Origin of the sequence: Amycolatopsis rubida, assembly GCF_900115345.1 — a bacterium.
GTDB classification, from domain to species: domain Bacteria; phylum Actinomycetota; class Actinomycetes; order Mycobacteriales; family Pseudonocardiaceae; genus Amycolatopsis; species Amycolatopsis rubida.
In genome coordinates this window covers 56,910-114,580 of the sequence record NZ_FOWC01000012.1, presented here as the reverse complement: position 1 = coordinate 114,580, position 57,671 = coordinate 56,910, and the positions used below count along the sequence as shown (strand labels likewise).

49 protein-coding genes and 1 pseudogene (2 of these 50 cut by a window edge) are annotated in these 57,671 nt (G+C 70.7%); 27 read left to right on the top strand and 23 right to left on the bottom strand.

The features are described 5' to 3' along the window. From BM362_RS34420 to lgt, 3 genes are all read left to right on the top strand, one after another. A protein-coding gene (locus tag BM362_RS34420; RefSeq protein ID WP_093576014.1) for an amidohydrolase family protein crosses the window boundary here: on the top strand, positions 1–628 show its 3' portion. It extends 509 nt beyond the left edge of the window; the window shows 628 of its 1,137 coding nt (coding positions 510–1,137); its start codon lies beyond the left edge, outside the window; its stop codon occupies positions 626–628. Then, the gene (locus BM362_RS34415; RefSeq protein ID WP_093576013.1) at positions 625–1,815 is read left to right on the top strand and encodes a M20 metallopeptidase family protein; all 1,191 of its coding nucleotides are present in this window, start codon (positions 625–627) and stop codon (positions 1,813–1,815) included. Before BM362_RS34420 ends, BM362_RS34415 begins: the two co-directional genes overlap by 4 nt. A gap of 68 nt (positions 1,816–1,883) precedes the next feature. Further along, positions 1,884–2,891 carry a prolipoprotein diacylglyceryl transferase gene (lgt, locus tag BM362_RS34410; RefSeq protein WP_067577819.1) on the top strand — a complete coding sequence of 336 codons (1,008 nt, stop codon included), beginning with the start codon at positions 1,884–1,886 and terminating at the stop codon, positions 2,889–2,891. Positions 2,892–2,965: 74 nt separating this feature from the next. Here the strand turns inward: lgt and BM362_RS34405 are convergent, their stop codons facing one another. From BM362_RS34405 to BM362_RS34395, 3 genes are read right to left on the bottom strand one after another with little or no spacing between them, the layout of a single operon-like run. Continuing rightward, positions 2,966–3,754 (bottom strand): hypothetical protein, encoded by a 789-nt coding sequence (locus tag BM362_RS34405; RefSeq protein ID WP_093576012.1) that lies wholly within the window; start codon positions 3,752–3,754, stop codon positions 2,966–2,968. 15 nt (positions 3,755–3,769) lie between these two features. Beyond that, positions 3,770–5,371 (bottom strand): methyl-accepting chemotaxis protein, encoded by a 1,602-nt coding sequence (locus BM362_RS47080; RefSeq protein WP_093576011.1) that lies wholly within the window; start codon positions 5,369–5,371, stop codon positions 3,770–3,772. 41 nt (positions 5,372–5,412) lie between these two features. Then, positions 5,413–5,754 (bottom strand): hypothetical protein, encoded by a 342-nt coding sequence (locus tag BM362_RS34395; RefSeq protein ID WP_067577813.1) that lies wholly within the window; start codon positions 5,752–5,754, stop codon positions 5,413–5,415. A gap of 398 nt (positions 5,755–6,152) precedes the next feature. Between BM362_RS34395 and gltB the strand changes: the two genes are divergently transcribed. From gltB to BM362_RS34380, 3 genes are all read left to right on the top strand, one after another. Beyond that, positions 6,153–10,694, top strand: coding sequence for a glutamate synthase large subunit (gltB, locus tag BM362_RS34390; protein ID WP_093576010.1), 4,542 nt, complete (start codon positions 6,153–6,155; stop codon positions 10,692–10,694). Then, on the top strand, positions 10,687–12,195 hold the full coding sequence (locus BM362_RS34385) for a glutamate synthase subunit beta (protein ID WP_093576009.1): 1,509 nt from the start codon (positions 10,687–10,689) through the stop codon (positions 12,193–12,195). The genes gltB and BM362_RS34385 overlap by 8 nt, the downstream gene beginning before the upstream one ends. Before the next feature lie 63 nt (positions 12,196–12,258). Beyond that, entirely contained in the window at positions 12,259–12,630 is a 372-nt protein-coding gene (locus tag BM362_RS34380; RefSeq protein WP_093576008.1) for a MerR family transcriptional regulator, read from the top strand. Here the strand turns inward: BM362_RS34380 and BM362_RS34375 are convergent. After that, the gene (locus BM362_RS34375; RefSeq protein WP_093576007.1) at positions 12,627–13,523 is read right to left on the bottom strand and encodes an NADP-dependent oxidoreductase; all 897 of its coding nucleotides are present in this window, start codon (positions 13,521–13,523) and stop codon (positions 12,627–12,629) included. The two genes, BM362_RS34380 and BM362_RS34375, sit on opposite strands and share 4 nt — an antisense overlap. Before the next feature lie 134 nt (positions 13,524–13,657). On the opposite strand from BM362_RS34375, the gene BM362_RS34370 reads away from it, so the two are divergent. Both BM362_RS34370 and BM362_RS34365 read left to right on the top strand, forming a co-directional pair. Further along, on the top strand, positions 13,658–16,828 hold the full coding sequence (locus tag BM362_RS34370) for an ATP-binding protein (RefSeq protein WP_093576006.1): 3,171 nt from the start codon (positions 13,658–13,660) through the stop codon (positions 16,826–16,828). A gap of 52 nt (positions 16,829–16,880) precedes the next feature. Further along, positions 16,881–18,272, top strand: coding sequence for a class II 3-deoxy-7-phosphoheptulonate synthase (locus BM362_RS34365; protein WP_093576005.1), 1,392 nt, complete (start codon positions 16,881–16,883; stop codon positions 18,270–18,272). A gap of 45 nt (positions 18,273–18,317) precedes the next feature. On the opposite strand, the gene BM362_RS34360 is transcribed toward BM362_RS34365, so the two are convergent. The 5 genes from BM362_RS34360 to pknB all read right to left on the bottom strand — a co-directional run bounded on the left by BM362_RS34360 (position 18,318) and on the right by pknB (position 24,119). Then, positions 18,318–19,598, bottom strand: a complete 1,281-nt coding sequence (locus BM362_RS34360) for a wax ester/triacylglycerol synthase domain-containing protein (protein ID WP_093576004.1) — start codon at positions 19,596–19,598, stop codon at positions 18,318–18,320. Positions 19,599–19,715: 117 nt separating this feature from the next. Beyond that, positions 19,716–20,399 carry a hypothetical protein gene (locus tag BM362_RS34355; RefSeq protein ID WP_067577799.1) on the bottom strand — a complete coding sequence of 228 codons (684 nt, stop codon included), beginning with the start codon at positions 20,397–20,399 and terminating at the stop codon, positions 19,716–19,718. Then, positions 20,399–21,874, bottom strand: coding sequence for an SPFH domain-containing protein (locus tag BM362_RS34350; protein ID WP_067577797.1), 1,476 nt, complete (start codon positions 21,872–21,874; stop codon positions 20,399–20,401). The genes BM362_RS34355 and BM362_RS34350 overlap by 1 nt, the downstream gene beginning before the upstream one ends. Positions 21,875–21,921: 47 nt before the next feature. Continuing rightward, positions 21,922–22,131, bottom strand: coding sequence for a hypothetical protein (locus BM362_RS34345; protein ID WP_067577795.1), 210 nt, complete (start codon positions 22,129–22,131; stop codon positions 21,922–21,924). Continuing rightward, complete coding sequence (gene pknB / locus BM362_RS34340; RefSeq protein WP_093576003.1) at positions 22,128–24,119, bottom strand: Stk1 family PASTA domain-containing Ser/Thr kinase; 1,992 nt, start codon at positions 24,117–24,119, stop codon at positions 22,128–22,130. Before pknB ends, BM362_RS34345 begins: the two co-directional genes overlap by 4 nt. 92 nt (positions 24,120–24,211) lie before the next feature. On the opposite strand from pknB, the gene BM362_RS34335 reads away from it, so the two are divergent. Continuing rightward, positions 24,212–24,580, top strand: a complete 369-nt coding sequence (locus BM362_RS34335) for an Rv2175c family DNA-binding protein (protein ID WP_067577793.1) — start codon at positions 24,212–24,214, stop codon at positions 24,578–24,580. Between the two features lie 66 nt (positions 24,581–24,646). Here the strand turns inward: BM362_RS34335 and BM362_RS34330 are convergent, their stop codons facing one another. Further along, positions 24,647–25,816, bottom strand: a complete 1,170-nt coding sequence (locus tag BM362_RS34330) for an MFS transporter (protein WP_244287376.1) — start codon at positions 25,814–25,816, stop codon at positions 24,647–24,649. Between the two features lie 22 nt (positions 25,817–25,838). On the opposite strand from BM362_RS34330, the gene BM362_RS34325 reads away from it, so the two are divergent. After that, positions 25,839–26,387 (top strand): CGNR zinc finger domain-containing protein, encoded by a 549-nt coding sequence (locus BM362_RS34325; protein WP_093576001.1) that lies wholly within the window; start codon positions 25,839–25,841, stop codon positions 26,385–26,387. Positions 26,388–26,406: 19 nt separating this feature from the next. After that, positions 26,407–26,790: pseudogene (locus tag BM362_RS34320) on the top strand (pyridoxamine 5'-phosphate oxidase family protein); the annotation flags it as partial. Here BM362_RS34320 and BM362_RS34315 read toward each other — a convergent pair. From BM362_RS34315 to merB, 4 genes are all read right to left on the bottom strand, one after another. Continuing rightward, entirely contained in the window at positions 26,762–27,688 is a 927-nt protein-coding gene (locus BM362_RS34315) for a phytoene/squalene synthase family protein (RefSeq protein WP_093576000.1), read from the bottom strand. The pseudogene BM362_RS34320 and the gene BM362_RS34315 sit on opposite strands and share 29 nt — an antisense overlap. Beyond that, positions 27,685–29,160, bottom strand: a complete 1,476-nt coding sequence (gene crtI, locus BM362_RS34310) for a phytoene desaturase family protein (RefSeq protein ID WP_093575999.1) — start codon at positions 29,158–29,160, stop codon at positions 27,685–27,687. Before crtI ends, BM362_RS34315 begins: the two co-directional genes overlap by 4 nt. Continuing rightward, positions 29,160–30,251 (bottom strand): polyprenyl synthetase family protein, encoded by a 1,092-nt coding sequence (locus tag BM362_RS34305; protein WP_067577784.1) that lies wholly within the window; start codon positions 30,249–30,251, stop codon positions 29,160–29,162. The genes crtI and BM362_RS34305 overlap by 1 nt, the downstream gene beginning before the upstream one ends. Positions 30,252–30,322: 71 nt before the next feature. Beyond that, positions 30,323–30,967 carry an organomercurial lyase gene (merB, locus tag BM362_RS34300; protein WP_067577783.1) on the bottom strand — a complete coding sequence of 215 codons (645 nt, stop codon included), beginning with the start codon at positions 30,965–30,967 and terminating at the stop codon, positions 30,323–30,325. A gap of 101 nt (positions 30,968–31,068) precedes the next feature. Here merB and BM362_RS34295 point away from each other — a divergent pair, with 101 nt between their 5' ends. The 5 genes from BM362_RS34295 (at position 31,069) to BM362_RS50105 (ending at position 35,736) form a co-directional block, all read left to right on the top strand. Next, entirely contained in the window at positions 31,069–31,953 is an 885-nt protein-coding gene (locus tag BM362_RS34295) for a methylenetetrahydrofolate reductase (protein ID WP_067577781.1), read from the top strand. 42 nt (positions 31,954–31,995) lie between these two features. Then, a complete protein-coding gene (locus BM362_RS34290) occupies positions 31,996–33,675 on the top strand; it encodes a DUF885 domain-containing protein (protein ID WP_067577779.1) in 1,680 nt (559 codons plus the stop codon). 330 nt (positions 33,676–34,005) lie between these two features. Further along, on the top strand, positions 34,006–34,200 hold the full coding sequence (locus BM362_RS48480) for a GNAT family N-acetyltransferase (protein WP_198545201.1): 195 nt from the start codon (positions 34,006–34,008) through the stop codon (positions 34,198–34,200). Positions 34,201–34,422: 222 nt separating this feature from the next. After that, positions 34,423–35,319 (top strand): DMT family transporter, encoded by an 897-nt coding sequence (locus BM362_RS34280; RefSeq protein ID WP_093575997.1) that lies wholly within the window; start codon positions 34,423–34,425, stop codon positions 35,317–35,319. 285 nt (positions 35,320–35,604) lie between these two features. Next, positions 35,605–35,736 (top strand): hypothetical protein, encoded by a 132-nt coding sequence (locus tag BM362_RS50105; protein WP_255366060.1) that lies wholly within the window; start codon positions 35,605–35,607, stop codon positions 35,734–35,736. 52 nt (positions 35,737–35,788) lie between these two features. Here BM362_RS50105 and BM362_RS34275 read toward each other — a convergent pair whose 3' ends face one another. The 3 genes from BM362_RS34275 to BM362_RS49510 form a co-directional block, all read right to left on the bottom strand. Then, complete coding sequence (locus BM362_RS34275; protein WP_067577775.1) at positions 35,789–36,364, bottom strand: GNAT family N-acetyltransferase; 576 nt, start codon at positions 36,362–36,364, stop codon at positions 35,789–35,791. Beyond that, on the bottom strand, positions 36,361–36,885 hold the full coding sequence (locus tag BM362_RS34270) for a YbaK/EbsC family protein (protein WP_093575996.1): 525 nt from the start codon (positions 36,883–36,885) through the stop codon (positions 36,361–36,363). The genes BM362_RS34275 and BM362_RS34270 overlap by 4 nt, the downstream gene beginning before the upstream one ends. 614 nt (positions 36,886–37,499) lie before the next feature. Next, positions 37,500–37,760 (bottom strand): hypothetical protein, encoded by a 261-nt coding sequence (locus BM362_RS49510; RefSeq protein ID WP_093575995.1) that lies wholly within the window; start codon positions 37,758–37,760, stop codon positions 37,500–37,502. Positions 37,761–37,803: 43 nt separating this feature from the next. On the opposite strand from BM362_RS49510, the gene BM362_RS49505 reads away from it, so the two are divergent. The 3 genes from BM362_RS49505 (at position 37,804) to BM362_RS34250 (ending at position 40,013) form a co-directional block, all read left to right on the top strand. Further along, on the top strand, positions 37,804–38,355 hold the full coding sequence (locus BM362_RS49505) for an SAV_6107 family HEPN domain-containing protein (protein ID WP_067577771.1): 552 nt from the start codon (positions 37,804–37,806) through the stop codon (positions 38,353–38,355). Then, positions 38,345–39,109 carry a maleylpyruvate isomerase family mycothiol-dependent enzyme gene (locus tag BM362_RS34255; RefSeq protein ID WP_067577770.1) on the top strand — a complete coding sequence of 255 codons (765 nt, stop codon included), beginning with the start codon at positions 38,345–38,347 and terminating at the stop codon, positions 39,107–39,109. Before BM362_RS49505 ends, BM362_RS34255 begins: the two co-directional genes overlap by 11 nt. A 145-nt stretch (positions 39,110–39,254) precedes the next feature. Then, on the top strand, positions 39,255–40,013 hold the full coding sequence (locus tag BM362_RS34250; protein WP_244287375.1) for a VOC family protein: 759 nt from the start codon (positions 39,255–39,257) through the stop codon (positions 40,011–40,013). Between the two features lie 170 nt (positions 40,014–40,183). Here the strand turns inward: BM362_RS34250 and BM362_RS34245 are convergent, their stop codons facing one another. Further along, the gene (locus BM362_RS34245; protein WP_093575993.1) at positions 40,184–40,612 is read right to left on the bottom strand and encodes a hypothetical protein; all 429 of its coding nucleotides are present in this window, start codon (positions 40,610–40,612) and stop codon (positions 40,184–40,186) included. A 495-nt stretch (positions 40,613–41,107) separates the two neighbouring features. Between BM362_RS34245 and BM362_RS34240 the strand changes: the two genes are divergently transcribed. Further along, on the top strand, positions 41,108–41,878 hold the full coding sequence (locus tag BM362_RS34240) for a GNAT family N-acetyltransferase (RefSeq protein WP_232791526.1): 771 nt from the start codon (positions 41,108–41,110) through the stop codon (positions 41,876–41,878). Here the strand turns inward: BM362_RS34240 and def are convergent. The 3 genes from def to BM362_RS34225 form a co-directional block, all read right to left on the bottom strand. Continuing rightward, complete coding sequence (def, locus tag BM362_RS34235; protein ID WP_067577763.1) at positions 41,811–42,311, bottom strand: peptide deformylase; 501 nt, start codon at positions 42,309–42,311, stop codon at positions 41,811–41,813. The two genes, BM362_RS34240 and def, sit on opposite strands and share 68 nt — an antisense overlap. Before the next feature lie 157 nt (positions 42,312–42,468). Continuing rightward, positions 42,469–47,130 (bottom strand): ATP-dependent helicase, encoded by a 4,662-nt coding sequence (locus tag BM362_RS34230; protein WP_093575991.1) that lies wholly within the window; start codon positions 47,128–47,130, stop codon positions 42,469–42,471. Positions 47,131–47,209: 79 nt separating this feature from the next. Then, a complete protein-coding gene (locus tag BM362_RS34225; protein WP_067577759.1) occupies positions 47,210–48,397 on the bottom strand; it encodes a hypothetical protein in 1,188 nt (395 codons plus the stop codon). Positions 48,398–48,538: 141 nt separating this feature from the next. Between BM362_RS34225 and BM362_RS34220 the strand changes: the two genes are divergently transcribed. The 4 genes from BM362_RS34220 (at position 48,539) to BM362_RS34205 (ending at position 52,906) form a co-directional block, all read left to right on the top strand. Next, complete coding sequence (locus BM362_RS34220) at positions 48,539–50,368, top strand: Hsp70 family protein (RefSeq protein WP_093575990.1); 1,830 nt, start codon at positions 48,539–48,541, stop codon at positions 50,366–50,368. A gap of 35 nt (positions 50,369–50,403) precedes the next feature. Beyond that, positions 50,404–50,598 carry a DUF3046 domain-containing protein gene (locus BM362_RS34215; RefSeq protein ID WP_067577755.1) on the top strand — a complete coding sequence of 65 codons (195 nt, stop codon included), beginning with the start codon at positions 50,404–50,406 and terminating at the stop codon, positions 50,596–50,598. Positions 50,599–50,848: 250 nt separating this feature from the next. Then, a complete protein-coding gene (gene recA, locus BM362_RS34210) occupies positions 50,849–51,892 on the top strand; it encodes a recombinase RecA (protein ID WP_067577753.1) in 1,044 nt (347 codons plus the stop codon). Positions 51,893–52,387: 495 nt separating this feature from the next. Continuing rightward, entirely contained in the window at positions 52,388–52,906 is a 519-nt protein-coding gene (locus BM362_RS34205) for a regulatory protein RecX (protein ID WP_093576085.1), read from the top strand. 63 nt (positions 52,907–52,969) lie between these two features. Here the strand turns inward: BM362_RS34205 and eda are convergent, their stop codons facing one another. Beyond that, positions 52,970–53,593 carry a bifunctional 4-hydroxy-2-oxoglutarate aldolase/2-dehydro-3-deoxy-phosphogluconate aldolase gene (gene eda, locus BM362_RS34200; RefSeq protein WP_093575989.1) on the bottom strand — a complete coding sequence of 208 codons (624 nt, stop codon included), beginning with the start codon at positions 53,591–53,593 and terminating at the stop codon, positions 52,970–52,972. Continuing rightward, positions 53,590–55,530 carry a phosphogluconate dehydratase gene (edd, locus tag BM362_RS34195; protein WP_067577749.1) on the bottom strand — a complete coding sequence of 647 codons (1,941 nt, stop codon included), beginning with the start codon at positions 55,528–55,530 and terminating at the stop codon, positions 53,590–53,592. The genes eda and edd overlap by 4 nt, the downstream gene beginning before the upstream one ends. 228 nt (positions 55,531–55,758) lie before the next feature. Between edd and BM362_RS34190 the strand changes: the two genes are divergently transcribed. The 3 genes from BM362_RS34190 to BM362_RS34180 form a co-directional block, all read left to right on the top strand. Continuing rightward, on the top strand, positions 55,759–56,655 hold the full coding sequence (locus BM362_RS34190) for a helix-turn-helix domain-containing protein (RefSeq protein ID WP_067577747.1): 897 nt from the start codon (positions 55,759–55,761) through the stop codon (positions 56,653–56,655). Between the two features lie 340 nt (positions 56,656–56,995). Further along, positions 56,996–57,283 carry a hypothetical protein gene (locus tag BM362_RS34185; RefSeq protein WP_067593471.1) on the top strand — a complete coding sequence of 96 codons (288 nt, stop codon included), beginning with the start codon at positions 56,996–56,998 and terminating at the stop codon, positions 57,281–57,283. Further along, a protein-coding gene (locus tag BM362_RS34180; protein WP_067593474.1) for a hypothetical protein crosses the window boundary here: on the top strand, positions 57,280–57,671 show its start. 439 nt of this gene lie beyond the right edge of the window; the window shows 392 of its 831 coding nt (coding positions 1–392); the start codon lies at positions 57,280–57,282; its stop codon lies off the right edge, out of view. The genes BM362_RS34185 and BM362_RS34180 overlap by 4 nt, the downstream gene beginning before the upstream one ends.

Sequence of the window (57,671 nt, the reverse complement as noted above, 5' to 3'; positions counted from 1 at the left end):
CGCGTACCGGGCCGGGTTGGAGCTGACCGGGGAACGCCCGGCTCCGGCCGAGGTCGAAGCCGCCGCCGGACGCTGGCTGTCCCGGATCGAGGCGGGCGAACCGGTCCGGCTGGCCGAGGAGGTGCTGCACCGCCACCTGATCTGGGCCGGCATCGACCGGCGGCTGCCGGTGCAATTCCACGTCGGCTACGGAGACTCCGACGTCGACCTCCACCGCTGCGATCCCTTGCGGCTCACCGGTTTGCTGCGCGCGACCCGCGACGCGGGCGTCCCGATTCTGCTGCTGCACAACTATCCGTTCCACCGCAACGCCGCCTACCTAGCGCAGGTCTTCGAGCACGTCTTCGTCGACGTCGGTCTCATCACGCACAACGCGGGCTTCCGCGCCCCCGCGATCCTGGCCGAGACGCTGGAACTGGTCCCGTTCGGAAAACTGCTGTTCTCCACCGACGCGTTCGGCCTGGCCGAGTTGTATCACCTGGGCACCGCGCTGTTCCGGCAAGGACTGTCCGATTTCCTGCGCACCGCTCTCGCCGCCGACGCACTGTCCGAAGTGGACGCGATCCGGCTGGCCCGGCTGGCCGGTCACGAGAACGCGACCCGGATCTACCGGCTGGAGCGGAAATGAACGACCTGGTCGAGGCCTGGCGGGCCGCGTTGGCCGAGGAGTTGCCCGCCGCGGTCGAACTGCGTCACCGGATTCACGCCGATCCGCGCGCCTCCGGCGACGAGGACGACACCGCCCGGATCGTGGCCGCCGCGCTAGGCGAGGGCGAACGGGTCGCGAAAACCGGGCGGCTGATCGAGATCGCCGCACCGCACCCGGGCCCAGCCGTGGCCCTGCGCGCCGAACTGGACGCACTCCCGGTAGCAGAACGCACCGGCGTCGAATGGGCCGCGAAGAACGGCCTGATGCATGCCTGCGGCCACGACGTCCACCTCGCCGCCTTGACCGCGGTCTGCCGAGCGGCGCGGCGGGTCGAACTCCCGCGTCCGCTGTACGCGATCTTGCAGCCGCGCGAGGAAACGTCCCCGTCCGGGGCGCTTGACCTGGTCGAATCGGGCATTCTGGAGGAGCGCGGCATCGACACGGTGATCGGTGCGCACGTCCAGCCGCGGCTGCCGTACGGCGTCGTTTCGGCCGCGCCCGGGCCGGTGAACGCGTCGACCGACGAGTTCGAGGTCGTGCTGCACGGCCAAGGCGGGCACGCCGGATACCCGCATCTCCTGCGCGACCCAGTGCTGGCGCTCAGCCAGCTCGTGGTGAGCCTGCAGCAGATCGCGAGCCGCCGGATCGACCCGATGCACGGCGCGGTCTGCACGATCGGCAGGCTCAGCGCGGGCACGGCGGCGAACGTCGTGCCGAACACGGCGTCCGCGTTCGGCTCGCTGCGGCTGATGCGCGCGAGCGACCGCGAACGTGCGCTGGAGGCTCTCGACGAGGTCGTGTACGCAACTGCGCGCGCCTACGGCTGCACCGCCGACCTCCGGATCAGCCCGTGCGAACCCGTCCTGGTCAACGACCCGGCGCTGGCGGCTGCCGCGAGGGTCTGGCTCGAACGCGGCGGCGCCGACGCGGACGTGGATTTCCGGTCCTTCGGCGCGGACGATTTCGCGCATTACTGCGGCGACGGCGTCCGCGGCCTGATGCTGTTCGTCGGCCTCGGCGAGACCGCGGGCGCGCCCAGTCTGCACGGCGAAACGTTCCTGCCCGAGGACGCCGCGGTCGGCCAGGTCGCCGGCGCGCTGCTCGCCGGATACCTGGCCGCGGCCTCGGACCTGGAGTATCCGGAGGCGGCCGTGACCGGGCTGTGACCGGGTCTTGACTAAGGGTTCCGCGGCACCGGGACCACGACCGGGGTCCGACGCGCTACGGTGGCCGCGTGTACTCCGCAGCATTCCTGGCCACGATCCCGAGCCCCGACCAAGGCGTCTGGCACCTGGGCCCGATCCCGATCCGGGCGTACGCGCTCTGCATCATCGCCGGCATCATCGTGGCGATCTGGTGGGGCGAGCGGCGCTGGGAGGCCCGGGGCGGCACCAAGGGCACGGTGCTCGACATCGCGGTGTTCGCGGTGCCGTTCGGCCTGGTCGGCGGCCGGCTCTACCACGTCATCACCGACCCGGAGCTGTACTTCACCGAGGGCAAGAACCCCTGGAACGCTTTCGCCATCTGGGACGGCGGGCTCGGCATCTGGGGCGCGGTCGCGCTCGGCGCCGTCGGCGCGCTGATCGCCTGCCGCCGCCGGGGGATCCCGCTGCCCGCGATGGCCGACGCGATCGCGCCCGGCATCATCGTCGCGCAGGCGATCGGGCGGCTCGGCAACTACTTCAACCAGGAGCTGTACGGCGCGCACACCGACCTGCCGTGGGGCCTGGAGGTCTACCAGCGCTTCGACCCGGCCACCGGGGCCCCGGACGCTCTCGGCGGCGTCGCGACCGGGCACATCCCGCTGCCGGAAAGCCCGGTGCACCCGACGTTCCTGTACGAGCTGATCTGGAACCTGCTCATCGCGCTGCTCGTGGTGTGGGCGGACCGCAAGTTCAAGCTCGGCCACGGCCGCGCGTTCGCGCTCTACGTCGCGGGCTACACCGTCGGCCGCTGCTGGATCGAGCTGATGCGCACCGACACCGCCAACCACATCCTCGGCCTGCGGGTCAACGTGTGGACCTCGATTTTGCTGTTCATCGGCGCGATGGCCTACTTCGTCGTCGCGGCCAAACGCGGTCCGCGCGAGGCCCCGGAGGCGTTGCGCAGCAAGGGAGACGAGCGGGCCGCCGCGGTCGAGTCCACTTCGGACGCCCCGGACGAGAAGGCCGAGAAGGCCGCGGAAGACACTGTGGACGCCGGATCTTCCTCCGCCGAGAACGGCAAGTCCGAGAAGTCCTGAGCATCGCGACGGAAACGAGGCCCTCGCCCGGGTTGGGCGGGGGCCTCGTTTTGTGTGCGGCAGGCTCTGCGGGCTCAGCTGAGGAACGAGCCGCCGAAGTAGTCGTCGTCATCGCCGGAGCCCTGCCGCCGGGAGCGGCGCCCCGACGACGGCGGCGGCTGGGGATCGGACCGCTTCGGCAGGCCGCCTCGATCAGCGAGGGGATCGGCGAAATCGTCCTCCGGCTCCGGTTCCGGGGCGCGATGCCGAGGGGGAGCGGGCGGTTCTTCCTTCGGCGGAGCCGGAGGCGGCGGCGTCCGGTCGGCGAGCGGATTGTCGTTCGAGTACTCCGCGGGCTCCGGTGCGGGCGGGGCCGGGGGCTGCGGCCGGACGCTGCCCGCCAGCGGGTCCGCGGCGGAGAACCCGGCGGGCTTGTCCGGCATGTCCGGATACTTCGAGCGTCCGGTGTCCGACAACGGGTTCCCGGCGCCGCCGGTGCGCGCCTCGAGGATCTCCTCGGGGCGCTGGCCTTCCTCCAGTTCCTCAAGGATGTCCTTGGCCTCGCTGAGCTTTTCGTCGGCGAGCGCGCGGACCTCGGGGTCGGCGAAGGCCCGGCCCGCGGCGACGTCCTCCCAGGAGTATTCGCCCGCGTCGACCTTCCGCTTGATCAGCCGCAGCTGCGCGGGAGCGTCCGGACGCGAGGCGGCCCGCTTGATCGCCTCGATCCGTTCCGGGGTGTCGGTTTTGGGCAGCGGCCGGAGCTTGATCTTCTCCAGGTCCTTCAGCAGCTGCTGGGACTTGCGGACCGTCCGGTCGAGCGCGGCCTCGGCCTCCCGCAGCTCGGGCGTCTTCCACGAATCGTCCGCGGTGACGGGGTGGGACATCTCGGCAGTTCCTCCTTAGTCGATGCGGCCGTGGATCCGGCCGCTCGCCGAGCGCCGGGGCGGATGGGACGGCGGATGGTTCGCGGGCGGGTGGTTCGGCTGGGACGGCGGGTGACTCGGTTGCTGCGGCGGCTGGTGGTGCTGCTGATTCTGCGGGGGCTGGTGCTGCCGACCGTCCGGTTCGGACCGCTGGTTCTGCCCGCGCTCGCCGGAACCCTGCGAACGGTCGCCTTCGTCCCCGGAAGCGCGGTCGCCTTCGTCGCCGCCCTCGCGCGAGCGCCGGTTTTCCGCGTGCGCCTCGCGCGACTCGTGGACGCCGTCCTTGCCTGCTTGCACGGCGTCCTTGGCGTCCTGGCCGATGTCCTTGGCGTTGTCCTTGATGTCGCCGACGTCGCCGCCGATGTTCTTCGCGATGTCGGCGAGATCGCCGATGCTGCCGACGTCCTTGATCTTCTGCAGCTGCGACCCGATGTCCTTGATCGAGGTCCAGATGTCCTGGACCTTCGTGATGATGTCCTGGATCATCTCGATGATCGAGATCAGCGCGTTGATCAGCGGGATCAGCTCGGACAGCGCGGTGATCGCGTCGGCGACCCAGCCCGCGATCGGGACGCACGCCTCGGCGGCCATCACGAGCAGCCGGTCGATCAGGCTTTTCAGCAGGTCGAGCGCCTTGGCCGCGAGCTTCTTCGACGTGTCCGACAGCAGGTCGAAGCCCTTGGCGATCAACGACGCGATCCCGGCCTCGGCGGCGAGCCCGGCCCGCCACCCGGCCTGCACGTAGGCCTTGTGCTCCAAGGAAGCCATGCCGTGCCAGGAATCGCTGACGGTCTTCTCGTTGGCGACCATCACCTCGGAGAACGCCTTCATCGCCTCGGAGATGTTGCGCCACGCCTCGGCGTCGGCCGACATCTTCGAGAAGTCGCCGGTGAGCGGTTCGATGAACTGCTGGGTGAGCGTGGTGCCGGTGAACTTCTGGTACACCCACTCGACGGCCATCACCTCGACGCCCGCGTCCTTCACCAGCGCCTGGACGTCCTCGCCAGAGGTGTCTTCCGGCGGCTGCAGCAATTCGACGATCGAGTCGCCCCGGTCGAAGTCGCCGGTGCCGCCGGGAACTCCGCCGGGCTCGCCGCCCGAACCCCCGGTGCCGCCCTCTCCGCCGTTACCGCCGCCGGAGCCGCCTTCGCCGCCCCCGTCGCCGCCTTCGCCGCCCCCGTCTTCGCCGCGGTCGCGGCCCCGGCCGTCGCCGCCTTCTTCGCCGCCGTCCTGGCCGTCGCGGCCATCCCGACCATCCCGACCATCTCGACCATCCCGGCCGTCGCGGCTGTTGCCGTTGTCGTCGCCGGAGTTCCCCCCGGTGCCGCTCGGATGCGTCCGGTCGTCCCCGCCGGACGGACGGCGTCCGTCCGGGCCGGTGCCGGGATGCTGGTTTCCGCCCGGATGGCCGGGCTGCTGGCCGCCCGGAGGCGGCTGGTTGCCGGGATGCGGCTGGTTTCCCGGATGCGGCTGGGTGCCGGGGTGCGGTGGGGCGCCCCCGGAACGGGACGGCGGATGCGTCGTCCCCGTACCCCCGGAGTGGTGGCTGCCGCCATGCCCTCCGCCGTGCCGTGCCATGTCTGTTCCCCCTAGTCAGAACTGTGTGGTGCGGATGCGCATCAGGCCGCGCCGCGACCGGAGTCGACGCCGTCGAACTGGTCGATGAACTGCTGGAGCAGCTGCGCGGAATTGGCGTCGTGGTGCGCGTAGGCCTGCGCCGCCTGCTTGACCCCGTCAGACAGCGAGGTCAGCCGCGAGTGGCCGAAGTCGAGCGTTCCGCCGTAGAGGTTCGCGACCAGCTGCACCACCGGCTGCAGCACCACGAACAGGCCGGTGAACCCGGACGTGTCGCACGCGGTGGAGCGCATGTAGTCGTTGATCTTGCTGATCTTCTCGTGGAGGCTGTCGAGCACCTCGGCGTACTGGTTCATCGTCTCGACGTCGACTTCTATGCCGGACATGAAAGAAACCGCCCTCCCCGTGAGCTATTCGGTTGCCGAACACTATGGCAACCGACGATCACCGAGTGTGGGCGGTTCCCGGAAATTCGTGCGATTTCCTGGGAGGATCGGGCGAAGGGGACGAAGCGGGCGCATCGACTTCGTCACGTGCCGGGTGCGTGCGGCGGCTCCGGGGCTTATGCTTCGCGGACCGAAGCATCTCAGGACCCATCCGGAACTATGTCGTTCCGCGCTGCCGGATCGTTACCGTTCTTCCCCGTCCGGGGAGCTCCGAGGCGCTGCTGGGGTGTTTCCCAGGTGTTAAAGTCGCGCTAACAAGCGGGCCATCGTCGTCCCGTGCGCTCCCCGCGGCCGGTTCGCCGGCCACCGCACGAAACGACGAAGGAGGTCCCTTTTCCATGATCTTCTCCGCCATCCCCGGCAAGCAGGGTCTGTACGACCCGGACACCGAGCAGGATTCCTGCGGCGTCGCCATGGTCGCCGACGTCCAGGGTCGCCGTACGCACGGGATCGTCACCGACGGTCTCGCCGCGCTCACGAATCTCGACCACCGCGGTGCCGCGGGAGCCGAGCCGACGAGCGGCGACGGCGCCGGGATCCTGCTGCAGCTGCCCGACGAACTGCTGCGCGCCGAGGCGGGCTTCCCGTTGCCCGCCGGCGGCGCGTATGCCGCCGGAATCGCGTTCCTGCCCGCCGACGACGAGCAGCGCCGCAAGGCGATCGGGCTCACCGAACGGATCGCGGCCGAAGAAGGGCTCGCCGTCCTTGGCTGGCGCGAGGTTCCGGTCGACGCCGACGGCGCGGACATCGGCCCCACCGCGCGTTCGGTGATGCCGCATTTCGCGATGCTGTTCGTGTCGTCCCCGCACGGCGAAACCGGCCTCGAGCTGGACCGGCTGGCCTTCTGCCTGCGCAAGCGCGTCGAGCACGAGAGCCTCGCGTCCGGCTGCGGCACGTACTTCCCGTCGCTGTCCGCGCGCACGATCGTCTACAAAGGCATGCTCACGCCCGAGCAGCTGCCGCGCTTCTTCCCCGACCTGCGCGATGCCCGGCTCGCCAGCGCGATCGCGCTCGTGCACTCCCGGTTCTCCACCAACACTTTCCCGTCGTGGCCGCTCGCGCACCCGTTCCGGTTTGTCGCGCACAACGGCGAGATCAACACGATCCGCGGCAACCGCAACCGCATGCGCGCCCGCGAGGCGCTGCTCGAATCCGATCTCCTCCCGGGCGATCTCTCCCGGCTGTACCCGATCTGCTCGGCCGGCGCGTCGGACTCGGCCTCCTTCGACGAGGTGCTGGAGCTGCTGCACCTCGCGGGCCGTTCCCTGCCGCACGCGGTGCTGATGATGATCCCGGAGGCGTGGGAAAACCACACCGCGATGGATCCGGAACGGCGCGCTTTCTACCAGTTCCACGCCAGTCTGATGGAGCCGTGGGACGGTCCGGCGTGCGTCACCTTCACCGACGGCACGCTCGTCGGCGCGGTGCTCGACCGCAACGGACTGCGCCCGGCGCGCTGGTGGCGCACCGCCGACGACCGCGTGGTGCTGGCCAGCGAGGCCGGAGTCCTCGACGTGGCACCGGAAAACGTCGTCGCGAAGGGCAGGCTGCAGCCGGGCCGGATGTTCCTCGTGGACACCGCGGCGGGCCGGATCGTGGACGACGAAGAGGTCAAGTCCGCGCTGGCGCGCAAGCAGCAGTACAGCGACTGGCTGCACGCCGGGCTGCTGAAGATCGCCGAGCTGCCCGACCGCGACCACGTGGTGCAGAGCCACGATTCGGTGCTGCGCCGCCAGCTCGCTTTCGGCTACACCGAAGAAGAACTGAAGATCCTGCTCGCGCCGATGGCCGCCAACGGGGCTGAGCCGATCGGGTCGATGGGGTCGGACACCCCGGTCGCCGTGCTGTCCAAGCGGTCCCGGCTGCTCTACGACTATTTCACGCAGAACTTCGCGCAGGTGACCAACCCGCCGCTGGACGCGATTCGCGAAGAGCTGGTCACGTCGATGAGCCGGATCATGGGGCCGGAGCGCAATCTGCTCGCGCCGGGGCCCGCGTCGTGCCGGCACCTGAACCTGCCGTACCCGGTGATCGACAACGACGAGCTGGCCAAGCTCATCCACATCAACGACGACGGGGACCTGCCCGGGTTCTCCTGCAGCGTCCTTTCCGGACTGTACGAAGTGGACGGCGGGGCGGACGCGCTGGCGGCGGCGATCGAGCGGGTGCGGCGCGACGCGTCCGAGGCGATCGCGGCGGGCGCGCGCACGCTCGTGCTGTCCGACCGCGACTCCGACCACCGGATGGCTCCGATCCCGTCGCTGCTGCTGGTTTCCGCGGTGCACCACCATCTCGTGCGCACCAAGGAACGGCTGCGCGTCGCGCTGGTCGTGGAGACCGGCGACGCCCGCGAGGTGCACCACATCGCTCTGCTGCTGGGCTACGGCGCGGCGGCGGTGAACCCGTATCTGGCCTTCGAAACCATCGAAGACATGATCAGCCAGGGCGCGATCACCGGCATCGAGTCGGCGAAGGCGGTCCGCAGCTACGTGCAGGCGCTCGTCAAGGGCGTCCTGAAGATCATGTCCAAGATGGGCATTTCGACGGTCGGCGCGTACACCGCGGCGCAGGTCTTCGAATCCCTTGGCCTGAGCCAGGAACTGCTCGACGAGTACTTCACCGGTACGTCGTCGAAGCTCGGCGGCGTCGGAATGGACGTGCTCGCCGAAGAGGTCGCGGTGCGGCACCGCCGGGCGTACCCGGACAACCCGACCGACCGCGTCCACCGCGGCCTTGAGACCGGCGGCGAGTACGCCTACCGCCGCGAGGGCGAGCTGCACCTGTTCACGCCGGAGACGGTGTTCCTGCTGCAGCACGCGTCGAAGACCGGGCGCGACGAGGTGTACCGCGAGTACACCGAAGAGGTGCACCGGCTCTATCGCGAAGGCGGCACGCTGCGCGGGCTGTTCAAGTTCCGCGACGGCGCGCGCGAGCCGATCCCGCTGGACGAGGTCGAGCCCGCGTCGGCGATCCTGCGCCGGTTCAACACCGGGGCGATGTCGTACGGCTCGATTTCGGCCGAGGCGCACGAAACCCTCGCCATCGCGATGAACCGCATCGGCGGCCGGTCGAACACCGGCGAGGGCGGCGAGGACCCGGAGCGGCTGTACGACCCGCAGCGGCGCAGCGCGATCAAGCAGGTCGCGTCGGGCCGGTTCGGCGTCACGAGCGAGTATCTCGTCAATGCCGACGACATCCAGATCAAGATGGCGCAGGGCGCGAAGCCGGGCGAAGGCGGGCAGCTGCCGCCGAACAAGGTGTACCCGTGGATCGCCCGCACGCGGCATTCGACGCCGGGTGTCGGCCTGATCTCCCCGCCGCCGCACCACGACATCTATTCCATCGAGGACCTGGCGCAGCTGATCCACGACCTCAAGAACGCCAACGAGCGGGCCCGCGTCCACGTGAAGCTGGTGTCCTCGCTGGGCGTCGGCACGGTCGCGGCGGGCGTGTCCAAGGCGCACGCCGACGTCGTGCTGATTTCCGGGCACGACGGCGGCACCGGCGCGTCCCCGATGAACTCGCTCAAGCACGCCGGGACGCCGTGGGAGATCGGGCTCGCCGAAACGCAGCAGACGTTGCTGCTCAACGGTTTGCGCGACCGGATCACGGTCCAGGTGGACGGTGCGATGAAGACCGGCCGCGACGTCGTGATCGCCGCTCTCCTCGGCGCCGAGGAGTACGGCTTCGCGACCGCGCCGCTGGTCGTCGCGGGCTGCGTCATGATGCGCGTCTGTCACCTCGACACATGCCCGGTCGGCGTCGCCACGCAGAGCCCCGAACTGCGCAAGCGCTATACCGGACAGGCCGACCACGTGGTGCGGTACTTCGAGTTCGTCGCCGAAGAAGTGCGGGAAACCCTGGCGCGGCTGGGATTCCGCACGCTCGACGAGGCGATCGGGCACGCCGACATGCTCGACACCGACGAGGCCGTGCGGCACTGGAAGTCCTCCGGGCTCGACCTCGGCCCGGTCTTCGAGATGCCCGCGGAGACGCCGTACGGCGGTGCGAAGCGGCGCGTGCGCGAGCAGGACCACGGCCTGGCGCACGCGCTGGACCGCACGCTCATCCAGCTCGCCGAGGCGGCGCTGGAAGACGCGCATCCGGTGCGTTTGGAACTGCCGGTGCGCAACGTGAACCGCACCGTCGGCACCCTGCTGGGCTCGGAGGTCACCCGCCGCTACGGCGGCGAGGGCCTGCCGGACGGCACGATCCACGTGCTGCTCACCGGTTCGGCCGGGCAGTCGCTCGGCGCGTTCCTGCCGCGCGGCATCACGCTGGACATGGTCGGCGACGCCAACGACTATGTCGGCAAGGGCCTGTCCGGCGGCCGGATCGTGGTCCGCCCGCATCCGGACGCGAGCTTCGCCGCCGAACAGCAGACGATCGCGGGCAACACGCTGGCCTACGGTGCGACGTCCGGCGAGCTGTTCCTGCGCGGTCAGGTCGGCGAGCGGTTCTGCGTCCGCAACTCCGGCGCGACGGTCGTGGCCGAGGGCGTGGGCGACCACGCGTTCGAGTACATGACCGGCGGCCGCGCGGTCGTGCTCGGCCCGACCGGGCGGAACCTGGCGGCCGGGATGTCCGGCGGCAGCGCGTACGTGCTCGACCTGGACCGCGCGAAGGTCAACCAGGAGATGGTGGACCTGCAACCGCTGGACGCGGAAGATCTGGCCTGGCTCAAGCAGATCGTGCAGCAGCACCACGACCTCACCCGCTCGGCCGTGGCCGCGTCGCTCCTGGGCGACTGGACCCGGCGCGCGGCGGCGTTCACCAAGGTGATGCCGCGCGACTACCAGCGGGTCCTCGATGCGGCGAAGGCGGCGCGCGCCGCCGGCCGCGATGTCGACGAAGCGATCATGGAGGCGGCTCGTGGCTGACCCCAACGGTTTTCTCAAGCACGAACGGCAAGAACCGAAGAAGAAGTCCTACGAGGAACGGCTTTCCTCGTGGGGCGAGGTCTACGCGGACGTTGCGCCGGACGAGCGCGACGAGCAGGTGCGCACGCAGGCGTCGCGGTGCATGGACTGCGGCATCCCGTTCTGCCATTCCGGCGGTTCCGGCTGTCCGCTGGGCAATCTGATCCCGGAATGGAACGACCTCGTCCGCCGCGGCGACTGGGCGGCGGCCAGCGATCGCCTGCACGCCACCAACAATTTCCCGGAGTTCACCGGGAAGCTGTGCCCCGCGCCGTGCGAGGCGGGCTGCGTGCTGTCGATCTCGCCGCTGTCCGGCGGGCCGGTGGCGATCAAGCGCGTCGAGGAGACGATCGCGGCGCGGTCGTGGGAAGCCGGATACGTGCAGCCGCAGCCGGCCGAGGTGGCCTCGGGCCGCAAGGTGGCCGTCGTCGGCTCCGGTCCGGCCGGGCTCGCCGCGGCGCAGCAGCTGACCCGCGCGGGCCACGAGGTCACCGTGTTCGAACGGGACGACCGGCTCGGCGGCCTGCTGCGGTACGGGATTCCCGAGTTCAAAATGGAGAAGAAGGTCCTCGACCGGCGGCTCGCGCAGCTGCGCAAGGAGGGCACGAAGTTCGTCACCGGCTGCGAGGTCGGCGTCGATCTGACGGTGGAAGACCTGCGCGCGCAGTACGACGCGGTCGTGCTCGCCGTGGGCGCTCTGCGCGGCCGTGACGACCGCACCACGCCGGGCCGCTCGCTGGAGGGCATCCACCTGGCGATGGAACACCTGGTGCCCGCCAACAAGTTCGTGGAGGGCGACGGCCCGTCCCCGGTCGACGCGGACGGCAAGCACGTCGTGATCATCGGCGGCGGCGACACCGGCGCGGACTCCTACGGCACCGCCACCCGCCAAGGCGCGCTGTCGGTCACCCAGCTCGACCAGTACCCGACGCCGCCGGAAATCCGCGACGACGAGCGTTCGCCGTGGCCGACCTGGCCCTACATCCTGCGCACCTATCCCGCGCACGAGGAAGCGGGCGAGCGGAAGTTCGCCGTGGCCGTCAAGCAGTTCGTCGACGACGGCGACGGGCACGTCAAAGCCGTTGAGCTGCAGGAAGTCCGCGTGCAGAAGGACCAGGAGACCGGCCGCCGCGAGGTCGTCCCGGTGAACGGCGAGGTCGAAACGCTGCCCGCGGACCTGGTCCTGCTGGCGATCGGCTTCGAAGGCGTCGAGGAAATGCCGCTGCTGGAAGGCCTCGGCCTGACCTTGAGCCGCCGCGGCACCCTGTCGTGCGGTTCGGACTGGCAGACCGAAACCCCCGGGGTCTTCGTCTGCGGCGACGCCCACCGCGGTGCGTCGCTGGTCGTGTGGGCCATCGCGGAAGGCCGCTCGGTGGCGGCCGCGGTGGACACGTTCCTGACCGGTGCTTCGGACCTTCCCGCTCCCGTGCACCCGACCGCATTGCCGCTCGCGGTGGTGTGATTCCCCCTGGCTCGGGCCCCGGCGCAACGGCGCGCCGGGGCCCGTTTCTTTAAACTGGGCGAGGTGCGGATCGGCGAACTAGCCCGGAAGACCGGGGTCAGTGCTCGCTCGCTGCGGTACTACGAGCAGCAGGGCCTGGTGCGGAGCACTCGGTCCGAGGGCGGGCAGCGGCACTACCTGGCGGCGGAGGTCGAACGAGTCGAGCTGATCCGCCGGTTGTTCGACGCGGGACTGAACAGCAAGGTGATCGCCCGGCTGCTGCCGTGTGTGCACAGCGACGACGCGGACGTCATCGAGGATGCTTTCGTCACGATGGTTTCCGAACGGGACCGGCTGACCGCCGGCATCGCCCGCCTCGCCGACGCCCGCGACGCTCTGGACGTGCTGATCGAAGGGAACACCCGGTACCGGCAGGGTGCGGGCAGGTCGTGCTAGATGCTGATGACCAGCTTGCCCGAGGCGTGCCGGGACTCGACGAGCGCCAGCGCTTCCTGCGCCCGGGCGAGCGGATAGGTCCCGGTGATGTGCGGATCGAGCCGCCCCCCGGCCATCAGCTCGGCGACCCGTTCCAGACCCGCCCTGTCGAGGCGCCGCTGGACGAACACTCCGCCGAGTTCGGTCACTGACGGATCCCCGACCGCGATGAGCTTCTTCGCCAACGGAGCCACCCTGCGCAGGGATTCTCCTCCGACCGTGTCGACCACGGCGTCGAAACGGCCTAGCTGGTCCGCGACGTTTCCCGCGGTGTAGTCGACGAAAGCCGCGCCGTGCTTTGCCGCGAGTTCCCGCTTGGCCGCGCTGCCCGTACCCGTCACGGCGAGCCCACGGTCCCGCGCGAGCTGTGCCACCGCGATGCCGACTCCGCCGCCGATCCCGTTCACCAGCAACGACGCGCCCTTCGGCAGGTCAAGCTGGTCGAGCACGTCCAGCGCGGTGGTGCCCGCGACGGGGATGGTCGCCGCCCAGGTCCACGGCAGCGTGTCGGGGATGCGGGCGGTGGACTCGCCGAGCAGCAGCGTCGTTTCCGCGTACGTGCCCGCACCGGTCAACGCGAACCCGGTGACCCGGTCGCCGACCTGGAGCCCCGTCACGTCTCCGCCCGCGGCGAGCACTGTTCCCGCCGCTTCCATCCCGATGACCTGGGGAAACGGCAGATGCCCGTTGAGGTCGGGAACGTGCCCGGACCGCAGCAGATGATCGAGCGGATTCACCCCCGCGGCCGCCACGCGGACGAGAACCTCAGCGGGGCCGGGCACCGGGCCGGGCCGGTCGAAGTACTCCTGGACGTCAGCCGCGCCGAACGCCCGGTATCCCAAGACGGTGCTCATTCGCTGATCCCTCCTGCTCGCCGGTCTGGTCGAAACCGACGCTATTCGTTGACACCGGTGTCAACTTCCAGCTGATGTGACCCGGCCGACACGGTTCGTGCGAAGCTGAACCGCGTCGGAGGGGGGACACCCAGGTGGACGAGCGGATCACGAACCAGGTCCTGGGCCCGGTCACGGGCGAGGTCGTGCAGGTGGGCCACGCCGGCTCGGTCGTCGTCCACTCGGCTCCGCCCGCCCGGTCCCGCTACCGGCAATGGGTGCGCCAGGTGGCGCCGGACCAGCTCATCGGCCGCGAAACCGAACTGGCCGAACTGGCCCGGTTCTGCACGGCCCCGGACGACGCGCCCGCGTATGTCTGGTGGCGCGCGGCTCCCTGGACCGGCAAGTCGGCCCTGCTGTCCTCGTTCGTGCTCTCGCCGCCCGACGGAGTGCGAGTGGTGTCGTTCTTCGTCACGGCCCGTTCGCTCGGCGACGACACACGTGAGGCGTTCGTGGACGTCGTCCAGGAGCAACTGGCCGAAGTCCTGGGCGCGGCAAAGGACACTGAGGCCCGAAACCTCAACGCGGTCTTCGCCGAAGCCGCCGCGCACTGCCGAAACCGCGGCGAGCGCTTGGTGCTGGTCGTCGACGGCCTGGACGAGGATCGCGGCGCCAGCTCCGGCGGGCACAGCATCGCCGCGCTGCTGCCGTTCCCCGAAAACGGTCTTCGAGTGATCGTCGCGAGCCGCCTCAACCCCGATGTCCCGCCGGATGTGCGCGGTGACCATCCTTTGCGGGCTCCCGGAATCGAGCGCTCTCTGGCGCCTTCGCCCGCAGCTGTCGCGGCGAAGGCCGACATGGAGCACGAGCTGGACGCACTGCTCCACGACCAAGAGGACCTGCTGGGTTTCCTCGTCGCGGCTCGCGGCGGGCTCAGCAGCGACGATCTGGCGCAGTTGACTCAGCGGCGGCCCCGTGCCGTCGAACGGGTCCTGAACAGTGTGGCGAGCCGTTCGTTCACCCGCCGCCCGGCGCATTGGCGTCCGCACGAGGCCCCGGCGGTTTTCCTGCTGGGCCACGAAAGTCTGCACCGCGAGGCCGCCGAAGCCCTCGGCGGCGAACTGTCCCGGTACCGCGCGGCGATCGGGGAATGGGCCGCCGGATACCGGTCGGCGGGCTGGCCGCCGGACACTCCCCAGTTCCTGCTGCGCGGCTACTTCCGGCTGGTCCAGGAAAGCGGCGACGTGACCGCTCTCGCCGACCTGGCCGGAGACCCGGCGAGGCACGAACGCCTGCTGGACGTCTCCGGCGGCGACCTGGCCGCGATGGGGGAGCTGGACACCGCCCGCGCGGCTCTGCTTGAGTCCGCCGAACCCGACCTGGTCCGGTTGATCACGCTCGACACCTACCGGGACAACTTCCGTGACCGCAACAAGATCACGCCGGTGCGGTTGCCCGCGGTGTGGGCCGCGCTGGGGCAGTTCGACCACGCCGTGGCGCTGGCGCAGTCCATGACCGATCCCGGTTCGCGCGCGCGAGCGCTGCTCGAGCTTTCCGGAGAGCTGGTCCGCGCCGGACAGCCGGATCGAGCCGGGCAACTGGCCGAGGACGAGCACGACCCGGAGCTACGCGACTGCCTGCTCGCGGAAACCGCGGTCGCCTTGGTGCACGGCGGGAAGCACGAAGCGGCCGAGCGGATCGCCGACCGGGTCAGCGCGGATCACCGCCGGCGGATCGCCGCCGTCGCCGAACCGGATTTCTCCCGGGCCGGGCAGCTGGCCAGGGAGATTTCCCGCGAAGGACTCCGGGACCGGACGCTCGGGGAACTCGCGGTGCTGGCTGCCGGCGATGTGAACGCGGCCGCGGAACTGGCCGGTGCGGTGACTCGCGACCTGCACCGGGACAAGACGTTCGCGGAGATAGCGCAGCGGCTCGTCCAGCGGGGCGAAGTCGAGCGGGCGCGCGCCTTCGCCCAGGAGCACGGCGCGTCCGGAGTGCTGTTCCGCCTCGACCTCACCGCCGAATTGGCGGCGTCGGCCGACCCCGCCGGAGCGCTCGGCGCGAGAGCCGGCGAGATTGACCGCGAGCACACCTTCGTGCCTGTCCTGATCGAATTCCTGGCCGCGAAGGGCAGGCTCGCGGACATTCCCGCGGTGCTCGACTCGATGACCAACCCTTTCGCCCGGCGCGAAGCGGTGAACCGGTTCGTTCAGGCGCTCGTGGCCGCGGGTCAGGCCGACCAGGCCTTCCTGTGGGCCGCCCGCTATCCCTCCGTGCACCGGTCGGCCCGCGAACTGCAAGGCGACGCGGATCAATTCGTGTTCCTGGCGGACGCTCTGCTGGCAGTGGGGGATCGCACCCGCGCGCGCCAGGCGGCGGAGCGGGCGGAGGCGATGACCCGCCGCCCGGCGGATGATCCGCGTGCGGCGGCGGCGATCGGGGCGCTGAGCAAAACCGTTGTCGCGGCGGGCGATGTCCGCCGGGCTGAGCTGCTCGCCCCGCTGGTGCGCTCGGAACGGCAGGGGCTGACCGAGATCAAGTCGCTGGCGTGCCTTCTTGCCGAAAGGGGAGATCCGCGGATCGCCGGGAAATTGATCCGCGGCGTCGAATTCTGGTCGTCGATGCGAGAACCCGTGGCCCTGCTCGCCCGCAGGCTCCGGGCCGAGGGCGACCACGCCGGGCTGGCCCGGCTCGCGGAGTACGTCCGGAGCCGGGTGAAGCAGCCGCTCCCGGACCGGCAGTTCGCCTGGCACGACCGGCGCTCGGCCATCGTGATGCTGGCCGCCGTGGGCGAACCCGCCGAGATCGTCGAGCTGGTGGCCGCCTTCCCGGACGAGGAGAACCTCGGCTTGGCGATCGAGGACGCGATGGCGGACCTGGGAGCACGAGGGGAGGCCGCCGCGGCCGTCGAGCTGTGCGGTTACCTGGACGAGCGCGACGTGACGCACGCCCGGCGGGTCCTGGTCCGGGGCCTGGCCGCGGCCGGGCATCTCGACCAGGCCGAGGCTGTGCTCGAAACCGTCGAAGCCGATCGGGAACGGGAACGGGTCACCCTCGCGTTCCTCCCGGAACTGGCCAAGCACGACCTGCCCCGCGCGCTCGCCCGGACCCGGCTCGTCGAATCCGCCGAGGACCGCGCCCGTCTCCTGGTCGAGATCTCCGCCGCCGCCCCGCCGGACGAACGTCGCCGCCTTCTCGCCGAAGCGGTCGGCCTGGACCACTGGTCGGTCATCGTCCCAGCCCTTGAAACAGACGAACTCGCAGGTCTGCTCGACGTAGCCGACCGATTCGGGGCCCTCTACCGCCAGGACTCCCCGGAGGCGTGACCCTCGCCGCCCACCGGCCCGGGCAAACCCGGCAGACCCTATCCTGAGACGCGTGAACTGGACAGTCGACGTTCCCGTAGACACTCTTCCCGAGCTGCCGCCGTTGCCTCCTGAGCTGCGGGACCGCCTCGACACCGCCTTGTCGCTGCCCGCCGCGCAGCAGCCGGAGTGGCCGGACGCCGCGCTGGCCAAGCGGGTGCGGGGCGTGCTGGAGAGCGTGCCGCCGATCACCGTGCCCGCCGAGATCGACCGGTTGAAGAGCCGGCTCGCCATGGTGGCCCGCGGGGAGGCGTTCCTGCTGCAGGGCGGGGACTGCGCGGAGACGTTCGAGTCCAACACCGAACCGCACATCCGGGCAAATCTGCGCACGCTGCTGCAGATGGCCGTCGTGCTCACCTACGGGGCCAGCCTGCCGGTGGTGAAGGTCGGCCGGATCGCGGGCCAGTACGCGAAGCCGCGCTCGTCCGGCACCGACGCGCTCGGGCTTCCCGTCTACCGCGGCGACATCATCAACTCGCTCGTCGCCAAGCCGGAGCTGCGGGTGCCGGACCCGGGCCGGATGATCCGCGCCTACGCGAACGCGGGCGCGGCGATGAACCTGGTCCGCGCGCTCACCGGGGCCGGCATGGCCGACCTGCACCAGGTGCACGACTGGAACAAGGACTTCGTGTCCTCGTCGCCGGCGGGGGAGCGGTACGAGGCGCTCGCCGCCGAGATCGACCGCGGCCTGCGGTTCATGAACGCCTGCGGCGTCACCGACACCTCGCTGCAGTACACCGAGATCTTCGCCAGCCACGAGGCGCTGCTGCTGGACTACGAGCGCGCGATGCTGCGGCTGGACCAGGCCGACGCGGCGAACCCGAAGCTGTACAACCTGTCCTCGCACTTCCTCTGGATCGGCGAGCGCACCCGGCAGCTCGACGGCGCGCACATCGCGTTCGCCGAACTGCTGTCCAACCCGATCGGGCTCAAGATCGGCCCGACGACCACGCCCGAGCAGGCCCTGGAGTACGTCGAGCGGCTCGACCCGCGCGGCGAGCCGGGCAGGCTCACGCTGATCTCCCGGATGGGCAACGGCAAGGTCCGCGAGGTGCTGCCGGCGATCGTCGAGAAGGTCGAATCGTCTGGGCACAAGGTCATCTGGCAGTGCGACCCGATGCACGGCAACACGCACGAGTCGTCCACCGGCTACAAGACCCGGCACTTCGACCGCATCGTCGACGAGGTCCAGGGCTTCTTCGAGGTGCACCACAAGCTCGGCACCTACCCCGGCGGCATCCACGTCGAGCTGACCGGCGAGGACGTCACCGAATGCCTCGGCGGGGCACAGGAAATCTCCGACGTCGACCTCTCCGGCCGCTACGAGACCGCCTGCGACCCCCGGCTCAACACCCAGCAGTCGCTGGAGCTGGCCTTCCTCGTGGCGGAGATGCTGCGCGGCTGAGACCGGCTCGTGAGTGTCTGTCCCGGTTCTCACCGGCATCGACACTCACGAGCAGTCCAGCAGCTCCGCCGCCGATTTGGCCACCGCGTCGCGCAGCGACCCGAGATCCGCCACCGCGCCCGCGTTCGCCTGCAGTCCGATGTGGACACTGTCGAGACAAGGCGCGACCGCGATGCCCACCGCCTGGCGCGGGGCCAGCGGCACGAACGGGTACACCTGCGTCAACGGCGCACCGTCGAGCGCGTGCCGGGCGCGCGGCACCGGAACGGTCGTCACCACCAGATCGAACAACAGCGGCGCGGCCAGTCCGGCGGTCCGCGTCCCCAGCCGGTGCAGTGCCGCGGGCATCCGGTCGGCCAGCAGCGGAAACGCCCCGGGACCGCGAGAAGGACCAGCGGCTTTGTTGCGGGTCATCGCGGCGCGCACTTCGGTCAGCCGCCGCACCGGATCGTCCATTCCGACCGGCAGATCGCACAAATAGCCGGAAAGCTTGTTCCCGCCCGCTTGCTCGGCAGTCCGCCCGCGCACACTCACGGGAATCAGCGCGCGCAGCGACCGTCCCGTCGCGCGAATGCCGCGATTGACGAGCCATTCGCGCAATGCGCCGGAAAGCACCGCGAGCACCACGTCGTTCGTGGTCCCGCCGTGCGTTCGCCGGATCCGGCGAAGATCGGCCGACGCCAGCCGGGCGAAACCGAGGCGCCGTTCGGCGGTGGCGGGTGCGGCCAGCGGCAGGCATGGCGGACGCGCCGCCCGGACCACCGACGACGCGATTCCCGCTGTCTCCACCGTATCCCGCACCACGCTCATCGGCGAACGCGGCTGCGGAATCGGCGGTGCGGGCTCCGGGATCGGCAATCCGTCCAGGAGCCCTGCCGTCACGGCGTACGCGCCCGCTCCGTCCGTGAGCGCGTGGTGGAGTTTGAGCAGGACCGCGAAGCTTCCGTCCGGAAAACCTGTGACCACAGTGAGTTCCCACAACGGACGGTGCGGGTCGAGAGGTTCGGCGATCCACCTCGCCGCGAACTCCGGCAGCGGGTCCGGGTCGTACAGCGTGGTCAGCCGGTGGTGGCGAAGGTGTTTCACTGCCCGGAAATCCGGGTCGTCCACCCAGGTCGCGGAGCCGGGCGGGAACAGCCCGGCGCGGATTTTCCGGCGCAGCGGCGGAATATTCGCCGCCCGCCGCGCGAGCAGCGCGGTCAGCCGGTCCGGATCGACCGGCCGCTCCGGCGCGAAAACCAGGGCCGCGCCCATCTGCATCGGCGCGGTTTCCCTGGAGAGGCAAAGAAAAGCGACATCGAGCGAGCTGAGCGGGGCAGGCGTCATGGTCCACCTTCCAACGTCCGGCGTCGGGTGCGCATGCCGAGGGCGAAGGTCACGACACTACTCGGGTATGACCGGCGGACGGCCGTGATGTTTCCAGGACGCTAATTCCCCGGAATTTCACTCGCCCGGGGCACGACGCGGCTGCCGCTGCGGCAGACCCGGCCCGGCGGCGTCGTTCGCCTCGGCGGCGATCTGGCGCATCGCGACGCCGTTGCCCGGCCGCTTCGGCAGCCCCGGCCACAGCTCGCTGGCTTCGAGCGCGGCGGCGCGCAGCCGTCCGCCGTCGAGTTTGGTGTGCGTTTCGGCGATCTCGCGGTCGAGCCACTGCACGATCACCTTCAGCGGACCGGCGCTGGGCAGCGGCCACACGAACACCGGATGCTCGTAGCGGAACTCCGACCCGCTGCCTTCCTCGACGCGCAGCACCGGTTCGTGCGGTTCGCCCGCACTCGGCACCGAAACGGTTTCGGAACTGGCCCGGCCGCCGTCCGGGAACAGCACGCCGACCAGCAGCGCGTGGTAGTCCGGGATGCGCCGGTGGCCGATCAGCGGCGCGCCGTCCATGCGGTCGCGCGAATACACCGCGATCCGCAGCGTCATCGCCTCCGGCCACACCTCGACCGCGCGCAGCGCCACGATGGTGCGCTCGGACCGGCCCAGCGGCGTCGCCCAGGGCACCAGCGCGGGCACGATGTGGTCGGCGGGCGGGCCGGTCCACGGACGGCCCTCGTAGCCGAACAGCTCCTGTTCCCGGACCGGGAACAGGGGTCGCTCGCGAGGGCCGTCCGTGAAGAAGCTCATCAGTCCTCGCGAGGGGCGAGGCCGCCGTCGGAATCGGACTGCTTGGGGCCCATGGCGTCCATCAGCTGGCGGGCGAGGCCGAGGCCCGTGCCGCCGAGGGAGAGCGCCTTGGTGAACATGTCCGACATCCCGTCCGCGCCGTTCAGGACCACCATGTGGTCGACGTTGCTGAAAGCCTGCGCACCGGCTTCGACGATCTCCGGCCAGCGCTCGGCCAGCTGTTGTGCTACCACAGCCTCCTGGTTCTCCGCCAGTGCGGCCGCGCGCGCCTTGATCGCCTCGGCCTCGGCGAGCCCCTTCGCTTTCGCCGCTTCGGCTTCGGCCAGACCCTTGGCTTTCGCCGCGTCAGCGTCCGCGAGGCCCTTCGCCTTGGCGGCCGCCGCTTCGGCCTCGCCGGTGGACTTCGTCGCGCTCGCGCTGGCTTCCGCCCGAGCCTTCGTGGCCTGCGCTTCGGCGTCCGCCGCGGTCTTGACCCGGGTCGCGTCCGCGCCCGCCCGCAGTTCGGTTTCCTTGGCCTGTGCCTGCGCACGGGCGATCTGCGCGTCGCGTTCCGCGTCGGCCGTGGTGCGCGTTTCGTAGGCCTTCGCGTCGGCCGGTTTGCGGACCTGCGACTGCAGCCGCTGTTCGGACAGCGCCGCTTCCAGCTCCGCGGCCTTGGTCTCCTGGACCACGACCTCCTGGCGCGCGGTCGCCTCGGCCAGCGGACCGGACTGGCTCGCCTTCGCCTTGGCCTGGTCCACCTCGGCCTGGTAGCCGGCCTGCTGGATCTGGCTTTCCCGGATCGCGCCCGCCTTGCGCGCGGCGGCGACCTGCTCGGCCTCGGTGGCCTCCTGGTCGCGCTGCGCCTCGGCGATCCGCGCGGAGGCGGCGATCGCGGCCGCGTGCGGTTTGCCGAGGTTGACGATGTAGCCGGACTCGTCGTCGATCTCCTGGATCTGCAGCGAGTCCACGATCAGCCCGAGCTTGATCATCTCGGTGGCCGAGGACTGGCGCACCTCGCCGGTCAGCGCGTCGCGGTTGTGGATCATCTCCTCGATGGTCAGCCCGCCCACGATCGAGCGCAGATGGCCGGAGAACAGCTCGTGGATGGTGTCGTTCATGCCCTTCTGCTGGTCGAGGAACCGGCGGGCGGCGTTCGCGATCGAGGCGAAATCGTCGCCGACCTTGTAGATCACGACCGCGCGCACGGTGACCGGCAGCCCCTGCTTGGTCACGCAGGAAACCTGGAGGTTGACCCCCCGGGTGTCCAGCGACAACCTGCGCGCGGTCTGGAAGCCCGGCAGCACGTTCACGCCGCGGCCGGTGACGATCTTGAACCCGAGGCTGTCGGCGGTCTCGGTGCGCTCGACCCGGACGCCCCAGCCGGAGATGATGAGCGCCTCGTTCGGCTCCGCCACTTTGTAGAGGATCCGCAGCAGCCCGAACAGAAGGATCACGGCAACGACCGCGATCACCACGATGATCCAGATTTCCATAGCCCCTCGCAGCAGTATTCAGATGGCAGGACACCACTGCGACGCGGTCAAGCGCGCAGCGGTTGCCACCTTTCCACGTAGACCGTGCGCGGAGGCTCGAAATCGACGACCAGAACGGGGGTCCCCACGGCGAAACTCGTCTCCGGGTCGGCGGGATAGGCGTAGAAGGCCTCGGTGCCGCCGCGGACGCTGAGCAGCACCTCGCCGATCAGTCCGGGCCCGACGGTGCCGGTGACCCGGCCGCGGCTGCCGATCATCCGCCGAACCCCCGGATCTTGACCTTGGTGCCCTTGGGCACGAACGAGCCGGGGGCCGGGTCCTGCTGCAGGACGAAGTCGAAGCCGCCGTGCCCGTGGCCGTCGCCGCCCTTGCGGTCGACCTCGAGCCCGGCCTGCTTGAGCGCGTCCGCGGCCTGGTCGAACGTGCGGTACCGGACGTCCGGGACCTGCACCGCGTTCGAGACGTAGACCTTGACCTTCTTGCTCCCCGGCGAGTTCGCCGGCGGGTCGGTGCGGGTGACCGCCCCCGCGGGCACGCTCTGCGAGAACTCCTCGCCGCCGTCCTGCGGATCGAACCCGGACTGCTTGAGCATCTGGAAGGCCTCGTCCTTGGACCGTCCGGTGACGTCCGGGACCGGCGGAAGCGGCTCGGGGCCCTGGGACAGCACCAGCGTGACCTGGCCGCCCACCTCGACGGGGGTGCCCGCGCCCGGGCTCACGCTCACGACGGTGCCCTTGGGCGCGGTGTCGCTGTACTCCGGAGTGCCCTGGACGACGGTGAGCTTCTGCTCCTGGATCGCCTTCGTCGCCGTGTCGAGCGCGGTGCCGACCTGGATGTCCGGCACCTTCGGCTTGCCCTTCGACACCACCACGGACACGGTGGCGTCCTGGTCGAGCGTGGTGCCCGGGGCCGGATCCACCTTGATGACCTTGTTGGCGTCGACCGTGTTGTCGAACTCCTGGCTGTAGCGCGGGTTCAGCTTCGCCGCGCGCAGCTGGTCGCCCGCCTCGGCCTGGGTCAGCCCGGCGAGCTTCGGCACCGTCGTGGTCGTGACCTTGGAATCGCCGAGGATGAACGCGAACGCGCCGATCAGCCCGCCGAGCACCAGCACCCCGGCGATCGCCAGCGCGATCAGCTTGCGCTTGTCCCGCGGCTTCCGCGGCTCGTCCGGCGCGGCGGCGGGCCCGGCGTGCGGGGGTACGGGCGGGGGCGGCGCGGCGGGCACGGCGCGGGTCATGGCGCGCGTGCCGCGAGGCCCGGAGACCGGCATGGTCTGCTGGACGGCCGGGATGTTCGGGAGGGTGCGTTCGACGTCCGACACCCGGTCGCCGTCCGGCGGCGGGGGCACCGGCACCGCGACCGCCTGCAGCCCCAGCTCGGCGCGCGCGGCTTGCACCTGTGTCAGGAACTCGCTTCCGTCGGCTGGGCGCCGCTCCGGATCGCGGCGGGTGGCGCGCAGGATCAGGTCGTCGAGCGCAGGCGGCAGGTCCGGCCGCAGCTCGCTCGGGCGGGGGACGTCGTCGTTCACATGCCGGTAGGCGACCGAGATCGCGGTGTCGCCGGTGTAGGGCAGCCGGCCGGTGAGCATCTCGTACAGCAGGATGCCCGCCGAATAGACGTCGCTGCGGGCCGTGGTGTCGCCGGTGGCGACCTGTTCGGGGGCCAGGTAGCCGACGGTGCCGAGGATGACGCTCGAACTGGTGGTGCCCGCGCTGGCCACCGCGCGGACCAGGCCGAAGTCGCCGACCTTGACCACGCCGCCTGCCAGCTGCCCGCTGCGGCCGATGAGCACGTTCTCGGGCTTGACGTCGCGGTGCACCAGCCCGGCGGCGTGCGCGGCGGCCAGCGCGGCCAGCACCGGCTCCGCGACGCTCAGCGCGAGCGAGACGTCCAGCTGGCCCTGCTCGTCCAGCAGGTCGCGCAGCGTGCCGCCGTTGACCAGCTCCATCACCAGGAAGGCGAGGCCGGTGTCCTGGCCGGCCGGGGTGTCGAAGCCCTGGTCGTGCACGGCGACCACGTTCGGGTGATGCAGCTGGGCGGCCGAACGCGCTTCGCGCACGAACCGGTCGACGAACGACCGGTCGTCGGCGAACCGCGGATCCATGATCTTGATCGCCACCGCCCGGTCGAGGCGGGTGTCGAGGCCCCGGTAGACAGCCGACATCCCGCCCCTGGCCAGCAGCTGGTCAACGCGGTACCGGCGTTCGAGCAGGGTGCCGACGAGGCTGGGCTGGGTGCGCGTCACGGTGGGCAATCGTACGGAAGCCCGCGCGCGCCGGGGCGGGTCACCCGTGCGTAGCAGTGGTCCGGACGGGCGAATGTGGCACAGTGTCACGTGTGAGTGGGATTCCTGTCGCCGACGACATCCTCGACGCCGCGATCGCGGTCAAGCCGTTGCCGGAGGTGGCGGCCGCATTGGGCGTGTCGGCCAACAAGGTGCGCCAGATGCTGCGGGACGGCGAGCTGATCGCTGTCCGGCGCAAGGGCGAACTCTGCGTGCCCGGCGATTTCTTCGTGAAGGACGGCATCGTCAAGGGGCTGGGCGGCACCATCACCGTGCTCGCCGACTCCGGGTTCAGCCGCACCGAGATGCTGCGCTGGCTCTTCACCGCCGACGACACGCTCCCGGGCAGCACGCCGATCAACGCGCTGCGCACCAGCCACGGCACCGAGGTCAAGCGGCGCGCGCAGGCGATGGCGTTCTAGCTCCTTCCCGCACCGCGGACACCGTCCCGAAACCGGCGGCGACGGCCTCTGCACCGGCATCCCGGGCTACGCCGGTCCGACCGGAACCCGGACTGGCTGCTTTCTGCCCGTCCACCACGGATGCGCGACCGCCGCGACCACCTGCATCCCCGCCGCCGCGGCCAATCCGGCGGCGGGGGAGCAGGCGGCCAGCGGTCCGGCCACCGCGTTCCCCAGCGCTATTCCGGCGATCTTGACACTCGCGGCGGTGGTGAACACCTGGGCCCGCATCTCCGGCGGCGCTTCCCGATGCCGAACCGCGAACAACGACGCCAGTTGCGGCCCTTCGCCAACCCCGGTGAGCGCCACCGCAACCACCAGCAGCACCGCATTCGGCGCCACTGCTGCCCCCGCGAGCCCGATCCCGATAGCGATGGTGCTCAGTTGCACCGCACGGTCCGGCGAATACGACCGTCGCGAAAGGACCGCGTTGGCCAGCAGCGACGTGACTGACAACCCGGCGAGCAACAACGTCCCGTACCCCGCGCTGCCGAGCCGCTGCGCGCCGACCAGCGGATAGCAGACGAACGCCATCCCGATCCCGACGCACGACAACGTCGAGGTCGCGGTCGACTGGCGCAGCGCGGGATTGCGCACGAGAACCGTTGCCGCGGCCAAGAATCGCGGCCGCTGCTTTTCGGCACTCCTGGGAAGCCGCCACGCGAACGGCACCGCGACCAGCGTCAACACGCCCGCGAGGACCACCGCTGCCGGAGCCCCCGCAGTCGTGGCGAGCACTCCGGCCAGTCCCGGCCCGACGAGCGCTGCCGCGGTGAAGGTCATCGCGTCAAGCGTGCTCGCCTTGCCGAGCTTCTCCGCCGGTACGAGCGCGGGCACCTGTGCTGTCCACCCGCCGCCGATCGCTGGCGCCAGCAACCCCGTCACCACCGCAATTCCCACCACCAGCGCAAACGGCACCGCACCGAAAAGCGCGGTGATCGCCGTCAGCCCCGCCGCGTACCCGGCCAGCCCGCCCGCGAGGATCCGGCCAGGCCCGCGCGACCGGTCCAGAACCGCGCCCAGCAACGGCCCGCCCATCGCGGCAGCGATCGTGAGCCCGGCCAGCAAGGTCGATCCCGCGACGGCCCCCGAAGCACCCACGCCCAGCAACAACACCGCCGGACCGGACAGCTCGTCCCCCGTGCGCGCGGCAGTGGCCCCGGTGAGATACGCCGCGAACCTGTAACGGCTTGTCACTGTCGAGATGTTACAGTGGTTCATGCCTGGAACGCAGCCGGATTTCGCGGGCCGCTCCGCCCGCGACGCGGTCCGCCGTGCCGTAGCGCTGCTCGACGTGCTGCTGGCGGAGGACCCTTCGCCGGATTCAGTAGCCGCAGTGTTGGTCGAATACGGAGAACCGCGGCCCCAGCTCTCCGCGCGCGAGGTGGCCGAGCTGCGCGCCGCCGCGCTGGAACTGCGGGAGGTCTTCGCCGCACCAGACGCAGCTTCGGCCGCCGAGGTGCTGAACGCGCTGTTCGCCGCCTACGCCGGGCCCCCGCGCTTGACCGCGCACGACGACAACTTCGGCTGGCACCTGCATGTCGACGCCGCCGACGACGGCCCGTGGGGTGCCTGGCTGATCACGTCCTCCGCACTGGCCTTGGCCACCCTGCTGGCCGACCGCCAAACCGTCCCGGGCGGCCTGTGCGCCTCGCCGTCGTGCGGGAAACCCTTCGCCCACCTAGGCGGCGGAAGCCCGCGCCGGTACTGCTCTTCCCGTTGTGCCACAAGGGAACGCGTCGCCGCCCACCGTGCCCGGCTAACCTGACGCTCATTTCGTCCGAACCAACCCGCTAGGCGTCGTCGCTACCACTGCGGTTACAGGCCACCCCGAAGCGGCCCTGGTGAGCTTCGCCGTCACCCTGGACGGCTCGCTGCTGTTCAACGCCCACCTCACTTCTCGAAAGGTGGCCAACCTTCGCGCCAACCCGCGCACCGCCGTGGTGATCGGCTGCACTGACACGATCTCTGTCCAGGTCGAAGGCGAGGCAGTCGTCGAATCCGGCGCTGCCCGCCGCGACGCGGGCCAGGTGTACCTGGAGCAGTTCCCGGGTTCCCGTGCTCTCGGCGAGGACTTCGCCCTCATCCGCCTGACCCCGGATTGGCTGCGCTCCTACGACGCCAGCGTCGAACCGGCCCTAGTCAGCGAGGGCGTCCCGGCCTGGCGCTGAGCGCACGCTGCACCAGCGCAGGCACCGCGACCGCGACCCGCCGCCCCTTGCCCACCACCGCGCGCCGGTTCAGCACGGCGTAGTCCATCGCCTCGATCTCGTCCAAAATGCCTTCGTACAGCGTGATCGCCGTCCGCACGCACGGCCGGGATTCCGGCCGCAGCAACGGAATCCCCGCCTCCGCCCGCCGATAAACCGCACGCGTCCGCGAAACCGCCACTGCGAGCGCCGCCCGCACCCGCGGATCAGAACGGTCTTGGCGACGCGCGTCGGCCAACCTCTCGCGGTCCACCCCGAACGCCGCCAGTTCCTCGGTAGGCAGATACAACCGCCCGCGATCGAGATCCTCGCCGACATCCCGCAGGAAATTGGTCAGCTGAAACGCTTCCCCCAACGCCGCCGCACTCGGCGCGGCTTCCTCCACCGGCACGACAGTCCCGAACACCGGCAGCATCTGCAGCCCGATCACACAAGCCGAACCGTAGATGTACTCGCCGAGGTCGGCGTAAGTCGAGTACTCCGTAACGGTCAGGTCCATCCGCATGGAATGCAGGAACGCGTCCACGAGAGCACGGCGGATGCCGTAGCGGTGCACGGTATCCGCGAGCGCGGCCAGCACGGGATCGGCCGGGACGCTCCCGTCGTAAACCTCGTCGACCAGCCCGCCGACCTTGTCCAGCGCGACCGCCGGATCGGTACCGGGCTCGGGGTTGTCGACCAGCTCGTCGGCCATCCGCGCGAAGCCGTACAGCGCGTGCGCGGCTGGCCGGGCCCGCGCCGGAAGCAACCGCGTGGCCAGGAAGAACGTGCGGCCGTGGTGGGCGTTGATGCGGCGGCACTCCGTGTAGGCGGCGCGCAGCGCGGGCTCGGCGATACCGGCCGCGTCGAGCTCGCTCACCGGCCGGTGATCCGTTCCGCGGCGAGCCGCCCGGAGATCAGGACCGGCGGGATACCGACGCCCGGAGTCGTCCCGCATCCGGCGAGCACCACGTTTTCCGCCGCTCGCACCAGGTTCGCGGGCCGGAACGGGCCGGTCTGCGGGAAGGTGTGCGCGAGCGAGAACGGCGTCCCGGCGGCCAGCCCGCGCGCCGCCCAGTCGGCCGGAGTCAGCTGTTCGTCCACAAGGTAGGTTTCGCGGAACCCGGTGAGCCCGCGCGAATCCAGCGTACGCAACAGTTCTTCGCGATAAGCCGGTCCGAGGCGCGCCCAATTGATCGGGCCGGTGTTCAAGTTCGGAGCCGGGGCGAGCACCGAAATGATCTCGCCGCCGTCGCCTGCGAGCGTCGGCTCTGTCGCGGTCGGGCGCGTGACCAGCAGCGACGGGTCGCTCATCAGCTTGCCCTCGCGGACGATCTCGGCGAAGGTGCGTTCCCACGCTTGCCCGAAGAAGATCGTGTGGTGGTCCAGTTCCGGCCACGAACGGTCCGCGTGCCCGTGCAACACGAACGCCGACGGCGAGTACTTCAACGGCAGCACACGTCGCGGCCGCGCGCCAATCAGCCGGTACGCCGCCGAAAGCTCTGTCGCGAGCACCACGGCGTCACACTCAATCCGCTCGCCGGAGCGCGTGCGTACAGCGCGTACGCGGGACGACACTCGCTCAAGCCACGCAGCTTCCGTGCCGAACCGCAGTTCGGCACCAGCGCGCGTCGCAGCATCGGACATCGCGCGGGCGATCGCGCCCATGCCGCCGCGCGGGTAGTACACGCCGCCGACAGTGTCCATGTACGCGATGACGCCGTATGCGCCGAGTGCACGCGTCGGATCGAGACCCGCGTACAACGCCTGGAAGGAGAAGAGCCGTCGTACGCGCTCGTCGCGCAAGAAGCTGGAGACGCGCGGCCCTAACCGGCCGAAGCCGCCCAACGCCGCGAGCTTCACGAGTTCCGGCCGGACGAGATCCAGCGGCGAATCGAAGTTCGCCCCGATGAAGCGGTCCTTCTGCGCCGCGTACAGGTCAGTGAGCCACCGGCGCAGCCGCCGGTAACCGTCCGCCTCCGCCGGACCGGCGAACGACCGGATCTCGGCCTCCATCGCCTCGCCGTCGGTGTGCACGGCGAGCGTGCTGCCGTCGGCGAAACGAGCCCGGTACGCCGGATCGAGCCTGGTCAGCGGCACTGTGCCGGCCAGCGATTCGCCGACCGCGTGCAGTGCTTCGTCCACCAGTTCCGGCATGGTGAGCACGCTGGCCCCGGTGTCGACCGCGTTCGCGCCGAAGTCCTGCTGACCGGCTCGTCCGCCGGGCATCTTCTGCTGCTCCAGCAGCGTCACCCGCCGTCCCGCGCCGAGCAGGTGCAGCGTCGCGGAGAGCCCGGCCAGTCCGGCGCCGACGACCACGACGTGGTCGGCGGGCCCGTTCACCGTCCGCATCAGAACTTCCGCTGGGTAGCCAGCCGGATCAGCTCGGCGAGCGCCGACGGAGCGGGCTCGGCCAAGTGCGCGCGGTCGAGCGCGGCGTTCGCGGAGGCGGTCAGTTCGTCGATCTGACGCTCCACCGCGGCGACCGCGCCGACCGAGGTGAGCGCCTCGCGGACCCGGTCCACGGTGCCGCTGGCCAGGTCGGCGGCCCCGATCGCGTCGGCGATCGCTTTGGCCGCGGCGTGGTCGCCCTTCTCCGCGGCGAGCCGCAGGCCGAGCGCCACGAGCAGAGTGCGCTTGCCTTCGCGCAGGTCGTCGCCGGCGGGCTTGCCGGTCACCGACGGGTCGCCGAACACGCCGAGCAGGTCGTCGCGCAGCTGGAACGCCACGCCGACGTCGCCGCCGAACTCCAGCAGGGTGGCGATCAGCCGCTCGTCCGCCCCGGCGAGCGCGGCGCCGAGGTGCAGCGGCCGCTGGACGGTGTACGCGGCGGTCTTGAGCCGGTCGATCCGCAGCGCGGCCTCGGGCGAAGCGTCGCCGACCGCCTGCGTGCGGACGTCGAGGTACTGCCCGGCGAGCACCTCGGTGCGCATCGCGCGCCAGGCCGGCCGAGCCGCCGCGATCGTCTCCGCGGGCAGCGGGGCCTCGGCGAACATGTCGTCGGCCCAGGCCAGCGCCAGGTCGCCCACCAGCACCGCGCTGGCCAGCCCGAACACCGACGGCGAACCGAGCCAGCCGCGGCTGGCGTGCAGTTTCTCGGCGGCCACGTGCACGGTCGGCCTGCCGCGGCGCGAGTCGGAGGAATCGATGAGGTCGTCGTGGATCAGCGCGCACGCCTGGATCAGCTCCAGGCTCGCCACCGCGCGCAGCGCGCCCTCGGCGAGCGGACCGGACGCCGCGCCGCCCGCGCCGCGCCAGCCCCACCAGGCGAACGTCGGCCGGAGCCGCTTGCCGCCGCCCAGCACGAATCCGGACAGCGCCTCGATCCCGGCCGCGACGCTCGGCTCGGTGCGCAGGATCTCGCTCCCCGCCCGGCCGAGGAAATCGGCCAGCGCACGCTCCACGTGCGCGGGGAGGTCGGCGTCGAATCCGGGCGCGTCCATGTCCTCATCCTCCGGGACGAGCGCGGCCGGGGTCACGCCGGGCGCCCCCGGATGTGGCGCACCAGACGCGTTCAGCCGCTCCGGAACGCGTCCGGGCGCCCGCTCGCCGCGAAGTATTCCGCCGCCTCGGCCGGTCCGCGCGGGCGGTAGCCGGGTTCGAGGCAGCCCGCGTACCAGTCCTTCGCGAGATGCCACAGCGCGTCGAGCCCGAGCAGTTCGCCCGGACTGTCCACACAGGACTCGGCGCAGTACAGCCGCTGCTTCCCCCGCTCGCCCGCGAGCTGCTCGGGCGAGGCCGGGAAGTACGCGACCTGCGCGCCGGCCGGCGGCCGGTCCCGCCGCACGACCAGCGCGGACGGCTCGCCGCAGCCGGGACAGCGCGTCGCCACCAGCACCTCGGGCTCGCCGGAGACGAGGTGCGGGATCGCGAACGAATCCCAGGCGCACCCGCCCCACCACATGGTGTGCTCGCCCATCACCGCGAACCCGAGCGGGACCGCCGCGAACGGCGCGGCCAGCGCCACGTGCTCGCATTCGTCCAGCCACAGCCATCTCGGGTCGGCCATCCGGTGCAGGGCCTGTTTCGCCACCGCGAGCGACCCGCGCGCGGCGTCCGCCAGTTCGGGCGCGGTGGGCGGGCGGCCGCGGGAGGAGAACGCGCGGTAGACCGCCACGCGCACGTCTTCGTCCCAGGCCAGGTCGTCTTCACTGCTCATGGCTCGCCTCCCCGGAGGGTTCGCCCCCGACGGTACGCGCGTGGCCAAGCCCACCCGTCAGCTCTGCCGCGCGTCGAGGCGAGCCACTACCATTTCCCTTCATGACGTCGGTGATCGAAAGGCTGCGGGGGGACGGGCCCGCGTTCTCCGTGGAGTTCTTCCCGCCCCGCGACGAGGCCGACGAGGCCGTCCTGTGGAAGGCCATCCGCGAGCTGGAGCCGCTGGACCCGGCGTACATGTCGATCACCTACGGCGCGGGCGGTTCGAGCCGCGACGGCACCATCCGCAGCATCGCCCGCGTCGCCACCGAAACCACGCTCTGCCCGATGGCCCACCTGACGGCGGTCGACCATTCGGTGTCCGAACTGCGGAACGTGATCGGCTGGTACGCGGCGGTCGGCGTGCGCAACATCCTCGCGCTGCGCGGCGACCCGCCCGGCGACGTCTACGGCGACTGGGTGCCGCACCCCGAAGGCCTCACTTACGCCGAGGAACTGGTCGAGCTGGTCCGCTCGCTCGGCGACTTCTGCGTCGGCGTCTCGGCCTTCCCGTACGGCCACCCGCGTTCGGCGGACCTGGAATCGGACACGAAGCACCTGGTCCGCAAGTTCCGCGCGGGGGCAGATTTCGCGATCGCGCAGCTGTTTTTCGAGGCAGAGGACTTCCTGCGGCTGCGCGACCGGGTCGCCGCCGCGGGCTGCGACGCGCTCGTGCTGCCCGGCATCATGCCGCTGACCACCCTGCGCACGCTGCACACCACGATCAAGCTCTCCGGCGCTCCCGCGTCGCAGCGCCTGCTGGACCGGCTCGAACCGTTCTCCGGCGACCCCAGGGCGTTCCGCGCGGCCGGGATCGACTGGGTCACCGAACTGTGCGAGAAACTGATCGCCGAAGGCGTGCCCGACCTGCACTTCTACACTTTCAACCGGTCCAAGGCGACGCGCGAGGTGGTCACCCGGCTCGGACTGGTGCCCGCCCGCGCGTAACTCCGTGGGCCCGGGGCGCCTGCGGCCGGTAGCGTGCCGGACATGGCTTCCACCGAACAGAGCGTTCCGGAGATCTGCGACCGGTACGTCGACGATTACGTGGCCGTGGACCCGGTCGCGGCCACCATGCTCGGCGTCGCGGGCTACGACGACCAGCTGACCGACTATTCGCCCGCGGGCCACGACGCCCGCGCGGACCTGGCGCGGCGCGCGCTGGCCGCGGTGACCGCCGCGGAACCGGCGGACGCGGGGGAGCGGGTCGCGAAGGCGGTGTTCAGCGAGCGGATCGGTCTTGAGCTGGAGATCCACGACGCGGGCCTCGACGCGGCCTCGCTCAACGTGATCGAGAGCCCGGTGCAGGGCCTGCGCATGGTCTTCGACCTGATGCCGACCGACACCCCGGACGACTGGGCGAACGTCGCGGCCCGGCTGCCGAAGGTGCCCGCGGCGCTGGCCGGGGTCCGCGCGTCGCTGCTGGCCTCGGCCGACCAGGGGCGGGTTTCCGCGCTGCGGCAGGTCTCGAAGGTCGCCGAGCAGTGCGAGACGTGGGCCGGGCTCAAGGACGGCCCCGGTTTCTTCGCCGGCATGGTCGCCGGCGCGGGCGTGGAATCGCTGAAGTCCGACCTGGCCGCGGGCGCGCGGGCCGCGGACGAGGCGTTCGCGGAATTCGCCGGATTCCTGCGCGCCGAACTGGCTCCGAAGGCCCCGGTGAAGGACGCCGTCGGCGAGGACACCTACCGGCTGTGGTCGCGCTACTTCATCGGCGCTGAGCTGGACCTGCGCGAGGCATACGAGTGGGGCTGGCACGAATTTTCGCGGCTGGAAACGGAAATGCGCGCGGTCGCGAACCGCATCAAGCCCGGCTCGACGCCCGCGGAGGCCGCGGCGGTGCTCGACGCCGACCCGCGCTACCGCATCCAGGGCCGCCCGCAGTTCGAGGCGTGGATGCAGCAGCTGTCCGACGACGCGTTGAAGTCGTTGCGCGGCAAGCACTTCGATATCCCGGACCGGCTGATGGCGCTGGAGTGCAAGATCGCCCCGCCCGGCGGCGGCGTCGGCGCGTACTACACCGGGCCGAGCGAGGACTTCAGCCGTCCCGGCCGGATGTGGTGGTCGCTTCCCGCGGACCGCAACGAGTTCACGACGTGGCGCGAGGTTTCGACGGTCTACCACGAGGGCGTCCCGGGCCACCACCTGCAGATCGCGACGGCGGTCAACCAGGCCGAGACCCTCACGAAGTACCAGCGGCTGATGACGTTCATCTCGGCGCACGGCGAAGGCTGGGCGCTGTACGCGGAACGCCTGATGGAGGAGCTGGGTTATCTGTCGGATGACGGCAACCTGCTCGGCATGCTGTCCGAACAGCTGTTCCGCGCCGCCCGCGTCGTGGTCGACCTCGGCATGCACCTGGAACTGGACATCCCGGCGGGCACCGGATTCCACGAGGGTTCGCGCTGGACGCCGGACCTGGGCCTGGAGTTCATGCTGACCCGCACGATCACCGACCAGGCGCACATCCGCGACGAGATCGACCGCTACCTCGGCTGGCCGGGCCAGGCCCCCTCGTACAAACTGGGCGAACGCCTGTGGCTGGCGGCGCGCGACGACGCCCGCGCGCGGCAGGGTTCGGCGTTCGACATCAAGCAGTTCCACACGAAGGCCCTGCGGATGGGCGGCATGGGACTGGACACCCTGCGCGAGCAGCTGGCGCAACTGGACTGAGACGGTTTTCCCGGGCCAGCGGTTTTTCGCTGGCCCGGGAGTCTCGCCGCTCATGCTGACCGCACAGCCCATCACCGCGGTCCGGCTGGACTTGTTGCCGCTTTCCGTCTCACCCGCCGAAGAAATGGCCGCCGTGCTGTCCGATCCGGCTCTGCACACCTGCATCGGCGGCGCTCCGGACTCGCTGCCCTCCCCTCCGTTCGCGTTACCAGCGAATGACCGCGGGCTCGCCCGATCCGGCGGTTTCCTGGCTGAACTGGGTGATCCAGCCGCGCGATTGCGGCCTGGCCGGCACTGTCCAGGCGACGGTTCGCCGAAATCGCCTGGGCGGTGGGAACTCCGTGGCAGGGCCGGGGCATCGCCGCCGAGGCTGCCCGAGGGCTCGTCGGCTGGTTGCTCCGGCAGCCGGTCGATTCGATCATCGCCCACATCCACCCGGCGCATCGAGCCTCCGCCGGCGTGACGGCCGCCGTCGGGCTGGTCGCTACGGACGAGCAGCGGGACGGCGAAATCCGCACGCGATGAACGCGACAAACCCGTTGGTCAGCGGTCCGGTCTCTGGCTAAGCTCTCGCCCGTGCACCGGATCTTCCTCGTCACCCCACCCCCGCGCGCCTGAGCGGGGTAGTTTCCGCCGCGTGCGCCCGAAACCGGGCCCGCGGCCGCTGGGTGCTGCCGTGAACCGGCCCGCGCACACTGCCCCGCGTCGTCGATTTCCGATTCCTTCGACGCAGGAGCCCACTTCCGAATGTCTGTTGCCCTGCCTTCGCGCGCCCGCTCGTCGGCCGCCCTAGTCGTCGCCGGCGTGCTCTGGGGAACCGGCGGCCTGTCCGGCTCGCTTCTCGCCCAGCACGCCGGCCTGCACCCGCTGGCCGTCGCCGCCTACCGCCTGCTCATCGGCGGCGCCGCGAGCGCGGCCTACGTCGCTCTCACCGGCGGACTTCGCTTTCCCGTCAAGGAAACCTGGCGCCGTCTCGTTCTCGTCGGAGCCCTTTTCGCGCTTTTCCAAGCCAGCTACTTCGCTGCCGTCGCACTCAGTTCGGTCAGCGTCGCGACCATGACCACGATCGGCACCGCACCCGTCGTGCTCACTGTGGTCTCCGCGGTACAGCACCGCCGTGCGCCCCGACTGTGGACGCTGGTGTCCGTTGGCGGCTCCGTCGCGGGGCTGGTGCTGTTGCGCTGGTCGCCGGAGACCGCGACGTCACCCGCCCGGCTGGTCGGCGGTCTCGGCTTCGCGCTGCTCGCGGCGACCGGTTTCGCCGTGCTCACGCTCGTCACAGCGGAGCCCGTCAACGGCCTAGATCCATTGGCTACCACGGCATTCGGCTGTCTGACCGGCGGTTTGCTGCTGACGCCCGCCGCCCTGTGGCTCGGCATGAGCCTTCCCGCCCACGCCGATGTGCTGCTGCTGGCCGTGTACTTCGGCGTTGTCCCGACAGCCGTCGCGTACGCCGCGTACTTCCGCGGCCTCGGCGGTGCCCACCCAGTGCTGGGGGCACTGTCCGCGCTGCTGGAACCGCTTACCGGGACGGTGCTTTCGGTCGTTTTCCTGCACGAACGGCTGAGCGGGTTCGCGTGGAGCGGCGCGGTGCTGCTCGTCGTGGCACTCGCGGTCGGCTACTGGCGGCCGGAGCCTCGATGACGATGTCCGCACGCGACCCGCACCGGAGGCGAACAGGTGGCGGATTCCGCTTCTCCTGCCACCAGTGCGAAACCACCCCCCGCGGTACCGGCGGCGGCCCTGCGGACCAGTCGAGCCTTTCCTCCTCCGAGCAGGGAATCCTTTGTGGAGCCTGCGCGAATGCGGCCTCTGGCCCGGCGGCTACTACCCGCAGATGTCGGTGCGCCTGTACCAAGGCCTGCCCGCCGACCTCGGCAGCGGTGTCACGGCCATCCAGAAGAAGGAGGCGAAACCCCGAAGGACGAGGTGCACGGGTACGGCGAGATCTTCTCCGTCCAGTTCAGCGGCGAGCCCACCAACGGCCTCGACACCGCCACCACCTGCGCGAAGGCAGTCGCCGTGGCCAAGACAGCGGCACCGTCGCCGGGCCGCGCCTGATCACTCGCGAGTTGCCGGTGCGCGGGCCTTCCGGGGGCCGGGTCAGGCGGTCCTACCGCGCTTCGAGCGGCAGCGCCCGCCCCAGAATCGCGAACGGCCGCGGATCGCCGGTGAACTGGTAGTCGCGCAGAACGTCGACGAACCCCATGCGCCGGTACAGCTTCCATGCCCGGCTGGTGCCCTCCGGAGTGGAGAGCAGGACGTTCGCGCTGGGCACGCCGTCGAGCAGGCGGCGCAGCAGGTCCTCGCCGATCTGCTTGCCCTGGTTCTCCGGGCGCACGTGGATCTCGGTGAGCTCGAAGTAGTCCGCCAGCCAGCGCTCGGCTTCCTCCGTCCCGGAGTGGCGGGTGAGGCCGTGCCGGACCTGCTCGTGCCACCACTGCCCGGCGCGGCCCTTGTAGCCGTACGCGATGCCGAGCAGGACGCCGTTGTCGTCGAGGGCGGCCATGCAGCGCCAGCCCTCGCGCAACGCGTGCGTAAGCCACATCGGCGCGCGCTGCTCGGCCGTGCCCTCGGGGTAGCGCATGGCGTTCACGTAGATCGCCAGCGCTTCCGGCAGCCGGGACCGGAACTCGTCGGCGGAGAGCTGCACGTACCGGGAGCACCCGGAGGAGGACATCGCGGTCACAGTCGACCATCCTCCCCTTCGCCCGCGAGATCGCCAGGGGTGCCCCCAGTGAGCGTGACGAGCGCGTCGAACGTCGTCGGGAAGACGGACTTCGGATGCCCCGCCGCGGCCCACACCTCGGAGTGCCCGCGCAACGCCGTGTCCACGAGCGTCACGAGCTTCTCCGGATGCCCGACCGGCGCGACGCCCCCGATCGGCTGCCCCGTGTGCTCCCGGACGAACGTCGCGTCCGCCTTGCTGACTTCCGCGACCCCGGCGAGTTCCGCCAGCCGGAACTCCTCGGCCCGATGCGCTCCCGAGGTAAGGGCGAGCAGCGCGACGTCGGCCCCGTCAGCCGTGCGGGCCCGGAAAACCAGGCTGTTCGCGATAGCGCCGACCGGCACGCCGAGCGCCTCCGCGGCCTGCGCGGCAGTGCGCGCTTCAGCGGGCAGCACCCGCACTCCCTCAGCGGCGGCGTACAGCCCGGCCTCGCCCAGCGCGGCGGTGACCTTGGCGACAGCGGGATGGTCGTGGGTGCTCACCCGGTTATGAGACCACGCCAGTGCAGCCGTGTCCCGCACCACGTGCCCGGATTCCGCCGGCGGGGTTGAGCGGACTCGCCGGCGCGGCTACTCTGGAAACAGATCGAACAGACGTTCGATACCCGGTGGGAGCGCACCGGCCGGTCCCGGGGTGGGGGAAGCACCTCGGGCCCCGGCCGGGCCCACCCGAGCAGGAGGAGGGTCGCCATGTCCGTCTCGGTCGTGTCCCCCGCGGACCGTGCCGCCGAGGCACACCGACCTGGCGCGGTGGGCGAACAGCTGACGTTCGGCGCGCCGGTGGAACGGCCGGCTGCCGCTTCCGCGGAGGGTGCTGCTGGCGTTTCCGAGGGCAGTGCCGCTCAATCGTCAGGTTCGGGAGCTGTCTCTGCCGCCCCGGTGACTGGGGCTGCCCAGCCCGGCCTCGACCTGTGGCCCGAGCCGAAGAACGATGCTGCTTCGGCGGCTGACTCTGCCCGGTCCGGTGCTTCGGAAACTGGCCAAGGACTGTCGCTTGCGCTGGAAAGCAACTCAACGGCGGCTGGCTCTGCTCAGCTTGCTGATGTGGAAGCCGGCCTCGGTTCGTCGTCCGAGTCGGCGTTCTCCACTTCGGCGGCTCAGCCCGCGCTGCCCGCCGCTTTGGCGGCTCGGCCCGCCCAGCCCGCTACTTCGGCGGCTCGGCCCGCCCAGCCCGCTACTTTGGCGACCCGGCCCGCCCAGCCCGCCGCTTCGGCGACCCGGCCCGCCCAGCCCGCTACCTCGGCGGCCCGGCCCGCCCAGCCCGCCGCTTCGGCAGTCAATCCCGCCCAGCCCGCCACTCCGGTGACCAACCCCGCGCTGCCCTTCACGTCGGAAAACACCTCCACCGCGGCGGCCACCCCGGCACCCCAGCCCGAACGCACCCCAGCCCCCAGGCCAGCCGTGCACCGCGTCCCCGCAGGCCCCCTGCCCAGCGCCCCGCCCCCGAGGCAGGTCGTCCACCGCACCCGAGCCGCGGTCCGGCCCTCCGCCGAACCGCCCGCCCGCCGCTCCGGCGCCAAGGGCCAGCCGCAACTTCCGCTGTCCCTGCGCCCGCCGGCCCCTCCCGAGGCGGTCACCCTCCTCGCCCAGGCCAACCGCGGACTCGACCACGCGGAAAACGAACGCGACCCAGCCGAACGCTTCATCGGCGCCTACCTCGCCGCCCTGCGCGGCGCCGGCGCGGTGCTCGCCGTCCGAGGCCGTCCGCGCCGGGGCCGGGGTCGTCCGGCCAGCGGCTGGGTGCTGCTCGACGCCGTCGCTCCCGAACTGCGCGAGTGGTCAGCGTTCTTCGCCGACCACTCGGAAACCCGGGCCGCCGCCGAAGCGGGCATCAGCGGTCGCGTCACCGCCGAACTGGCCGCGGGCCTGCTGCAGGCGACCGCTCAGTTCCTCGAACTGGTCCGCCGAGTCGTGCACGGCCTGCCGATGACCGGGGAAGCTCATGTCGCGTGAACTCGGCACGGTCGACCACGGCCGGCTGCTCGCAGCGTTCTCCGCGGAGGCGCGATCGCTGGGGGAGGTGGCGCACTCGGCGTCACCCGATTCGCCGGTGCCCACCGCCCCCGGCTGGACATTGAACGAGCTGCTCAAACACGTCGGCTCCGTGTACTGGCAGGTGCTCGGCTGGATCCGCGAAGGCCGCCGCCCCGAACCGTGGCGCGAGCCCCTTCCCGGCCAGCCAGTGGTCGACTTCTACGCCGCGGCCCGCACCGAACTCGAAGTCGCATTGGCCGACCACGACCCGGCCACCCGCGCCGCCACCTGGTGGTCCGCCGATCCGACCCACGGTTTCTGGCGCCGTCGCATGCTCCACGAAACCCTCGTGCACCGAGTGGACGCCGAAAACGCGGCCGGATTCGGCGATTCGACAGTGCCCGACGACCTGGCCGCCGACGGCGTCGACGAGGCTCTCACCCTCTACTTCGGACACAAGCTCACCACCATGGGCATCTCGGGAACCCGAAACGGCACAGTGGGTTTCCACACCGGCGGCCACAGCTGGATCGCGAGAGCGGGCCCCGGCGAGACCGAGGCCTGGCGCTGCTCTCCCCGAGAAGCCGACGCCGCGGACGCGATCGTCACCGGCTCGCCCGCGAACGTGTACCTCTGGCTCTGGGGAAGAGTCCCGGTGACGATGGTCCACACCGACGGAGACCACGAGCTGTCCGCCCAAACCTGGGCCCTGCTGCGACTGGCGACTAGATAGCGTTCGAGAACCGAAAGCGGGGAAGCTTCCCGGTTCTACGCTGTTTCCAGACCGCCGTGGCGATCCGGCTGTGCCGGCAAGCGCGATACCCCCGCGCTTGCCGGCACAGTTTTTGCCCCCCTATCCCGCAGCTCGCGGCGCTACTGTGACCCGCCGTTTTGTCGGTCCCGCCCGCTACCGTGGCGACATGGCACCACGTCTGGCCAACCTGGTCACCGCCGCCGGACAACCAGCGCGCCTGGCCCGCTTCTGGTCCGACCTCCTAGGCTGGCAATTCGCCACGGAATCCCCAGACGAGGCCACCGTCCAGCCCCCGCCCGCCGACGGCTGCGACCTCACCCTGGCCTTCGCCGCGACCGCTCGCCCGAAGATCACCAAAAACCGGCTCCACCTGGACCTGTCGAGCACCTCCGGCGAGAACCAGCGCGAAACAGTCGCCCGAGCCGTTTCCTTAGGCGCACGCCCGATCGACATCGGTCAGCACAACGTGCCATGGATCGTTCTGGCCGACCCCGAAGACAACGAGTTCTGCGTGCTCGAACCCCGCGAGGAATATGCCAATTCCGGTGCCGTAGCAGCGATCGTCGTCGACGCACAGGCCCCAGCGCGCCTGGCCCGCTTCTGGTCCCCGCTCACCGCATGGCCGATCACCGCGGACGAACCCGCCATCACCACCCTGCGCAACCCCACCGGCCGCGGCCCCACCCTCGAATTCCTGCGCGTGAACACCCCGAAACACGGCGAAAACCGCCTCCGCCTCGACCTGTACGGCGACCACCCCGCCGAAACCGCCCGCATCCAAGCCGCCGGTGCCCGCCTGATCGGCGCCACTCAGCCGAACGCCTTTCAGGCCGACTTCACCGACCCGGAAGACAACGAATTCCGTCTCCTGTTCCCACGCTGACCCGCGCCACTGTTTCCCGCAGATCACACATTTCCGGCCACCCTCTGACACACCCGAAACACCACAGGACGCCCCCGGTTACGTACGTCGGCGACGGTACGTCCATGGACATGCCCACCACACCCCGCAGCCTCCTCGCGAACGCCATTTCCGACGAGCAGGCGCACCTGTCAACCCCACGTCACCCCCACGAGAACCTCCCACCGGCCCGAGCCTGGCGAGTACGCGTCCGCTCCGACGACCACCCCGGCACCCTGGCCCGCTTCGCCATCCGGCTGGCCGACCTCGAATGCAGCATCCTCGGCCTGACCAGACACCCCGCTCCCGGCGGTGTCCTGGACGAATTCGTACTGCGCCCAGCAGCCGGGTTGCCCCAGCACCTCCTGATTGACGCCCTTCGCGACGAAGGCGGCGATTGCCTGGGGATGACCGAAACCGCCATCCCGGACGTCCGCGTGCCAGCTGTCGCCACGCTCGCCATCGAGGAGCCGATCGCCGAGGCCGCCGCCCGGGAACTGCTGACCCCAGTCACGGAAACTTCCGCCCCTGACCGGCCGACAACCGCTGATATCAGGAAACTCCCTGCCCCGGTCACCCACGGCGAGCCCTTTTCGCGGCTACCCGATGCTCCGGCGGTCGTTGATCGGGAGGCAACTTCCGGAGCTGATGCCGGGCAACGTGATGCTCCGGCCGCACCTGCGTCCCCCACCAGCGGGGAGATGTCCGCTGCGGCTCCCGAGCACGAACTCCGTGCTCCTTCAGCAGCGACAACCTCCGGCCGGAAGGCTGCTCCTGGACTTCGTGCCGGAGAACGCCGGGTTCCGGCGACCGCTGCGCTTCCTGTCGCGGGTGAGTTGTGCATCGGCGCTGACATTCGGGAATTGTCCGCTCTGGCAGCAACTTCCTCCATCGCCGAGGGAAAGACGGTCGCCAAAGCCGATGCTAGGGCGGTCTCGGCAGCACCTGCCGATGCCGTCGCGCGAGAGGCGGTTGCCGAAACCACCGTCGGCGGACTTCGCGACTCGGCCGCGACAGCGCTCGTCGCCGCTCGGCGGGCGATTGTTGATCCGGATTGCCGGGCTCCGATGGTGCGGATGGTGCTGTCCGCTGACCTCGTGACGCTCGTCCCGGCAAGCGAGGCCAACCCAGGGCGCACCGAAGGCGGGCACCGGGCGGTTTTCCCCTTTGGGGAAGGGCAGGCGTTCGTCGCCCGGCGGCGATGGGTGGCATTCGCTGAACCCGAGCTCGCCCAGGCCTCGGCCTTCCTGGAACTGCTCGCCGCGGCGGAGCAGAACCTGGCCGGTCCGGCAGTACTCGACCGTCCGGACGGGACGGCGGTCGTTCTGCGGCTCGGTACTCCGCGGGACATGGACGCGATCAGCGCGGTGCACCTTCGCTGTTCGGCGAAGACGTTGTTCAACCGCTACCACACTGGGTTGCGCACGGTTCCCCGGAAATGGCTGCACCGCTTGCTCATGCCACCGCGCGGAACCAGTCTGCTCGCGGTGTGCGGCCGGGACGTGATCGGGTTCGGGCAGTTGATTTCCCAGCGCGACGGCACGGCCGAGGTATCGCTTCTCGTCGAGGATGCCTGGCAGCGCCAGGGAATCGGCACGGCGTTGCTCGCTCGGCTGGCTGCCCTCGCCGAGGCTGGCGGGACCACGGAACTGACCGCGGTCTGCCTTCCGGGCAACAGCGCCATGGTCCGGACTGCTGTTCGCGCCGGACTGCAGGTCGAAACCAGCCCGGACGACGCCACGGTGCTTCGGCTCGTCGCCGCCCGGACGCCGCGGACGGTCAGCGGTTCCAGAACCAGTCTTTGCCCCGCGCCTCGCGCAGCGCCTGCTTCTTCCGGTCGGGAGTGAGCCGGTCGAGGTAGAGCTTGCCGTCGAGGTGGTCGGTTTCGTGCTGGAGACACTGGGCCAGCACGTCGACGCCCTCGACCTCGATCGGCTCGTTGCGCAGGTCGACGCCGCGCACCACGGCGTGCTTCGCGCGGACCGTCGGGAACCACAGTTCCGGCACGGACAGGCAGCCCTCGCCGATTTCGTGCGTTTCCTCGGAGAGGTGGGCGATCTCCGGGTTGATGACGTACCCGGTCAGCCCGCCGACGTCGTAGCTGAACACCCGCAGCCCGACCCCGATCTGCGGCGCGGCGAGCCCCGCCCGGCCCTCCGGCCGCACGCTGTCGAGGAGGTCCTTCACCAGCGCCTCGATCTTGCTGTCGAACGTGGTCACCGGGTCGCACACGGACTTGAGCACCGGGTCACCGAAGTAGCGCAACTCGCGCATCGCCATGATCGAACGTCCTTTTGTCCACCGAGGGGCCACGAGAAGTCTAGTGACATCACCTGCTTCCCCGACGCGGGTCCACCGAGCACCCCGCTTGCCGCCCGGCGGAGCCGACCGGACGCGCTCGCGTTCGTGACTCGGCCGAGCCGCCGCCCCGGCAGCGTCAAGCTCTCAACCGGAGTCCCTTCGGAGTCGCGCGGAAGCCGGCTTCTTGCAGGATCTCGGCCAGTTCAGAGGTCAGCGCGTGCTCTCCGTCCGCGCGCTGAACGGCCAACTGGCCCAGCCAGCCTTCTCGGACAGCGGTCGACAACGCGGCCGCGGCGGCTTGCAGCGAACTGCGTTCCTCGGTGAAGCTCAGCAATGAGCGGCCGCCGCGTTCGACGTACAGGGCTGGGATTCCGTCGACCAGCACCGCCAGTGCTCCGGCTTTGCGCGCCGGGCGGTGTTTCGTGTCGCCTGTCGCGGCAGGCCAGGACAGAGCCGCGCCGTACGGCTGTGCTGGATCCGCGGCGGCGAGCACTACGGCACGCGCGTTGTCTTTTCGGGCCGCTGATGCGGGCGCGGTGCTGGAGAGGGCACGCAGCCGGTCGACTGCGCCCTTCGCAGCGAACTGTGCGGCACCGAGACCTTCGACGACATAGCCGCGGATGACCTGTCCAGTGTCTTCCATGCCGCGCAACACCTTGTAGATCCCGGAAAACCCGCCGGTGACCCGTTCGGTGTCGAGTGCGCCTCGGGTGAGGACGCCGTGCCGTTCCAGGAATGCCTCGGTGCGGGCATGCGCGCGTCGTGTCGGGTCGGCTTCGCGAGGCGGGGTCAGCGCCCAACGACCGGCTGCGGTCGGCGGCCCGGTGCGCGACGGCATCGCCGGACGGCCGGCGCGCATGCGGGCGTATCGGCCGCGTGGCGCTTGCCGCCGCGGTTTGTGTGCGCCGTGTCCCGCGACCTGTGCCCGCAGCGGCGCGAGCGTGTCGCCGGTGACCAGCCCGGCCCACACCAGATCCCACAGCGCGGCCACCACGGCACCGTCGTCCGGCGGTTGCTCCAGCACCGGCGTGACCCGGTCGACGAGCTGGCGGAAGAACAACGCTCCGCCTTCCAGCGCCGTCACGATCGCGTCGTGCAGCGGACTCGCCGGCGGATTCTCCTCGACCTCGGGCAGCAGCAGATCCGCGACGTCGGACGGAGCGAGCGCCAGCCATCCGTCCCCGCCGGAGAGGGAACCGCAGCCTGCCCACGTGACCTCGCCCGCGGTGGTGAGTTCGTCGAGCAGCGCGGGGGAGTAGCCCGGCAATCGGCTCGGCAGGATCAGCGACTCCACCGCGCTCGCCGGCAACGGCGCACCGGCAAGCTGTTCGACCACCGACAGCACGTCGTCGGCCGTCGGCGCGGACCGCAGTCGTGCGCCGATCCCGTGCCACGAAGGCAAGAACCGGCCCAGCGCCGCCGGTTCCACGGGCTCGACCTCTGCCCGCAGCCGGGCGAGCGACGCGCGCCGCAACCGCCGCAGCACGGCCGAGTCGCAGTATTCGACGCCCACGCCATGGGTTTCCGGATGCCCGACCGGACTCAGCTCGCCGCGGACCAGCCTGCCTTCCCCGGTGAGCCGGTCGAGTACGCCGGTGACGACCGCTGAACCCAGCCCGAACCGATCCGCCGCGGCGGTCGCGGAGAACGGACCGCGGGTCCGCGCGTAGCGGCCGAGCAGGTCGCCCAGCGGATCCGCAACCGGCTCGGTGAACGCCTCGGGCACGCCGACCGGAAGCGCGACGCCCAGCGCGTCCCGTACCCGTCCGGCATCCTCGATGGCCAGATACCGCTCCTCGCCGCCGATGCGCACCTGGATCGCACGCCGTGCCGAGGCGAGTTCTTCCAGCCATTCCGGTTGAATCCCGCGTTCCGCGGCTTCCGTGACGGACAGATCGCCGAGGAACCGCAGCAGGTCGGCCGCGTCCTCCGCGGACCGGGCGTGCCGATCTGGATCGAGCCGCTGCAGCGACCGTTCGACCTCGGCCACGGCCTCCGGATCGAGCAGCTCGCGAATCGCTTCCGTGCCCAGCAATTCGGCCAGCAGCGCGGAGTCCAGCGACAGCGCCGCCGCTCGCCGCTCGGCCAGCGGAGCGTCCGTCTCGTACAGGAACATCCCGACGTAACCGAACAACAGGCTTCGGGCGAACGGCGACGCGGCAGGCGTCTCCACCTCGACCAGCCGCACCTTGCGCGCCCGGACGTCCGACATCAGCTCCCGCAGGCCGCCGACGTCGTAGACGTCCTGCAGAACCTCGCGCATGGCCTCCAGCACGACCGGGAACCGCTCGTACTTCGCCGCCACCGACAACAGTTGCGACGCCCGTTGCCGTTGCTGCCACAACGGGGTGCGCCGCCGCGGATCCCGGCGCGGCAGCAGCAGCGAGCGTGCCGCGCACTCCCGGAACCGCGCCGCGAAGACCGCCGAGCCGCCGACCTCCGCCACGATCAGCTGTTCGACCTCCTCCGGATCCAGCAGGACGTCGTCGGCGGTGACGGCGACCTCGCCGCCGTCGGCATCGAGTGCGTCGGGCAGCCGCAGCACGATGCCGTCGTCGGAGTGCGCCACCTGGGCGTCGACGCCGCGGTTTTCCCGCAGCCGCGCGGCGATCGCGAGCGCCCACGGAGCGTTCACCTGCGCGCCGAACGGCGAGTGCAGCACGATCCGCCAGTCGCCCAGTTCGTCGCGGTAGCGTTCGAGCAGGACGACGCGGTCGTTGGGCACGTGCCGGGTCGCCGACTTCTGTTCTTCCAGATATGCCAGCAGGTTGTCGCAGGCGCGCTGGTCGAGCCCGGCCGCGGCGGCCCGGTCCCGCGCCGTCGCGGTGTCCGAAGTGGACAGTTCGCGGACGAACGCGCCGAGCGCCCGCCCCAGTTCCAGCGGCCGTCCGGCGGCGTCGCCCTTCCAGAACGGCATCCGGGCGGGCTGGCCCGGGGCGGGCACGACGATCACCCGGTCATGGGTGATGTCGGTGATCCGCCACGACGAGGTGCCGAGCAGGATCGTGTCGCCGACCCGCGATTCGTACACCATCTCCTCGTCGAACTCGCCCACGCGCGAGCCGGGTTTGCCCTCGTCGCCCGGCGTCATCACGGTGAACAGCCCGCGATCGGGGATGGTGCCGCCGGACGTGACGGCCAGCCGCTGCGAACCCGGTCGTCCGCGCAGTTCGCCGCCGACCCGGTCCCACGTGATCCGCGCCCGCAGCTCGCCGAACTCCTCGCTCGGGTAGCGGCCGGCGAGCATGTCGAGCACCGCGTGCAGCGCGTCGTCCGGGAGCGAGCTGAACGGAGCCGCCCGCCGGACGAGCGCGGCCAGCTCCGGCACCGTCCACGGTTCGAGCGCCACCATCGCGACGACGTGCTGGGCCAGCACGTCGAGCGGGTTGCGCGGGTACCGCACCGCCTCGATCGCCCCGGTCGCCATCCGTTCCGCGACCACCGCGCACGACACCAGATCGCCGCGGAACTTCGGGAACATCACACCGGAGGACACCGCGCCGACCTGGTGCCCGGCCCGGCCGACGCGCTGCAGCCCGGACGCCACCGTCGGCGGAGCCTCGATCTGCACGACCAGATCCACCGCGCCCATGTCGATGCCGAGTTCGAGCGACGACGTGGCCACCACGCACGGCAGCCGCCCGGACTTCAGCTCCTCCTCGACATGGGTGCGCTGCTCGCGGGACATCGACCCGTGGTGCGCCCGCGCGATCACCGGCTCCGCACCCGTCGTGACGCCGGACTGCCCGACCGCCTCGGCCGGGAAGATGTCGCTCCGAGACAGACCGGTCTGCTCGGACGCGAGTTCGTTGAGCCGCGCGGTGAGCCGTTCGGTGAGCCGCCGCGAGTTGCCGAACACGATGGTGGAGCGGTGCGCACGGATCAGCTCCAGCACCCGTTCCTCGACCGCGGGCCAGATCGACGGCCGCCGCACCGCCGCGCCGGCCACCTCTTCCTGGGTGCCGATCCCGCCCTCCGACGGCAGCCGCGACAGCGACGTGAGGTCGTCGAGCCGCTCCATCGGCGAGGGCGCCGGGCCGTCGAGGTTCGCCATGTCCTCGACGGGCACCTCCACCCGCACCTGGATCGTCTTCGCCAGCTTCGGCTGCACGACGGTGACCGGACGGCCGCCGGCGAGGAACGCGCTCACCTCGTCGACCGGGCGCACGGTGGCCGACAGCCCGATGCGCTGGGCCGGTTTGGGCAGCAGCGCGTCAAGCCGTTCCAGCGACAACGCCAGGTGCGCGCCGCGTTTGCCGCCCGCGACGGCGTGCACCTCGTCGACGATGACCGTCTCGACGCCCTTCAGCGATTCCCGCGCCGAGGACGTGAGGATGAGAAACAGCGACTCCGGCGTGGTGACCAGCACGTCCGGCGGGGTTTTCCCGAACGACCGGCGCTCCGCCGCCGTGGTGTCGCCGGTGCGCATGCCGACCTCGATCTCCGGCGCGGGCAGGCCCAGCCGGTGCGCGGCCTGGGAGATGCCCGCCAGCGGCGCGCGCAGGTTGCGCTGCACGTCGACCGCCAGCGCCTTCAGCGGGGAGACGTACAGGATCCGGCACCGCTCGCGCGGGTTCGCCGGCGGCGGTTCCGCCGCCAGCCGGTCCAGCGCCCACAGGAACGCGGACAGCGTCTTGCCGGACCCGGTGGGCGCCACGACCAGGGCGTGCTGCCCGGCGTGTGCGGCCCGCCAGGCCCCTTCCTGCGCGGCCGTCGGGGCGGCGAAGGCTCCGGCGAACCAGGTGCTGGTCGCCGGGGAGAAGAGGTCGAGGACGTCGTTTGCCACGGGATCCATCATGCGCGGCACCCCCGACAATTTCCGGGGCCTTGGCGGCGGACTCCGTGCCGGATCCCCTCGTGTGGGTGAGGCGATCGGCTTAGATCGCGTACTTCCACACGGTCAGCGAATAGGCCGAATACCAGGCCCCGGCCAGCACGAACACGGTCGCCGCGGCGATCATCGTGGACTTCTTGCGACCGGCCAGCCCCATCGCGACGGGCAGCAGGAGCGCGAAGCCGGGGAGGACGAACCTCGACTTCAGGGCAGGCAGCCCGGCACTGCACAGGACCAGCACCAGGACGCCCACCGCGTACGCGGCCAGCGGCCACGGCATCCGGCGGCCGGTGACGCAGATAACCGCGAGCGCGATCGCCGCGACCATCACCAGCACGACGAGCGTTTCCCACGCGTTGCCCGAGGTGAAAAGCGTCTGCGTGATCCACTGCCAGGCTTCGGCCCCGGCGTCGAAACGCGTGTTCCAGCCGCGAAGCTCGACGTCCTGCCAGCCGGTCACACTGCCGGTCTGCACCGCGACGAACATCCAGTACCCGAGCAGACCGAGCGGCGCGACGAAGACGCACACGAGTGCGTTCCGCCGCTGTCTGTTCCGCCACACATCGATGGCCGCTGCGATCACCACGACGGCGACCAGCACGCACGCGGTGGACCGGGTGAGCCCGGCGAACAGCGTCGCGGTCGCGGCGAGATACCACCTGCGTTCGAGAACGCCGACCAGCGCCCACGCGGCGAGCGCGGTGAAGAGCGCCTCGGTCATCACCATGCTCTCGGCGATCGCCATCGGCGCGGCGCCCCACAGCACCGCGAGCAGCAACCCCGCCCGCTGGCTGTGGACGAGCCGGCCGATCCGGTACATCGCCGTCGCCGCCGCGATTCCGGCGAGCGTCGACAGCAGGAGACCCGCCCCGAAGTACGTCACCCCGGGCAGCTTCTCGAGCAGCCCGGTCAGTGCCGGATACAACGGGAAGTAGCCGTACGACGCGTCGGGATACGGCAGCCCGGCGGCGTCGAGCGGATTGCTCACGCCGGTGTAGCCGTGCTCCGCGATCTGGAGGTACCACCAGCCGTCCCAGGACTTCAGCCGTTCGCCGAGCGGCAGGTCCCGGGGTGCGGCCATGGCCGCGAGCGCGCCGAGGCCGGCCACTCGCACCACGAGGTACAGCACTGCCGCGCGCACGTAGCCGGAGCGGCTCCATCTGCGCACCGGACTGTCCGCCGCCGCCTGCTCGAACTGTTCCCGGCTGGTCTTGTCCGCTAGCTCTGTCATTGCCTCCCCGTCCTCGGAAGACGAGACGTTCCGTTGTTTCCCGGGGTTGCGCGCGTCGCGAGTTTCGCGGGTCCGCACGCACGGTGACCGGGCACGTGGCAGCATCTCCGCCAGCGCTGCTTGAGTCGAGGGGAAATTACTGTGCGGATCCTGTCGGTGGACCTCGGGACGTCCAACACCGTTGCCGTCCTTTCCGCGCACGGCAGGCCGCCACGCGTCGTAGAGGTCGACGGGTCGGCCAACATGCCCTCCGCGGTGTTCGCCGGGGAAGACGGCACGCTCATGGTCGGCCGGGACGCCGAACGTCGTGCGCGGCTCGACCCGACACGGTTCGAGCCCAACCCTAAACGGCGCATCGACGAGCAGACGCTGCTGCTCGGCACAGACGTCGTGCCGGTCAACGAAGCGCTCGCCGCGATCCTGCGCCGGGTGCTCGACGAGACCACGCGCCAGCTCGGCGGCGAACAGCCGGACGAGGTCCGGCTCACCCACCCCGCGCAGTGGGGTCCGGTGCGCCGCAACGTGCTGCTGAGCGCGGCGCGGCTCGCCGGTATCCGCGGAAACATCGTTCTCGTGCCGGAACCAGTCGCGGCTGCGGCACACTTCGCGTCGTTTCCCGAGCGCGCCTTGGCTCCAGGGCAGGCTCTCGCGGTGTACGACCTGGGCGCGGGCACGTTCGACGTCGCAGTCGTCGGCGCGAACCAGAACGGCTACACAGTGCTCGCCGAGGACGGTCTGCCCGACCTCGGCGGTCTCGACGTCGACCAGGCGCTAATGGTCCACGTAGGACGTGAGGTGTCGCACTCGGACCCGCAGCGCTGGCAGCGGCTGCTTCGTCCCGAGTCCACTGCGGACCGGCGTACGCGACGCGCGCTGCAAGAAGACGTGAAGGCCGCGAAGGAGGCACTGTCTCGGCATCCGCAGACCGAGGTGCCGATGCCGGAGCCGTTCAAGGACGTGCTCGTTACGCGCGGAGAGCTCGAAGGCTTGGTGCGTCCGGCAATGCTGCGCAGCGTTGAGCTGCTTTCGCGGACCTTGCGTTCGTCCGGGCTGACCTCGGATCGTCTCGTCGGCATCTACCTTGTCGGCGGTTCTAGCCGGCTGCCGCTGGTCGGGTCGATGATCGCGGAGAAGCTCGGCGTCGTCCCCACGAGTCTCGACCAGCCTGAGACGGCCGTCGCGCTGGGTGCACAGCACGTCGCTAAAGACGGACTGTCGATGCGTACGCAGAACGTCGAGGGCCAGGTGGCGTCAGGTGCGCCGTACGCGCCGCCTGCTGTGCCGCAGGGCGGCTACCCAGCGTACTCACCGACGCAGCCACAGCAGATGCCGCCGTTCCAGTCTTCGCCAGCGCCGTCCAACTTCCCGACGTACACGCCCGCTAAGCCGGAGAAGAAGAGCCGCACCAAGCTGTTGATCGGCATCGCGGCAGCTGTGGTGGTCGTGCTCGCTGCGGGGCTGACAGTGTTCCTGACAACACAGGGTTCGTCGGTGAAGACGTACACCGCCGATGAGTGCCGTACGCCGGGCCAAGCCGACTCGTCCGGACTGACCGGCTGCATGCGTCAGCTCGCCGGCAAGGTCGCTGACAACGGCGGCTGTGCTCCCGGCATGGGCAACGGCCCCGCCGCGCCGGCGAAGAGCCTCGGGCCCGCGTCGACGTGTGCCGCGCCGGGGCGCGCGGGCACGCAGGTGACGTACGTGCAGGGACAGTCGGCAGCGGAGCTGAAGCAGTACACCGACGGACTGCTCTCCTCCGCGGGCGGCGACCGCACCGAAGCGGACTGGAAGGGCAACGCGCTCGAAGGGCACTACGCGGCGGCGGCCGGGCAGTCGTCGGCGGTCCTCGTGTTCACCGTGAAGGACCGGCCCCTCGCCGGATTTCTCTATCAGGTGAATTCCGGCGGGCAGGCGGCCACGCCGGGCGCGCTGGCCGACTACTTCGAGCAGAACGTCCAGCCGGGGGAGTGATCCCCGCCGGAGGCGGGAAAGCTAGCATTCGCCCGATGCGTATCACGGTGTTCCGACGGCTGATGGCCGAGGAGTTCGGGTCCGGACGCGCCGAGATGCTCGCCAAGGACCACGTGTTCAGCGGGCTCGGCGGGCGCACGGTCGAAGAAGCGCTGAACTCGGGGACTCCGGCCAAGGAGATCTGGCGAGCGGTCTGCGTCGAGTTCGAGGTGCCGCCGGAACGGCGCTGACCTGCGGGTTCCGGCGTCGGACGCGGGAGCGGGCGAAAACCGCGCCGGATGGGCGTGTCGCGGTAAACCTCGAACACCTGTTCGTCTATGGTGTTGTGCACAACGGGGCCAGCGATCCACAGATCAGTCGCCGCGCCTGGAATTGTCGGTCCCTCCCCGTAGCGTCGGACCGGACAGAGAGCTTGGACCCCGGACAAGCTTGATCTGGACAACCGAACAACACAGGCCCCAACCAGCGAGGTGGACTTCCATGCCAGCAGCACCCGACAAGGACAAGGCGCTCGAGCTCGCCCTTGCGCAGATCGACAAGCAGTACGGCAAGGGCTCGGTGATGCGCCTCGGCGAGGACAACCGTCCGCCCGTCTCCGTGATCCCCACCGGCGCGATCGCCCTCGACGTCGCGCTCGGCATCGGGGGCCTGCCCCGCGGCCGCGTCATCGAGGTCTACGGCCCGGAGTCCTCCGGCAAGACCACGGTCGCCCTGCACGCGGTGGCCAACGCGCAGCGCAACGGCGGCATCGCGGCGTTCATCGACGCGGAGCACGCGCTGGACCCGGAGTACGCCAGGAAACTCGGCGTCGACACCGACGCGCTGCTCGTCTCCCAGCCGGACACCGGCGAGCAAGCGCTGGAGATCGCGGACATGCTGATCCGCTCCGGCGCGCTCGACATCCTGGTCATCGACTCCGTGGCCGCGCTCGTGCCGCGCGCCGAGATCGAGGGCGAGATGGGCGACTCGCACGTCGGCCTCCAGGCGCGCCTGATGAGCCAGGCGCTGCGCAAGATGACCGGTGCGATGAACAACTCCGGCACCACCGCGATCTTCATCAACCAGCTGCGCGAGAAGATCGGCGTCATGTTCGGCTCGCCGGAGACCACCACCGGCGGCAAGGCGCTCAAGTTCTACGCCTCGGTCCGGCTCGACGTGCGCCGCATCGAAACGCTCAAGGACGGCGGGGAGCCGGTCGGCAACCGCACCCGGGTCAAGGTCGTCAAGAACAAGATGGCCCCGCCCTTCAAGCAGGCCGAGTTCGACATCCTCTACGGCGTGGGCGTCTCCCGCGAGGGCTCGCTCATCGACATGGGCGTCGAACAGGGCATTCTGCGCAAGTCGGGTGCCTGGTACACGTACGAGGGCGACCAGCTCGGCCAGGGCAAGGAGAACGCGCGGAAGTTCCTGCGCGACAATCCGGACATCGCCAACGAGATCGAGAAGCGCATCAAGGAGAAGCTCAACATCGGCCCGCAGGTCGACGCCGAAGTCGAGACAGTGCCCGCGCCGGTCGACTTCTGATCCGGGGAGGGGAGGGGATCGGCAGGTTCCCTCCCCGGTGCTCGGGCCTGGCACCGGGCCCGCCGAGGCATGAGTCTCACGCGGTTTCGCCGCGACGGGATCTCCGGGTGCGGCGGTGTTCCGGAGGCGTTGGTCTCCGGTGCCCCGCGAGGACAGGTCCTCCGGCTGGTGCGGGCTGGCTGGGCGCGGTGCGAGTCGTGAGCGGAGCGGACAGCCAAGGCGGACGTCGGCGCCGCCGGGGCCCGACTCCGGCGCGGTGTGCCTGACTGGTGTGAAGCGGTGAACGGGTTGGCCGGTGCCGGAATTGCCGATGCGGGCGGGTCCGAGCCGGGCGGGTTTCGCCGGCCGCGGTTCGGTCGGCAGGACTTTGTGCCGGTGCTGGACCAGCGATGGCCGGTGCCGGTGGAAATCGGCGTCGAGAGGGAGGTGCCGTCGTCCGAGGGCGGCATCGGGAACGGGAGTGTGGTCGTGGCCAGGGCACCGAAGGTCGATCCGATGGAGTTGCCTCCGGAGGAGCGGGCCAAGAAGGCCAAGGAGATCTGCTTCGACCTCCTCGCCGCCCGGCCCAGGGCGGTCGAGGAGCTGCGACAGACGTTGCAGCGCAAAGGTTTCGACAGCGAGACGGCCGAAACCCTGCTCGGCAAGCTCGACCGCGCCGGTCTCGTCAACGACGCCGAGTTCGCCGAAGCCTGGGTTCGCGACCGGCACGCCAACCAAGGGCTGTCGCGCACAGCGCTCGTCGCGGAACTGCGGCGCAAGGGCGTCGACGACGAGATCGCGGCGCAAGCGGCGGAGGAAGTCGATCGGGAGGCCGAGGAACAACGTGCGCGCGAGCTGGTGCGCAAGCGGCTCAGGTCGCTCGGGAACGTCGACGAGCAGACCGCGATCCGCCGGCTGCTCGGGTTTCTCGCGCGCAAGGGTTATCCGCAAGGACTGGCGTACACGGTGATCCGCGACGAACTGAGCGAGTTCGGCGCGGAATCCAGCATGCTGGACGACGTGATGGTCGACTGATCGCCCTGCGGCACGAAGAAACCCGCCGTCTCCAGCGTGGAGACGACGGGTGTCCGGAACGGCTCAGCGCAGCGCGGCGGCTTCGGCAGCCAGCTTCTCGACAGCGGCGAAGTCCTTGGCCGCCAACAGCTTCGCGGGCGTCAGCCACGAGCCGCCGATGCAGCCGACGTTCGGCAGCGCCAGGTACGACGGGGCCGACGACGCCGTGATCCCGCCGGTCGGGCAGAACTGCAGCTGCGGCAGCGGTCCGGCGATCGACTTCAGGAACGCCGCGCCCCCGCTGGCCTCCGCCGGGAAGAACTTCAGCGCGCTCACCCCGCGTTCGGCCAGCCGCATCGCTTCCGACACCGTGGCCGCGCCCGGCAGGAACGGCAGTCCGGTGGCGAACGCGGCGTCCAGCACCGAGTCCGTGCAGCCCGGCGTCACCAGGAACTTCGCGCCCGCGCCGGCGGCCTGTTTCGCCTGTTCCGGCGACGTCACCGTGCCGGCGCCCACGACGATGTCCGGCACGTCCGCAGCCACCCGCTCGATCGCGGCCAGCGCGACCGGCGTGCGCAGCGTCAGCTCGATCACCCCGATCCCGCCGGCGAGCAGGGCGCGGGCCGTCGGCACCGCGTCGCCGACGTCGTCGATCACCACGACGGGCATCACGGGGGACAGAGCGAGCAGGTCCGTGCCGGTGGTCACTGACCGACCTCCTGGGTCTGGAGAGCGTACGAGGACTCACCCATTGTCCCGCTTCCGAATGGCGGAACTCCCCGGGCGAGGTCCAGCTCCGGAGTGAGCGCCCCGAACACGCTCGCGCCCTGGTCAGCGGGGCCGACCGCGCGCCGCAACGCCCCGAACAGCTCCCGCCCGGTCCCGCTCCACGCGGCTTCCGAGGGCGGGGCGTCCGTCAGATCCCGGCGCGCCAGTTCGTCGTCCGCGATCAGCACGTCCAACGATCCGGACCGCGCGTCGAACCGGACCACGTCGCCGTCGGCGATCCGGGCGATCGGCCCGCCCACCGCGGCCTCCGGCGTCACCTGAATCGCGGCCGGCACCTTGCCCGACGCACCCGACATCCGCCCGTCGGTGAGCAGCGCGACCCGGAACCCCCGGTCCATCAACACTCCCAACGCAGGCGTCAGACCGTGCAGTTCCGGCATGCCGTTCGCCTGCGGACCCTGCTGGCGCAGCACCACGACCACGTCCCGGTCCAGCTCCCCAGCCTCGAAGGCAACCCGGAATGCGTCCTGCGACGTGAACACCCGCGCCGGTGCCTCCACGACGCGGTGCTCCGGGGCGACCGCCGACACCTTCGTGACTGCTCGGCCCAAGTTGCCTTCCACCATCCGCAGCCCACCGTCCGGCGCGAACGGCCGCCAGGCCGGACGCAGCACCTCTTCGTCAAGGCTGCGCGTCGGCACGTCTCGCCACACCAGCTCGCCGTCCGACAAGATCGGCTCCTGCGTGTACCGGCGCAGACCGCGACCCGCGACGGTGAGCACGTCCTCGTGCAGCAAGCCCGCGTCGAGCAGCGTGCCGACGAGGAACTGGATGCCGCCCGCCGCGTGGAAGTGATTGATGTCCGCGCTGCCGTTCGGATACACGCGCGCCAGCAGCGGCACGATCGCGGACAGGTCCGAGAAATCGTCCCAGCTCAGCTGAATCCCGGCCGCCGCGGCGATCGCCACCAGGTGCATCGTGTGGTTGGTCGACCCGCCGGTGGCCAGCAGCGCCACGATGCCGTTCACGAACGCTTTTTCGTCCAGCACCTGCGAAATCGGCGTGTACGCCTCGCCGCGGGACAGTTCGACGACGCGTCGGCCAGCCTCTTCGGTGAGCACCTGGCGCAACGGCGTGTTCGGCGGCACAAAGCTCGCACCCGGCAAGTGCAGGCCCATCACCTCGACGACCATCTGGTTCGAGTTGGCAGTGCCGTAGAACGTGCACGTGCCGGCTGAGTGATACGACGCGGCTTCCGCGTCGAGCAGGTCCTCCCGCGTCGCGAGCCCCTCCGCGTACAGCTGCCGCACCCGGGCTTTTTCCTTGTTCGGCAAGCCTGAATTCATCGGACCGGCAGGCACGAGCACCGCGGGCAGATGCCCGAACGACAGCGCGCCGATCAACAGCCCCGGCACGATCTTGTCGCACACGCCCAGCAGCAACGCCGCGTCGAACATGTCGTGGGACAACGCGATCGCCGTCGCCATCGCGATCACTTCGCGGCTGAACAGCGACAACTCCATGCCCGGACGCCCCTGCGTGATGCCGTCGCACATCGCAGGCACCCCGCCCGCGAACTGCGCGACGCCGCCGGCTTCGCGAACCGATTTCTTCAGCCACGCCGGGTATTCCTGCATCGGCTGGTGGGCGGAGAGCATGTCGTTGTACGAGGACACGATGGCCACCCCCGGCGCGCGCAGCTGACGCAGCGCCTGCTTGTCGACGCCGTCCATGGCGGCGAATCCGTGCGCGAGGTTGCTGCAAGCGAGGCCGCGGCGGACCGGCCCCTCCTCGAAAGCGGCCGCGCTGCGGGCGAGGTATGCCGCCCGCGTGCCCGCACTGCGCTCGGCGATCCGGTCGGTGACGTCGGCAAGCACGCGGTGCACCGCGGCGGTCGGGTTCGGGCTGCTGCTCATCTCAAGCTCCCGGCTCGTGACGGGTTCGCGAGACGGCGGCGCTGGCGTCGCGGGAACGTGACGGTGCACACGGTAACCTGAGAACCCGCCGGAAACAAAATCGATTCAGAAGACCCGGTACGATGCTGGGGTCGGTCCAGTCGTCGAAGTCCGTGTCGGTGCCTGATGCCGATATATGGGTGTTAACGGTTGATGACGGGCACTATCCGCGGCCGGAGGTGACACTTGATGCGAGATTCGAAGATGCCGACTCCGCAGGAGCGTGGTTTGGGTGCGGCGTTGCGGAGCGTCCGGATCGAGGCGAGTTTCGACCTGACTGAGCTGAGCCGGTGGGTCGGCGTGGATCCGGCGTTGCTGTCGAGCTGGGAGCGGGGCGAGCGGGTTCCGACGCCGGAGGACGTCGCGGGTGTGCTGGGCGCGCTCGGGGTGGTCGGGGAGCGGAAGGCGCGGATCATGTCGCTGGCGCGCCGTGTGGCGGGGTTGAGCTGGTTCATCCCGGGATCGCAGGCGTGCGCGATGCTGGTCGAGCGTGAACAGGACGCGACGTCGGTGACCGTGTGGGCTCCGCTGCTCATTCCGGATCTGCTGCAGATTCCCGACTACACGCGGCTGGCGGCCGGTCCTGGCCTGCGGGACAAGGACATTTTGGAGCAGATCGTCGAGAACCGCCTGGACCGCAGCAGGAATCTGTTCGGCGCGGAGGCGGTCGGGGCGCAGATGTTCATCGGGCCCGAGGCGCTGAGGAACTATTTCGGCGATCCCGAGGTGATGCTGCGGCAGGTGCGGTACCTCAAGAAACTGGCGGAGTTCTCGCGAACAGTGACGATCCGGGTGGTCCCCGGCCAAGTCGTGACAGAGGACGCGTTCAGCTGGTACCGGCAGCGGGACGCCTCGGAAGTCGTGTTCTGCCCGCACCATCTCGGCGGCGTCTTCCTGACCGGCCAGCAGGCCGCCCCGTACGCGGGAACAGTCGAGCGGCTGGCCGAATCCGCGTTGTCTCCAGCTGATTCGCTGGGTCGATTGTCGGCTGCGGTGGCCGGGTTCGCGAAGGAGGTGAAAGCCCAGCGGCTGGCGACCGATGCCGAGCTGGCAAGGCTTCTTGCGGGTGAGGATCCGGCGGACTAGACGCCTGTAACAATTAGTGATTTTCGGGCAACGCTCTGCTCATCTTGGCCCGCGAAGTGCGCGACTCGTCTCCGACTCACGGATACGAGTCGCGACCGAGCGGCCGCGACGATCTGCAGCGTGGTCGGCCCGGAGATCGAACCGGCACCGGCGGCCTGACCTGCGCGACTGGCGGCTCGGAACCCCTCCGGAGACCCCTGATTGAGCCTCGAATCCGAGGTCAGGAGGCAACACGCTGGTAAATGTGCTACTTGTCACAGTGCACCGCGCGAGGCAGAGTCGTACTTGGCGACGTTGATCGTCACCCGAACTGCCGGTCCCACCACCAGGGAGGCTTCCGATGTCCACCACAGAGATCGCCGAACTCCGGCGCACCATCGGCCAGTTGCGGCAGTGCGTGGGCGCATTGCGATCGCGCTACGGCGACGCGTCCGCGGTGCGCCGGCTGGCCAACGACGTCGAGCGGCTCGACATCGACACCGCTGATCTGGACGGGCACCCGCCCGCTGTGCCCGCGCAGGCGAAACCCGCCGAACGCGTTCCTGTCCCGGATACTCCCTACGATCCGGCGCTGTGGAGCGGCGCTGACGACGAAGGTGTCGGTGGCTACAAGCGCGACCAGCGGTGAGCGCCCCCGCTGACAACGACGTCAGCCGCGCCCGCACCGGTGTTCGAGCGCCGGGGCGGGCGCGGCTCGCCGCCCGGACACTGCGCACCGACCGGTGGTGGCTCTCGCCCCTGCTCACTGTGCTGGGGCTGGCCACCTTTGTCGTTTACGCGACTGTCCGGGCATTCGTGCGCACCGCCTACTGGGTGCCCGAATACCACTATCTGACGCCGTTTTACTCCCCGTGCGTGTCCACCTCGTGCGTCCCGGGATCCAGCCACTTCGGGCACTGGTTCGGCGAGATGCCGTCCTGGCTGCCGCTCGGCGTGCTCGTGCTGCCGTTCCTGCTCGGGTTCCGGTTGACCTGCTACTACTACCGCAAGGCCTATTACCGCTCGGTGTGGTTTTC

Bases quoted from the DNA above. Each gene is read 5' to 3' on its own strand.
- BM362_RS34415 (WP_093576013.1), top strand. From the start codon at position 625: ATGAACGACCTGGTCGAGGCCTGGCGGGCCGCGTTGGCCGAGGAGTTG.
- BM362_RS34405 (WP_093576012.1), bottom strand. From the start codon at position 3,754: ATGTCCCACCCCGTCACCGCGGACGATTCGTGGAAGACGCCCGAGCTG.
- BM362_RS47080 (WP_093576011.1), bottom strand. From the start codon at position 5,371: ATGGCACGGCACGGCGGAGGGCATGGCGGCAGCCACCACTCCGGGGGT.
- BM362_RS34395 (WP_067577813.1), bottom strand. From the start codon at position 5,754: ATGTCCGGCATAGAAGTCGACGTCGAGACGATGAACCAGTACGCCGAG.
- gltB (WP_093576010.1), top strand. From the start codon at position 6,153: ATGATCTTCTCCGCCATCCCCGGCAAGCAGGGTCTGTACGACCCGGAC.
- BM362_RS34375 (WP_093576007.1), bottom strand. From the start codon at position 13,523: ATGAGCACCGTCTTGGGATACCGGGCGTTCGGCGCGGCTGACGTCCAG.
- BM362_RS34360 (WP_093576004.1), bottom strand. From the start codon at position 19,598: ATGACGCCTGCCCCGCTCAGCTCGCTCGATGTCGCTTTTCTTTGCCTC.
- BM362_RS34355 (WP_067577799.1), bottom strand. From the start codon at position 20,399: ATGAGCTTCTTCACGGACGGCCCTCGCGAGCGACCCCTGTTCCCGGTC.
- BM362_RS34350 (WP_067577797.1), bottom strand. From the start codon at position 21,874: ATGGAAATCTGGATCATCGTGGTGATCGCGGTCGTTGCCGTGATCCTT.
- BM362_RS34345 (WP_067577795.1), bottom strand. From the start codon at position 22,131: ATGATCGGCAGCCGCGGCCGGGTCACCGGCACCGTCGGGCCCGGACTG.
- BM362_RS34325 (WP_093576001.1), top strand. From the start codon at position 25,839: ATGCCTGGAACGCAGCCGGATTTCGCGGGCCGCTCCGCCCGCGACGCG.
- crtI (WP_093575999.1), bottom strand. From the start codon at position 29,160: ATGCGGACGGTGAACGGGCCCGCCGACCACGTCGTGGTCGTCGGCGCC.
- BM362_RS34305 (WP_067577784.1), bottom strand. From the start codon at position 30,251: ATGGACGCGCCCGGATTCGACGCCGACCTCCCCGCGCACGTGGAGCGT.
- merB (WP_067577783.1), bottom strand. From the start codon at position 30,967: ATGAGCAGTGAAGACGACCTGGCCTGGGACGAAGACGTGCGCGTGGCG.
- BM362_RS34295 (WP_067577781.1), top strand. From the start codon at position 31,069: ATGACGTCGGTGATCGAAAGGCTGCGGGGGGACGGGCCCGCGTTCTCC.
- BM362_RS34290 (WP_067577779.1), top strand. From the start codon at position 31,996: ATGGCTTCCACCGAACAGAGCGTTCCGGAGATCTGCGACCGGTACGTC.
- BM362_RS34280 (WP_093575997.1), top strand. From the start codon at position 34,423: ATGTCTGTTGCCCTGCCTTCGCGCGCCCGCTCGTCGGCCGCCCTAGTC.
- BM362_RS34255 (WP_067577770.1), top strand. From the start codon at position 38,345: ATGTCGCGTGAACTCGGCACGGTCGACCACGGCCGGCTGCTCGCAGCG.
- BM362_RS34240 (WP_232791526.1), top strand. From the start codon at position 41,108: ATGGTGCTGTCCGCTGACCTCGTGACGCTCGTCCCGGCAAGCGAGGCC.
- def (WP_067577763.1), bottom strand. From the start codon at position 42,311: ATGGCGATGCGCGAGTTGCGCTACTTCGGTGACCCGGTGCTCAAGTCC.
- BM362_RS34230 (WP_093575991.1), bottom strand. From the start codon at position 47,130: ATGATGGATCCCGTGGCAAACGACGTCCTCGACCTCTTCTCCCCGGCG.
- BM362_RS34225 (WP_067577759.1), bottom strand. From the start codon at position 48,397: ATGACAGAGCTAGCGGACAAGACCAGCCGGGAACAGTTCGAGCAGGCG.
- BM362_RS34215 (WP_067577755.1), top strand. From the start codon at position 50,404: ATGCGTATCACGGTGTTCCGACGGCTGATGGCCGAGGAGTTCGGGTCC.
- recA (WP_067577753.1), top strand. From the start codon at position 50,849: ATGCCAGCAGCACCCGACAAGGACAAGGCGCTCGAGCTCGCCCTTGCG.
- BM362_RS34205 (WP_093576085.1), top strand. From the start codon at position 52,388: ATGGAGTTGCCTCCGGAGGAGCGGGCCAAGAAGGCCAAGGAGATCTGC.
- edd (WP_067577749.1), bottom strand. From the start codon at position 55,530: ATGAGCAGCAGCCCGAACCCGACCGCCGCGGTGCACCGCGTGCTTGCC.
- BM362_RS34190 (WP_067577747.1), top strand. From the start codon at position 55,759: ATGCGAGATTCGAAGATGCCGACTCCGCAGGAGCGTGGTTTGGGTGCG.
- BM362_RS34185 (WP_067593471.1), top strand. From the start codon at position 56,996: ATGTCCACCACAGAGATCGCCGAACTCCGGCGCACCATCGGCCAGTTG.